Origin of the sequence: Pseudomonas sp. NFACC05-1, assembly GCF_900100135.1 — a bacterium.
GTDB lineage: Bacteria > Pseudomonadota > Gammaproteobacteria > Pseudomonadales > Pseudomonadaceae > Aquipseudomonas > Aquipseudomonas fluorescens_Q.
In genome coordinates, this window is record NZ_FMTR01000002.1 from 392,907 (window position 1) to 450,577 (window position 57,671).

Annotated in this window: 48 protein-coding genes (2 of these 48 cut by a window edge); 25 read left to right on the forward strand and 23 right to left on the reverse strand. The window is 60.7% G+C overall.

Features of this window, described 5'->3' with window-relative positions:
• The 7 genes from dgcB to BLO97_RS06045 form a co-directional block, all read left to right on the forward strand.
• Nucleotides 1-614 carry the 3' end of a dimethylglycine demethylation protein DgcB gene (gene dgcB, locus BLO97_RS06015; protein WP_092345290.1) on the forward strand. The gene continues 1,336 nt to the left of window position 1, outside the view, so only the last 614 of its 1,950 coding nucleotides appear in the window; its start codon lies beyond the left edge, outside the window; its stop codon occupies nucleotides 612-614.
• Entirely contained in the window at nucleotides 614-1,834 is a 1,221-nt protein-coding gene (locus tag BLO97_RS06020) for an electron transfer flavoprotein subunit alpha (RefSeq protein WP_092221467.1), read from the forward strand. The genes dgcB and BLO97_RS06020 overlap by 1 nt, the downstream gene beginning before the upstream one ends.
• A gap of 13 nt (nucleotides 1,835-1,847) precedes the next feature.
• Nucleotides 1,848-2,618: an electron transfer flavoprotein subunit beta gene (locus BLO97_RS06025; RefSeq protein ID WP_063324042.1), complete on the forward strand. Its 771-nt coding sequence runs from the start codon at nucleotides 1,848-1,850 to the stop codon at nucleotides 2,616-2,618.
• A 254-nt stretch (nucleotides 2,619-2,872) separates the two neighbouring features.
• The gene (locus BLO97_RS06030; protein WP_092221469.1) at nucleotides 2,873-3,439 is read left to right on the forward strand and encodes a GNAT family N-acetyltransferase; all 567 of its coding nucleotides are present in this window, start codon (nucleotides 2,873-2,875) and stop codon (nucleotides 3,437-3,439) included.
• Between the two features lie 1,050 nt (nucleotides 3,440-4,489).
• Nucleotides 4,490-7,942: a GMC oxidoreductase gene (locus BLO97_RS06035; RefSeq protein WP_092345292.1), complete on the forward strand. Its 3,453-nt coding sequence runs from the start codon at nucleotides 4,490-4,492 to the stop codon at nucleotides 7,940-7,942.
• A gap of 155 nt (nucleotides 7,943-8,097) precedes the next feature.
• Nucleotides 8,098-9,966, forward strand: coding sequence for a c-type cytochrome (locus BLO97_RS06040; RefSeq protein WP_092345294.1), 1,869 nt, complete (start codon nucleotides 8,098-8,100; stop codon nucleotides 9,964-9,966).
• A 27-nt stretch (nucleotides 9,967-9,993) separates the two neighbouring features.
• Nucleotides 9,994-11,238, forward strand: a complete 1,245-nt coding sequence (locus tag BLO97_RS06045; RefSeq protein WP_092221475.1) for a metallophosphoesterase — start codon at nucleotides 9,994-9,996, stop codon at nucleotides 11,236-11,238.
• 129 nt (nucleotides 11,239-11,367) lie between these two features.
• Here the strand turns inward: BLO97_RS06045 and gbcA are convergent, their stop codons facing one another.
• Nucleotides 11,368-12,663 carry a glycine-betaine demethylase subunit GbcA gene (gbcA, locus tag BLO97_RS06050; protein ID WP_092221477.1) on the reverse strand — a complete coding sequence of 432 codons (1,296 nt, stop codon included), beginning with the start codon at nucleotides 12,661-12,663 and terminating at the stop codon, nucleotides 11,368-11,370.
• Between the two features lie 283 nt (nucleotides 12,664-12,946).
• Between gbcA and gbcB the strand changes: the two genes are divergently transcribed.
• Nucleotides 12,947-14,047, forward strand: a complete 1,101-nt coding sequence (gene gbcB, locus BLO97_RS06060; RefSeq protein WP_060743118.1) for a glycine-betaine demethylase subunit GbcB — start codon at nucleotides 12,947-12,949, stop codon at nucleotides 14,045-14,047.
• Between the two features lie 153 nt (nucleotides 14,048-14,200).
• Here the strand turns inward: gbcB and BLO97_RS06065 are convergent, their stop codons facing one another.
• The gene (locus BLO97_RS06065; RefSeq protein ID WP_063324048.1) at nucleotides 14,201-15,241 is read right to left on the reverse strand and encodes a threonine aldolase family protein; all 1,041 of its coding nucleotides are present in this window, start codon (nucleotides 15,239-15,241) and stop codon (nucleotides 14,201-14,203) included.
• A gap of 195 nt (nucleotides 15,242-15,436) precedes the next feature.
• Here BLO97_RS06065 and BLO97_RS06070 point away from each other — a divergent pair, with 195 nt between their 5' ends.
• The 8 genes from BLO97_RS06070 (at nucleotide 15,437) to fdhA (ending at nucleotide 25,519) form a co-directional block, all read left to right on the forward strand.
• Nucleotides 15,437-16,141: a TraX family protein gene (locus BLO97_RS06070; RefSeq protein WP_092345296.1), complete on the forward strand. Its 705-nt coding sequence runs from the start codon at nucleotides 15,437-15,439 to the stop codon at nucleotides 16,139-16,141.
• Between the two features lie 308 nt (nucleotides 16,142-16,449).
• Nucleotides 16,450-17,703 (forward strand): serine hydroxymethyltransferase, encoded by a 1,254-nt coding sequence (gene glyA, locus BLO97_RS06075; RefSeq protein ID WP_003206308.1) that lies wholly within the window; start codon nucleotides 16,450-16,452, stop codon nucleotides 17,701-17,703.
• Between the two features lie 21 nt (nucleotides 17,704-17,724).
• The gene (locus BLO97_RS06080) at nucleotides 17,725-18,975 is read left to right on the forward strand and encodes a sarcosine oxidase subunit beta (protein WP_003206307.1); all 1,251 of its coding nucleotides are present in this window, start codon (nucleotides 17,725-17,727) and stop codon (nucleotides 18,973-18,975) included.
• A gap of 14 nt (nucleotides 18,976-18,989) precedes the next feature.
• A complete protein-coding gene (locus BLO97_RS06085; protein ID WP_014340581.1) occupies nucleotides 18,990-19,319 on the forward strand; it encodes a sarcosine oxidase subunit delta in 330 nt (109 codons plus the stop codon).
• Nucleotides 19,316-22,333, forward strand: coding sequence for a sarcosine oxidase subunit alpha (locus BLO97_RS06090; protein WP_092221481.1), 3,018 nt, complete (start codon nucleotides 19,316-19,318; stop codon nucleotides 22,331-22,333). Before BLO97_RS06085 ends, BLO97_RS06090 begins: the two co-directional genes overlap by 4 nt.
• Nucleotides 22,334-22,468: 135 nt before the next feature.
• A complete protein-coding gene (locus BLO97_RS06095) occupies nucleotides 22,469-23,101 on the forward strand; it encodes a sarcosine oxidase subunit gamma (RefSeq protein ID WP_057450497.1) in 633 nt (210 codons plus the stop codon).
• A 205-nt stretch (nucleotides 23,102-23,306) separates the two neighbouring features.
• Nucleotides 23,307-24,164 carry a formyltetrahydrofolate deformylase gene (gene purU, locus BLO97_RS06100; protein ID WP_092146317.1) on the forward strand — a complete coding sequence of 286 codons (858 nt, stop codon included), beginning with the start codon at nucleotides 23,307-23,309 and terminating at the stop codon, nucleotides 24,162-24,164.
• Nucleotides 24,165-24,319: 155 nt separating this feature from the next.
• Nucleotides 24,320-25,519, forward strand: coding sequence for a formaldehyde dehydrogenase, glutathione-independent (fdhA, locus tag BLO97_RS06105; protein ID WP_092221483.1), 1,200 nt, complete (start codon nucleotides 24,320-24,322; stop codon nucleotides 25,517-25,519).
• A gap of 89 nt (nucleotides 25,520-25,608) precedes the next feature.
• Here the strand turns inward: fdhA and BLO97_RS06110 are convergent, their stop codons facing one another.
• The 7 genes from BLO97_RS06110 to BLO97_RS06140 form a co-directional block, all read right to left on the reverse strand.
• The gene (locus BLO97_RS06110) at nucleotides 25,609-26,694 is read right to left on the reverse strand and encodes an RHS repeat-associated core domain-containing protein (RefSeq protein WP_092221485.1); all 1,086 of its coding nucleotides are present in this window, start codon (nucleotides 26,692-26,694) and stop codon (nucleotides 25,609-25,611) included.
• A gap of 314 nt (nucleotides 26,695-27,008) precedes the next feature.
• Nucleotides 27,009-28,028, reverse strand: a complete 1,020-nt coding sequence (locus BLO97_RS32195; protein WP_371914667.1) for an RHS repeat-associated core domain-containing protein — start codon at nucleotides 28,026-28,028, stop codon at nucleotides 27,009-27,011.
• Between the two features lie 635 nt (nucleotides 28,029-28,663).
• Nucleotides 28,664-29,623: an RHS repeat-associated core domain-containing protein gene (locus tag BLO97_RS06120; RefSeq protein WP_092345298.1), complete on the reverse strand. Its 960-nt coding sequence runs from the start codon at nucleotides 29,621-29,623 to the stop codon at nucleotides 28,664-28,666.
• Nucleotides 29,607-29,864, reverse strand: a complete 258-nt coding sequence (locus tag BLO97_RS06125) for a cold-shock protein (RefSeq protein ID WP_092345300.1) — start codon at nucleotides 29,862-29,864, stop codon at nucleotides 29,607-29,609. Before BLO97_RS06125 ends, BLO97_RS06120 begins: the two co-directional genes overlap by 17 nt.
• A 179-nt stretch (nucleotides 29,865-30,043) precedes the next feature.
• Nucleotides 30,044-30,316: a hypothetical protein gene (locus BLO97_RS06130; protein ID WP_092146325.1), complete on the reverse strand. Its 273-nt coding sequence runs from the start codon at nucleotides 30,314-30,316 to the stop codon at nucleotides 30,044-30,046.
• A gap of 562 nt (nucleotides 30,317-30,878) precedes the next feature.
• On the reverse strand, nucleotides 30,879-31,454 hold the full coding sequence (locus tag BLO97_RS06135) for a hypothetical protein (protein WP_170867264.1): 576 nt from the start codon (nucleotides 31,452-31,454) through the stop codon (nucleotides 30,879-30,881).
• A 105-nt stretch (nucleotides 31,455-31,559) separates the two neighbouring features.
• Nucleotides 31,560-31,982 (reverse strand): DUF3757 domain-containing protein, encoded by a 423-nt coding sequence (locus tag BLO97_RS06140; protein WP_092146328.1) that lies wholly within the window; start codon nucleotides 31,980-31,982, stop codon nucleotides 31,560-31,562.
• Nucleotides 31,983-32,283: 301 nt separating this feature from the next.
• Between BLO97_RS06140 and BLO97_RS06145 the strand changes: the two genes are divergently transcribed.
• Nucleotides 32,284-32,862 carry a DUF2780 domain-containing protein gene (locus BLO97_RS06145; RefSeq protein WP_092345302.1) on the forward strand — a complete coding sequence of 193 codons (579 nt, stop codon included), beginning with the start codon at nucleotides 32,284-32,286 and terminating at the stop codon, nucleotides 32,860-32,862.
• Between the two features lie 36 nt (nucleotides 32,863-32,898).
• On the opposite strand, the gene BLO97_RS06150 is transcribed toward BLO97_RS06145, so the two are convergent.
• Together BLO97_RS06150 and BLO97_RS06155 are read right to left on the reverse strand one after the other, a co-directional pair.
• On the reverse strand, nucleotides 32,899-33,294 hold the full coding sequence (locus tag BLO97_RS06150) for a DUF3757 domain-containing protein (protein WP_139197655.1): 396 nt from the start codon (nucleotides 33,292-33,294) through the stop codon (nucleotides 32,899-32,901).
• Nucleotides 33,295-33,565: 271 nt separating this feature from the next.
• Nucleotides 33,566-34,459, reverse strand: a complete 894-nt coding sequence (locus tag BLO97_RS06155; RefSeq protein WP_092146333.1) for an acyltransferase — start codon at nucleotides 34,457-34,459, stop codon at nucleotides 33,566-33,568.
• 295 nt (nucleotides 34,460-34,754) lie between these two features.
• Between BLO97_RS06155 and BLO97_RS06160 the strand changes: the two genes are divergently transcribed.
• From BLO97_RS06160 to BLO97_RS31575, 6 genes are all read left to right on the forward strand, one after another.
• Nucleotides 34,755-35,261 (forward strand): retropepsin-like aspartic peptidase RloA2, encoded by a 507-nt coding sequence (locus tag BLO97_RS06160; RefSeq protein WP_092146335.1) that lies wholly within the window; start codon nucleotides 34,755-34,757, stop codon nucleotides 35,259-35,261.
• 69 nt (nucleotides 35,262-35,330) lie between these two features.
• Nucleotides 35,331-36,011 carry a two-component system response regulator CreB gene (gene creB, locus BLO97_RS06165; protein WP_063324059.1) on the forward strand — a complete coding sequence of 227 codons (681 nt, stop codon included), beginning with the start codon at nucleotides 35,331-35,333 and terminating at the stop codon, nucleotides 36,009-36,011.
• Complete coding sequence (creC, locus tag BLO97_RS06170; RefSeq protein WP_092345304.1) at nucleotides 36,011-37,429, forward strand: two-component system sensor histidine kinase CreC; 1,419 nt, start codon at nucleotides 36,011-36,013, stop codon at nucleotides 37,427-37,429. Before creB ends, creC begins: the two co-directional genes overlap by 1 nt.
• A 170-nt stretch (nucleotides 37,430-37,599) precedes the next feature.
• On the forward strand, nucleotides 37,600-38,574 hold the full coding sequence (locus BLO97_RS06175) for an alpha/beta hydrolase (protein WP_092345306.1): 975 nt from the start codon (nucleotides 37,600-37,602) through the stop codon (nucleotides 38,572-38,574).
• Nucleotides 38,575-38,628: 54 nt separating this feature from the next.
• Nucleotides 38,629-40,002: a cell envelope integrity protein CreD gene (gene creD, locus BLO97_RS06180; RefSeq protein WP_092345308.1), complete on the forward strand. Its 1,374-nt coding sequence runs from the start codon at nucleotides 38,629-38,631 to the stop codon at nucleotides 40,000-40,002.
• Nucleotides 39,999-40,163 carry a hypothetical protein gene (locus tag BLO97_RS31575; protein WP_170862082.1) on the forward strand — a complete coding sequence of 55 codons (165 nt, stop codon included), beginning with the start codon at nucleotides 39,999-40,001 and terminating at the stop codon, nucleotides 40,161-40,163. The genes creD and BLO97_RS31575 overlap by 4 nt, the downstream gene beginning before the upstream one ends.
• A gap of 22 nt (nucleotides 40,164-40,185) precedes the next feature.
• On the opposite strand, the gene BLO97_RS06185 is transcribed toward BLO97_RS31575, so the two are convergent.
• From BLO97_RS06185 to BLO97_RS06220, 8 genes are all read right to left on the reverse strand, one after another.
• Complete coding sequence (locus BLO97_RS06185; RefSeq protein WP_092345310.1) at nucleotides 40,186-40,815, reverse strand: glutathione S-transferase; 630 nt, start codon at nucleotides 40,813-40,815, stop codon at nucleotides 40,186-40,188.
• A gap of 80 nt (nucleotides 40,816-40,895) precedes the next feature.
• Entirely contained in the window at nucleotides 40,896-41,075 is a 180-nt protein-coding gene (locus BLO97_RS06190) for a hypothetical protein (protein ID WP_063324064.1), read from the reverse strand.
• A complete protein-coding gene (locus tag BLO97_RS06195; protein ID WP_092345312.1) occupies nucleotides 41,072-42,202 on the reverse strand; it encodes a PepSY-associated TM helix domain-containing protein in 1,131 nt (376 codons plus the stop codon). Before BLO97_RS06195 ends, BLO97_RS06190 begins: the two co-directional genes overlap by 4 nt.
• 230 nt (nucleotides 42,203-42,432) lie before the next feature.
• Entirely contained in the window at nucleotides 42,433-44,859 is a 2,427-nt protein-coding gene (locus tag BLO97_RS06200; protein WP_092345314.1) for a TonB-dependent siderophore receptor, read from the reverse strand.
• Nucleotides 44,860-45,113: 254 nt separating this feature from the next.
• Entirely contained in the window at nucleotides 45,114-46,088 is a 975-nt protein-coding gene (locus BLO97_RS06205) for a FecR domain-containing protein (RefSeq protein ID WP_092345316.1), read from the reverse strand.
• Nucleotides 46,085-46,603 carry an RNA polymerase sigma factor gene (locus BLO97_RS06210; protein WP_046064522.1) on the reverse strand — a complete coding sequence of 173 codons (519 nt, stop codon included), beginning with the start codon at nucleotides 46,601-46,603 and terminating at the stop codon, nucleotides 46,085-46,087. Before BLO97_RS06210 ends, BLO97_RS06205 begins: the two co-directional genes overlap by 4 nt.
• Before the next feature lie 170 nt (nucleotides 46,604-46,773).
• Nucleotides 46,774-47,481 (reverse strand): 3'-5' exonuclease, encoded by a 708-nt coding sequence (locus tag BLO97_RS06215; RefSeq protein ID WP_092345318.1) that lies wholly within the window; start codon nucleotides 47,479-47,481, stop codon nucleotides 46,774-46,776.
• A complete protein-coding gene (locus BLO97_RS06220; protein ID WP_305882106.1) occupies nucleotides 47,478-49,412 on the reverse strand; it encodes a putative nucleotidyltransferase substrate binding domain-containing protein in 1,935 nt (644 codons plus the stop codon). Before BLO97_RS06220 ends, BLO97_RS06215 begins: the two co-directional genes overlap by 4 nt.
• Nucleotides 49,413-49,670: 258 nt before the next feature.
• Between BLO97_RS06220 and BLO97_RS06225 the strand changes: the two genes are divergently transcribed.
• Nucleotides 49,671-50,117 carry a response regulator gene (locus BLO97_RS06225; protein WP_003206256.1) on the forward strand — a complete coding sequence of 149 codons (447 nt, stop codon included), beginning with the start codon at nucleotides 49,671-49,673 and terminating at the stop codon, nucleotides 50,115-50,117.
• Between the two features lie 228 nt (nucleotides 50,118-50,345).
• Here BLO97_RS06225 and BLO97_RS06230 read toward each other — a convergent pair whose 3' ends face one another.
• Entirely contained in the window at nucleotides 50,346-52,523 is a 2,178-nt protein-coding gene (locus BLO97_RS06230; protein ID WP_092345320.1) for a malate synthase G, read from the reverse strand.
• Between the two features lie 516 nt (nucleotides 52,524-53,039).
• On the opposite strand from BLO97_RS06230, the gene BLO97_RS06235 reads away from it, so the two are divergent.
• The gene (locus BLO97_RS06235; protein WP_072342365.1) at nucleotides 53,040-53,558 is read left to right on the forward strand and encodes a glycine cleavage system transcriptional repressor; all 519 of its coding nucleotides are present in this window, start codon (nucleotides 53,040-53,042) and stop codon (nucleotides 53,556-53,558) included.
• A 217-nt stretch (nucleotides 53,559-53,775) separates the two neighbouring features.
• On the opposite strand, the gene rarD is transcribed toward BLO97_RS06235, so the two are convergent.
• The 3 genes from rarD to BLO97_RS06250 all read right to left on the reverse strand — a co-directional run.
• Nucleotides 53,776-54,663 (reverse strand): EamA family transporter RarD, encoded by an 888-nt coding sequence (gene rarD, locus BLO97_RS06240; protein ID WP_063324072.1) that lies wholly within the window; start codon nucleotides 54,661-54,663, stop codon nucleotides 53,776-53,778.
• A 204-nt stretch (nucleotides 54,664-54,867) separates the two neighbouring features.
• The gene (locus BLO97_RS06245) at nucleotides 54,868-55,842 is read right to left on the reverse strand and encodes a serine/threonine protein kinase (protein WP_092146357.1); all 975 of its coding nucleotides are present in this window, start codon (nucleotides 55,840-55,842) and stop codon (nucleotides 54,868-54,870) included.
• A gap of 211 nt (nucleotides 55,843-56,053) precedes the next feature.
• Nucleotides 56,054-57,671: the 3' portion of a PhoX family protein gene (locus BLO97_RS06250; protein ID WP_092345322.1), read on the reverse strand. The gene runs 278 nt beyond the window's last position; only the last 1,618 of its 1,896 coding nucleotides appear in the window; its start codon lies beyond the right edge, outside the window — the gene reads right to left on this strand; it ends in the stop codon at nucleotides 56,054-56,056.

Genomic DNA, 57,671 nt, shown 5'->3' on the forward strand with positions numbered 1-57,671 from the left:
TGGGTGATGAGGCGACGTTCCAGCTGTTGGCCAAACGCAACATCCAGACCCTGGCCAAATACAGCTTCAACCGCATCGTCACCTGTGACCCCCACAGTTTCCACGTACTGAAAAACGAATACGGCGCCTTCGATGGCAACTACCTGGTGCAGCACCACAGCACCTATATGGCGGAAATCATCGACGCCGGCGCCCTGAACCTCGGCCAGCACAAGGGCGACAGCGTGACGTATCACGACCCGTGCTACCTGGGCCGCTACAACGGCGAATACGAGGCGCCGCGCCAGGTGCTGCGCGCGCTGGGTATCGAGGTCAAGGAGATGCAGCGTTCCGGCTTCCGTTCGCGTTGCTGCGGCGGTGGCGGCGGTGCGCCGATCACCGACATCCCGGGCAAGCAGCGGATCCCTGACATGCGCATGGAAGACATCCGCGAAACCGGCGCCGAACTGGTGGCCGTGGGTTGTCCACAGTGCACTGCGATGCTCGAAGGTGTGGTCGAGCCGCGGCCGTTGATCAAGGACATCGCCGAACTGGTGGCCGACGCGCTGCTGGAAGACGCGGCCCCGAGCAAACCGGTGATCCCGGTCAAACGTGAACCCGCGGAGGTGCATTAATGAGCGACATCATCCGCCGCGACCCTCGCGCCGAGTGGATCGCCCGCAACCGCCTGCACCCGCTGCACGCGGCCATGCAACCGGTGCAACACAGCTGGATGGGCCCCAACGGCGTCATTCGCAAGAATGTCCATGGCATCGGTTTCATCGGTCCCAACGGCATCAAGCGCATCGACCGCAGCGGCGCCCAGCAGGGAGGCGCGAGCAAGCGTACTGCCGCCGTGGAAGTGCAATTGCCGCTGCATCAGGTGCCGCAACCGGCGTTCTACATCAGCGTGGTGCCGGACATGGTCGGGGGCCGCTTGAGCAGCCACGACCGCGATCTGTTGGGCCTGGCCCATCAGCTCGCAGGTACGGACGGTGCAGTGCTGGCGGTGGTCTTCGGCGAGCACAAGGAAAACGCCTTCGCCACGGCCGGTGTCGACCGCTTGCTGGTGCTCGATGGCGAGGAATTCAGCGGTTATGCACCGGAACAACGGGTGCAAGGCCTGCGGGCTGTGGATAACCAGTTCAGCCCACGCCATTGGCTGTTGCCTGACAGCCGCACCGGTGGCGGCGAACTGGGCCGGCGCTTGGCGGCAGCCCTGGGTGAGCGCCCGGCCACGCGGGTCTGGCAGGTCAAGGGCGAAGAGTGCATCGGCCGCGCCGGTGCCGGCCTGCAAGACCTGGCCCGGCCATTGGCGCGCTTGATCCTGGCAGCGGCCGAATGCGCTGAACCGGTCAGCGAAACCCGCCACGAAGCCTTGCCGGTGGAGTTATCCACAAGCGTGGCCCGCAGCTTGTCGCGTATCGAAGACCTCGGCGCGGTGGCGGTGGACCCGGGGGCGATCCCGATGGCCGAGGCCGAATTCATTTTCTCCGGCGGCAACGGCGTCAAGGACTGGGCACTGTTCCACCAGACCGCAGCGGCCCTGGGCGCCACCGAGGGTGCTTCGCGGGTGGCGGTGGACGACGGCTTCATGGCCCGCGATCGCCAGGTCGGTGCGTCCGGCACTTGGGTTACGGCGCGGGTCTACGTGGCCGTGGGGATTTCCGGGGCTATCCAGCACCTGCAGGGCATTGGCGCCTGCGACAAGGTGGTGGCAATCAACCTCGACCCGGGCTGCGACATGATCAAACGGGCAGACCTGTCGGTGATCGGTGACAGCGCGGCGATTCTCCAGGCCTTGATCGCGGCGGTAGAGGCTTACCGCAACGAAGCCAAGCGCGATGCGGCTTAAGAAGGATAAGTTGATGAGTACCCAAGTGATCAGCCTCGTGTCCATCGGCGCCCACCCCACTTCCGGGCGCCCCCGGCGCGCTGAACAGGACGCCCGGGCCGTGGAGCTGGGCCTGCAACTGGCCGGCAGCGACCTGCAAGTGCTGCACGCCGGTGACGTGGCCGAACCGGCCCTGCGCGCCTACCTGGGCATGGGCCTGGATGAATTGCACGTGCTGGAAAACCCCGTCGGCGCCGACGCCCTGCCGGCCCTGACCGATTACCTGCGTGATGCCGGCGCCCAAGTGGTGCTCACCGGTAGCCAGGCGGAAACCGGTGAAGGTTCGGGCATGCTGCCGTTCCTGCTGGCCGAGAATCTCGGTTGGCCGCTGGTGGTGGGGCTGGCCCAGGTCGAATCCATCGACGGCGGTGTGGCCCTGGTGCTGCAAGCCTTGCCTCGTGGCCAACGGCGTCGCCTGAAAGTGCGCCTGCCATTCCTGGCCACTGTGGATAACGCCGCGCCCAAGCCGCGGCAAAGCGCCTACGGCCCGGCCCGGCGCGGGGCGTTGCACGCTGAAGAGGTGGAGGTGCTCGACGACACCTTGCTGGCAGTGGCGACCCTGCAACCGGCCAAGCCACGCCCCAAACGCTTGAAAGTGATCAAGGCCAAGAGCGGCGCCGACCGCATGAAAGCCGCCACGGCCAAGGCCAGTGGCGGAGGCGGGCAGGTGCTCAAGGGCGTGAGCCCTGAGGCCGGGGCCGAGGCGATTCTCAAGCTGTTGATTGAGGAAGGGGTTGTTCGCTAAACCCAGGAACACCTGAATCCCCCTGTGGGAGCGAGCAAGCTCGCTCCCACAGGGGGTCATGTGTTTGCCCGCCGTTGCTGTGCGCCTCTGTGGATAACCTGTCCGGCTCCGCCGCAAAGGCCATCCAGGCCTGCGCTCAAAACACCCGCCTGACCTGCTGCAACATCCGGCCATAAAACCACTGGCCTGGCGGGTTGCCGCGTCTCACGCCTGTGGGTAAAAAAGGTCGTTTCATCGCCAATGGAGTCCCCTCAATGGAAGTAGCAATTCGTCCGGCCTTGCCCACGGATACACACGAGATCGCTCGTTTGTTCCGGATCTCCTCGGAGGGTGCATCGGATTACATCTGGAGCCAGCTGGCGGAGCCAGGCCAGGATCTCCTTGACGTGGGCGCCGCGCGTTATGCCCGGGAAGATGTCGATTTTTCCTACCAGAACTGCCTTGTCGCCGAGGCCAACGGCCAGGTCATTGGCATGATGCACGCTTATGTGACGCGTCATGATCCACAGGCGGCCCCCGTGACAGACCCGGTCCTGGCGCCCTACGCCGACATGGAAATCCCCGACACCCTCTATATCTCCAGCCTGGCCCTCCATGAAGGTTGGCGCAACAAGGGGTTGGGCGTGCGCTTTCTCGAGCGGGCGCAGCAGCGTGCCGATCAGTTGGAGCTCAAGGGCCTGAGCTTGATCGACTATGCCGCGAACACCGGCGCCCGGCGCTTTTACGAGCGCCATGGCTTCAGCATCGTCAAGACCTGTCAGGTTGTCCCGCACCCGATGATTCAGGTGACGGGCGCCGCCTACCTCATGCATCGGCCTTGACCGGCACGGCGCAAACCCTGGCGCGGGGCACAGGTTGGCCCGGTCCCACAGGTAAGTATGGGGTTACCCACAATCCCTGTGCGCGCCTCTGTGGATAACCTGTTCGCCCCTCGCGGTACACCACGCCAATCGGGCCCTCCAGGGCAGTGCTCAAAAAACAGACAGGCTAACCTACGGTTTTTCATGGGTTTTGTGTGTGAATAAGCTCGGGTGCATAACAACACTTGCCCCCAATCTCTGTTGGCGCTTCTGTGGATAAGATGTTCGCTCTACGCTGCAAGCCAGACGAACCGGGGGCTTCCGTGGGCTGGTCATAAAATGATCAAACAGCCCTTTTTATCAGGAAAACCTCCGTGAAACCGCGATTTACAAGCCGTCAGAAGGGTTTTCCACAGAATCGTCAAAACTACCCCCAAACACTGTTGGCGCTTCTGTGGATAAGGTGTTCGCTTACCGCCACACGCCTTGCCAGGCATGGCTTACAGGTATTTGATCAAAAAACAACCGATGGGCCGGTAAAACCGTCATTGTTCATAAGTCACGGTTTTTATTCACTTTGTCGGTGGAAAAATGCCGGACATACACGTACTTGTCCCCATTTGCTGTGGGTGGTCATGTGGATAACTTGTTCGCCAAACGCTGCAAGCCACGGCGGGCATAGCGCAAATCGTGATAGATCAAATTTCATACAGTTCTAAGTCATACCCTTGACGAGGGTCTGTGGGCTGTCTTCACTCCATGGCACAAGGACATCGCTCATTTATCCACATCAGGTTCAGGGAGAACACATGATGGATAGCCAACCCCCTCGCTCGTATTCATTTTCTCCTGCGACGTGCGTCCCGACGCGTCCCACCTCGTTGCCCAAACGGCCCGCTCGCCGCGCCGTCAATCTGCGTGCGCGGCTATAGCGCCCCAGCAGGTTCCCGCGTTTCCCCGTAACACCGCTGACTGCCGCTCGAACCCGTACGGGATAGTGGCCAGGCGTTCGTGCGCCTGTCGATTTGCAGGCAACCGCAGAGTTGCCCCTTCTGCCTTGAGGACTTGAACATGACACGGATCTCGACCCCCATCAGTGATATCCAGGAGCACTACGACGTCATCGTCATCGGTTCCGGCTACGGTGGCGGCATTGCTGCCTCGCGCCTGTCCCGGGCCGGGCGCAAGGTGTGCCTGCTGGAGCGTGGCCGGGAGATCCAGCCCGGCGAATACCCCAACACCCTGCTCGCGGCCACCGAGGAACTGCAGGTCCATGACCCGGACGGGCATATCGGCTCGCGCACCGGGCTGTTCGACCTGCACGTCAACGCCCAGCAGAACGTGGTGGTCGGTTGCGGCCTGGGTGGCACATCGCTGATCAATGCCAACGTTGCGCTGGAGCCGGAGCCCGGCGTGTTCGATGACCCGCGTTGGCCGCTGGCGATCCGTGAGCACCGCGACACGCTGCTCAAGGACGGCTACGCACGGGCCCGGGAGATGCTCAAACCCAACGCCTATCCGGCGTCGGAGCCAAACCTGCCCAAGCTCGACGCCCACAAGAAGTCCGCCGATTACCTCAAGCAAGGCGCGCATTTCTACAAGCCGCCGATCAATGTGACCTTCGACAAACTGCCCAACAACCTCAACCACGTCGGTGTCGAACAGCTGCCGTGCAATGGTTGTGGCGATTGCGTTTCGGGCTGTAACAACAAGGCCAAGAACACCACGTTGATGAACTACCTGCCGGATGCCTGGAACCACGGCGCGGAGATTTTCTGCCAGGCCGAGGTGCGGCACCTGGAGCGCGACGGCGATGGCTGGATCGTGCACTTCCAATATCTGGACAGCGGTCGCGAGATGTTCTCGGCGCCGACCCTGTTCGTGCGTGCCGACATCGTGGTGGTGTCCGCCGGCACCCTGGGTTCCACCGAAATCATGTTGCGCTCGCGGGACAAGGGCCTGTCCATGTCCGACCAACTGGGCGAGCACATGAGCGGCAACGGCGACATCCTCGGCTTCGGCCACAACTGCGACCAGACCATCAACGGCATTGGTTTCGGCGCCCATTCGGCCAAGGAACTGGAGCCGGTGGGGCCGTGCATCACCTCGGTCATCGACATGCGCACCGAGGGTGACTGGCGCAGCCGCATGGTCATCGAGGAAGGTTCGATTCCCGGCGCCCTCGGTCGGGCCATGGTGCCGAGCATGGCGGCGTTTGCCGGGATGATAGGCGTGCCCACCGACACCGGCTTCGGCGCCAGCCTCAAGTACAAGGGGCGCGAAGCCGAGAGCTTTTTGCGCGGTCCCTACTACGGTGCGCTGCATAACATGCAGACCTACTTGATCATGAGCCATGACAACGCCAAGGGCCGTATGCTGCTCGACAACAAGGACCAGTTACGCATCGATTGGCCCGGTGTTGGCGAACAGGAAAACGTCACCCTCGGCAACGAGCGGCTGCACCAGAGCACCAAGGCCCTGGGCGGGATCTGGGTCGAGAACCCGATCTGGACCAAGCTGCTCAAGCACAGCATCGTCTCGGTCCATCCTCTGGGCGGTTGCGTGATGGGCGAGGATGCGACCCAAGGCGTGGTCAACCATAAGGGCCAGGTGTTCAGTGGCGCCAGTGGCACCGATGTCTACCCGGGCCTGTACGTGACCGACGGTGCGGTGATCCCCACGTCCCTGGCGGTCAACCCGCTGCTGACCATCTCGGCCGTGAGCGAGCGCAACATGGGGTTGCTGGCAGCCGACCGCGGCTGGATCATCGACTACACGCTGCCCTCGGCCCCGCGCAAGCCGGTGGCCGCGCCGACCCTCGGCGTGCAGTTCACCGAAACCATGAAGGGCTACTTTTCCACAGCCTTCATCCAGCCCCAGGGCACCGATCTGAGCCTGTACGAAGCAGCGGCCAAGCGGGGCAGGGCCGACAACTCGCCCATCGAATTCACCCTGACCATCACCGCCGCCGACCTCAACCGCCTGATCAAGGAGCCGGAACACGCCGCGACCCTGGTGGGCACTCTCGATGCGCCGCTGCTCTCACCGCAACCGCTGGTGGCCAGCAATGGGGTGTTCAACCTGTTCGAGCAGTACCAGGAACAGGTTGGCGTACGGCACATGAACTACGACATGAAGCTGACCGCCGAGGACGGCAACGATTACTACTTCAGCGCCTTCAAGACCGTGCCCGAGGACAACGGCGTGCTGAACATCTGGCACGACACCAGCACCTTGTACGTCACGCTCTATCGCGGACCGGACAAGACCGGTGCGGTGATCGGCTCCGGGGTGATGCACATTCTGCCGGCCGACTTCGCCAAGCAAATGACCACCATGAAAGTGCTCAACGCCCGCAATGAACGTGAGCGCGTGGAGGCATTGGCGCGGTTCGGCAAGTTCTTTGCCGGCATCTTGTGGGAGAGCTACGGCGGTGTCTTCGCCGGCGACGTCTACTTCAACCCGGACGCGCCGCCCCGGTTGAAACGGCCGTTGGATGCGCCGCCACCGATGGTGCATTTCTTCCAGACCGAAGACAACGTCGAGCTGCGCCTGACCCGTTACCAAGCCGGCACCAAAGGCCCGGTGATGTTGGTTCATGGCCTGGGCGTGGGCTCGAATATTTTCTCCACTGACACCATTCACACCAACCTGCTGGAATACCTCTGCAAGCACGAATACGACGTCTGGCTGCTGGATTTGCGGGTGAGCATCCTGCTGCCGGCCAGCAAAAACGAATGGAACGGCGACCAGGTGGCCCAGTACGATTTCAAGGCGGCCATCGAGCAGATCCAGCAAGCGACCCTGGCCCGTGACGTGCAGTGCGTGGTGCATTGCTACGGCGCGACGACGTTCTTCATGTCGATGCTGGCGGGTTTGCAGGGCGTGCGTTCGGTGGTCTGTTCGCAGATCGCCGCCGACACGGTGGTGGCCACCGCCACCGGTCTGAAAGCCGGTTTGCATTTGCCGGGGATGCTCGATGCCATCGGCATCAAGTCCCTCACGGCCTACGCCGACACCAAGGAAAGCTGGTTCAACAAACTCTACGACAAGGCCCTTAACGGCTATGCCCGGATCGAGGCCCAGGGCTATTGCACCAACCCCGTCTGCCATCGCATCACGTTCATGTATGCGTCGCTGTACCGCCACGACACCCTCAACGAAACCCTGCACGACAACCTGCATGAGTTGTTCGGCGAGTCGAACATCCAGACCTTCGAGCACCTGGCGTTGATCGTGCGCAAGGGGCACCTGGTGGACTTCAAGGGCAACGACGTCTACATGCCGCATTTCGATCGGTTGAAATTGCCGATCTGCTTCATCAGCGGCGCCGACAACCAGTGCTACCTGCCGCAGAGCACCCTCAAGACCTATGAGCGATTGTGCGAGATGCACGGCCCGCAGTTGTTCAGTCGTCACGAGGTGCCGGGCTACGGCCACATCGATTGCATGTTCGGCAAGGATGCGGTGGTGGATGTTTATCCGATCATTCTTGAGCACCTGGAGAAGACCGCCCTCGGCTAGGAGGACAACTGACCCGTGGCGAGGGAGCTTGCTCCCGCTCGGCTGCGAAGCAGTCGTCGCTTCTGAAATCTGGGGGCCGCTGCGCGACCCAGCGGGAGCAAGCTCCCTCGCCACAAAAGCTTTGCTCTGGGCCAAGAATAAGGAAAAAGGATGCCATGAACGCTTACATCCGCTGGTTCCAACGCGTCATCTGGGTGGGCATTGTGATGAACATGGTCTTCGCGATCCCGGCGCTGTTCGCGCCGGCGTTGCTGACGTCCATGCTCGGCTTGCCGCCCGTGTTGTCCGATCCTTGGCTGGAAAACACCGGCATGTTGCTGGTGGGGATCAGCTTGTTCTACATGCCCTCGGGGTTCAACGCGCCGCGTTTCGTCGTGCATTCGTGGTTGTGCGTGCTGTCGCGGTTGGTGGCGGTGGTGTTCTGGATCTACCTGATCAACACCAACAACCAGGGCCAGTTGTTCGTGCCGATGTTGATGGGCGACCTGGGCATGTTCCTGATCCTGGGCGTGCTGCTGTACTTGGGCAGCCCGCAGGTCAATCGACCACTGGCCTTGCTCTGTGCTGGTTGGCGAGAGTGGCGCGCCGGTTGGACGCGGCGCTGGCAGAGCCACGCTTTCAAGGTCGGCACGTTGGTGGTGGTATTGCTGCTGGGCTTCATCGGCTACCAGACCTGGTACCAGATGATCCGCGAAGTGCCGCAGCCAGACTTCGCCTCCGATGAAGACCATTACAAATACGCCGCCATCGGCCTGGGCATCGAGGCGCGGATTCCCTACTACCTGTTCGCCGTGCTGCCGCAGATGTGCCCGGAGAAACTGCCCAAGCCGGGCGGTTACGAGGTGTTCGGCTTCCTCTACGAAAATGGCAACGACCTGCCCATCGGCATGGCCAAGCGGCAGCTCGGCTACCCCACGGTGGAACCGAACTGCGCCCTGTGTCACACCGGTTCCTACCGGGCCAACGCCAGCGACGTCGCCGTTCCGGTCGCCAGCGCACCGGCCAACACCCTGCAACTGCAAGCCTTCCAGTGGTTTGCCTACGATTGCGCCAGCGATCCGAAATTCACCCCGGATGCGGTCATGGCGGCGATCAACGGCAAGTTCCAACTGGGCTTTTTCGAGAAGCTGTACAACCGTTACCTGATCATCCCGATGGCCAAGAGTGCGCTGCTCAAGCAGAAGCAGGCCTACGCCTGGCAGAAGCTGCGTCCGGCCCAGGGGCCAGGGCGGACCGACACCTTCAACCCGACCAAAATGGTGGTGTTCGGCTTCCCGGATGACTCCACCATCGGCACCGTGGACCTGCCGCAGGTCTGGAACCAGAAACCCCGCGAGTCCCTGTATCTGCACTGGGATGGCAATAACAACAACATCCATGAGCGCAATTACGCCGCGGCCATGGCCGTGGGCGCGACACCGCAATCGGTATTGCCGCCGAGTTTCAACCGGGTGACCAATTGGCTGTTGGGGCACAAGGCGCCCGCCTGGCCGTTCGCCCTGGACCAGGCGAAAGTCGCCCAGGGCAAACCGATCTGGGAGAAAAACTGCGCCGGTTGCCACGACTTCGGCCGCACCGACACGGGCCAGGTTACTACCAACATTGACCAGTTGGGCACTGATCCCCACCGACTCAATTCTTTCACCGAAGGGTTGGTGACGGCGTTCCACGGCTTCAAGAAACCGCCGTTCGACTTCAACGCCTACCGCAAGACCCAGAGCTACAGCAACACCCCCACCGACGGCATCTGGCTGCGCGCGCCGTACCTGCACAATGGTTCGGTGCCGACCCTGTGGGATTTGCTGCAACCGCCGCAGCAGCGTCCGCAGGTGTTCTACACCGGCTCCGACATCTACGACCAGGAGAAGGTCGGTTTCATCACCAGCGGCGCGCAGATGAAGGCGTCGGCGGATTTCAAATACGACACCCGTCTGGAAGGCAACCACAACGGCGGCCATCTGTATGGCACGCAGCTGTCGGACGTCGATAAACGGGCCCTGATCGAATTCATGAAGACCCTGTAGCCCAGGGCATTGCGAAGGAGCGTTCACATGTCATTACTGCACCATTGGGAGCATGAGTTCGACAAGGTCAAGGTCCGCCTGCACGGGTTGGTCACGCGGTTGGAAATGTCTTGGAAAAAACTCGTCAATGACCTGGAACCCGAGGAGTTCCAGGCCATCGTCAAGCTGCTGCAGCGAGGCCACGACCAGGCCCGGCATGTCATCGAGCATGGCGACCTGCCGGACGACGAACCGGCCGTGCCATGGGAGTTGTCCCACGGCTTGTCGATCCTCAAGATCGGCAACGTCACGCCCTTGCCGCAAAGCGAGGACGAGCTACCGACCCGGGTACTCAAGGACGGCACCTTGCTCGGTTGCCGCAAATGGGAACTGCTGGACCTGTTGTGGAGCGAGGCGCTGCTCAAGTGGATCGAGAACCTGCGGCATCATGCGCCGTTCGCCACCAACCCGGCGTTGGTGAAAATGGACAGCGACGTGGTGCTGGCTATCGCTGGCGACTGGGGCACCGGGCCGTTCGACAGTCATGCCCCGGCGGTGGCGGTGGCCAACCAGATGCAACTGGCCCTGGCCGATTTCACCGTTCACCTGGGTGACGTGTATTACGCCGGCACCCATTCCCAGGAAGACGTCGACATGGTCGGCTGGCCCCAGGGCAAGCATGGCGCGTTCACCCTCAATTCCAACCATGAGATGTACAGCGGTGCCCACGGCTATTTCAAGGAATTGTCCAAGCGTTTCCCGGTGCAGCAAGGCACCAGTTACTTTGCCTTGTACAACGATGACTGGCTGGTGGTTGGCCTCGACAGCGCCTACGCCTCGGACGCCATGAACCTGTACATGGACGGTACCCTCAACACCCAGCAGATCGAATGGATGAAGACCCTGCCCAAGCGCAAGAAACTCATGGTGCTCAGTCATCACCAGGGTTTTGATATTTCCGGGCACCACAAGACGGCGCTTTACCAACCGGTATGCGATGCCTTGGGGCGCGAGCCGGATTATTGGTATTGGGGGCATTTGCACAACGGTATCTGCTACGCGCCCCAAGGCGGATTGCATGCGCGCTGCGTCGGGCACGGAGCGATCCCCTATGGCACCACCAGCGAATTGAACGGGCATGCCGGGGTGTTGTGGTCGGAGACTCAATTGGCGGGTGACGAGGCGTATCCGCAGCGGGTGTTGAACGGGTATGTGAAGGTGCGGCTGAAGGGGGAGGAGATTGTCGAGACGTTTTATGGGGAGGATGGCAGTGTGCGGTGGTCTTCTCACTGACGATCGTTCCCACGCTCTGCGTGGGAATGCCTCAACGGACGCTCCGCGTTCGGCTTTCGGGACGCAGAGCGTCCCGGGCTGCATTCCCACGCGGAGCGTGGGAATGATCTCTAACCGAAGCGCCTGGTTTTAGCCCTGGACCGGAACGCCCTTGAGGTATGGCGCTGGCTCGGCCCCGAGGTTGTTGAGCATGCGCTCGCTGTACCAGTCCACGAAGTTCACCACGCCGAACTCATAAGTCTTGGAGTACGGGCCTGGCTGGTAGGCGGTGGAGTTGATGCCGCGCTGGTTTTCTTCGGCCAGGCGACGGTCCTGGTCGTTGGTGGCGTCCCAGACCTGGCGCATGCGCGCCACGTCGTAGTCCACGCCTTCGACCGCGTCCTTGTGCACCAGCCACTTGGTGGTGACCATGGTTTCCTGGGCGCTGATCGGCCACACGGTGAACACGATGATGTGGTCGCCCATGCAGTGGTTCCACGAATGCGGCAGGTGCAGGATGCGCATCGAGCCCAGGTCCGGGTTCTTGATGCGGCCCATCAGCTTGGCGCAGCCTTGCTTGCCGTCCATGGTCATCGACACGGTGCCCTTGAGCAGCGGCATGCGCACGATGCGATTGCGCAGGCCGAAACTGGCGTGGGCGTAAGGGATCTTCTCGGCTTCCCACGCGGCGGCGGAGGCGGCCACGTGGTCCTTGAACGCCTGGTCGGCGCGCGGGTCGGTGACGTCGTCCCATTCCAGCAGGGTCTTGAGCAGTTCCGGGTGCGCGCCGCCGCAGTGGTAGCACTCGCGGTTGTTTTCCAGGACCAGCTTCCAGTTGGCTTTTTCCATCAAGGTGGTTTGCACCGCCACCTTGGTGTTTTCCATGTCGTAGGGTTCCATGTAGTGGTTCAGGGTCGCCAGGAAGTCATCGATGGCCGGCGGGTTCTCCGCCAGGCTGATGAAGATGTAGCCACCGGCGGTCTTCACGTTCACGGGTTTCAAGCCGTACTGTTTCATGTCGAAGTCGGCGCCCATTTCGGTGCCGGCGAACAGCAGGCGACCGTCCAGCTCGTAGGTCCATTGGTGGTAATGGCAAACCAGTTTGGCAACCTTGCCCTTGTCACTGGTGCACAACCGCGAGCCACGGTGACGGCAGACGTTATGGAAGGCGTGCACCACGCCGTCGGCGCCGCGAATCACGATGATCGGGTTCTTGCCGACTTGCAGGGTCAGGTAGTTACCCTTGGTCGGGATTTCGCAGGTCATGCCGGCGATCAACCATTCCTTCTGGAAGATTTCCTGCATGTCGATATCGAACAGGCGCTCATCGCTGTAGAACGGCTGAGGCAGCGAGAACGTGCGCTCGCGTTCCTGTAGCATCTGTGCGGTGGCCTTGCGTGCGGGTTCCAGCGGATCGCCCAGGCTCAGGGTAGTGGTGACGTCCATCGTTTTATCCTCATGGCCCTCTACGTGACCATCAAAAAGTGGCTGATCGGTTGTGCTACGCAAGGCAGAAAATTGTGTTTGTCTGTTGGAGCGAGTGTGGGGCCGCGCAGGGGCCGAACCTTATCCATGGGCGACATGGCCCAATCTGTTCCCGACGCGCAAGGCCCGGTAGTTAAGGGCTGGTCGCGATAAGTATGTGAATGTCGCAGATAGGTAAATGGCCGTTCAGGCGCCTGCGCACAATCGCCAACATGAAGGCCGGCAGTCGGCCGTGGAGATCAGCATGTCCAATAACTTCCTGAACCCGGTCACGACCCAGACCTGGGCCAATGGCCGACATATCGTACGTTGCGTCAAAGTCATCCAGGAAACCTGGGATGTGCGCACGTTCTGCTTCATGGCCGACCAGCCAATCATGTTCTTTTTCAAGCCGGGGCAGTTTGTCACCCTGGAGCTGGAAATCGAAGGCCAGCCGATCATGCGCTCCTACACCATCTCCAGTTCGCCGTCGGTGCCCTACAGTTTTTCGGTGACCATCAAGCGCGTGCCGGGGGGCAAGGTTTCCAACTGGCTGCACGACACCCTGCATGAAGGCCAGGAGCTGGCGGTGCACGGGCCGGTGGGGTTGTTCAACGCCATCGATTTCCCGAGCCCGAAAGTCCTGTACCTGAGCGGTGGCGTGGGGATCACACCGTGCATGTCCATGGCGCGCTGGTTCTACGACACCAACGCCAATGTCGACATGACCTTTATCCACAGCGCCCGCTCGCCCAAGGACATCATCTATCACCGCGAGCTGGAACACATGGCGTCGCGGATCGACAACTTCAGCTTGCACCTGATCTGCGAAAAACATGGCCTGGGCGAGCCCTGGGCCGGGTATCGCGGTTATCTGAACCACAAGATGCTGGAATTGATGGTGCCCGACTTCCTCGAGCGCGAGGTGTTCTGCTGCGGCCCGACCCCGTACATGACCGCGGTCAAGCGCCTGCTGGAAGCGGCTGGCTACGACATGAAGCGTTATCACGAGGAATCCTTCGGCGCTACACCACCGGAAGCCCGCGCCGACGCCGTGGAGCAGGCCGAACAGGCTGCCGACGCGCCGGAAGTCGATGCGGCGGACCTGCACCTGGTGGAGTTCACCTCCTCTGGCAAGAGCATTCGCGTGGGACCGGGCGAAACCGTGCACGCTGCGGCTGCCAAGCTCGGCATGATGATCCCCAAGGCCTGCGGCATGGGCATCTGCGGCACCTGCAAGGTGCTGAAGCTGGGCGGGGAAGTGGAAATGGACCACAACGGCGGGATCACCGAGGACGACGAGGCCGAGGGTTACATCCTGTCGTGCTGCAGCGTGCCGAAGGGGGATGTGCGGATCGAGTTCTGATCCTGCAGTGAGCCCCCTGTGGCGAGGGAGCTTGCTCCCGCTCGGCTGCGTAGCAGTCGTCGCTTCTGAAATCTGGGGGCTGCTGCGCAGCCCAGCGGGAGCAAGCTCCCTCGCCACAAAAGTCCCAAAGCCACCCGGGCTTTGGGAGTCGCCTTAAAGGCTCATCACTTCCCGAATATCCGCCGCCAATTCCCTTACCCGCGCCTCTTCGGTATCCCACGAGCACATGAACCGCGCGCCGCCCTTGCCGATGAAGGTGTAGAAGCGCCAGCCGCGAGCGGTCAGCGCGGCGATGGCCGGTTCCGAGAGTTGCAGGAACACGCCATTGGCCTGGACCGGAAACATCAGTTCCACGCCTGGAATGTCGCTGACCAGCTCTGCCAGCAATTGGGCGCAGTGGTTGGCGTGGCGGGCGTGCTTGAGCCAGGCCTGGTTTTGCAGCAAACCGACCCAGGGCGCGGAGAGGAAACGCATCTTCGATGCCAGTTGCCCGGCCTGTTTGCAGCGGTAGTCGAAGTCCACGGCCAGGTCGTGATTGAAGAACAGGATCGCTTCACCCACCGCCATGCCGTTTTTCGTACCGCCAAAGCACAACACGTCCACACCGGCCTTCCAGGTCAGGTCGGCCGGGGAGCAGCCGAGGAAGGCGCAGGCGTTGGAAAAGCGCGCGCCGTCCATGTGCAGGTTCAGCCCCAGTTCCTTGCAGGTGATGCTGATGGCGCGGATTTCTTCCGGGGTGTAGACACTGCCGACTTCCGTGGCCTGGGTCAGGGTCACGACCCGGGGCTTGGGGTAGTGGATGTCCTGGCGCTTGAGGGCGATCTCGCGGATCGACTCGGGGGTCAGCTTGCCGTTTTCAGTGCGCGCGACCAACAGTTTGGAACCGTTGGAGAAGAACTCTGGCGCGCCACATTCGTCGGTTTCGACGTGGGCGGTTTCCGAGCAGATCACGCTGTGGTAACTCTGGCACAGCGACGACAGCGCCAGGGAGTTGGCCGCCGTGCCATTGAACGCGAAGAACACTTCGCAGTCGGTTTCGAACAAGGCCCGGAAATCATCCGCCGCGCGATGGGTCCACTCGTCGTCACCGTAGGCGCGCTGGTGGCCCTGGTTGGCTTCTTCCATGGCGGCCCAGGCTTCGGGGCAAATGCCGGAATAGTTGTCGCTGGCAAACTGTTGACTCTTGTCGGTCATGGCCTTGCTCCTTGAATAGAGAGTCCTGGGTAAAGAGATCCCTGGCGGAATGCCTGGATGGGGCGTTCCATGGTTCGGCGTGTTTGGGTCCACAGCGCCGTGGTCGATACTGGTGCGCACTTTACCCAAGATTAGCGGGGGAACACACCGGATGTTGCTGTCAGAAAGTCACAAGGTCTTCGGGCCGCTATACACATGAGCCGGCGTGACGGCGCCCTGGACCTGCTCAAGTGGCTGGCTCTTTTGTCGATGGTCCTCGATCATCTGCGATATGTCGGTTTTTCCGTCGATTGGTTGTATGTGCCAGGACGGTTGGCGTTCCCGTGGTTCTGCCTGGCGATGGCGGCGAACCTGGGGCGCGGTAGAACCCACGTCGCTCCATGGCGTTACCTGGGCTGGCTGCTGCTATTCAGTGCCGTCAGCGAAATCCCTTACCGCTTGTTCATTCCCGACCCCGCCACCCTGAATGTGATGCCAACCCTGGTGTTGGGGTTGTTGGTGGCGCGCTGCTGGCAGACGCCCACCCTGGAGGCGCGGTGCCTGGCCGCGATGGCGTTGCTAGTGGCGGCGCTGTTTTCGTCGCGGCTGATGTTCGGGTTCTTCGGTGTGCTGCTGCCGCTGGCCGCGCTACTGGTGTTGCGCCGACCCTGGTATTTCGCGGCTTTGCCAGGGGTAGTCTGCGTGGCGGCCAATCAATGGCGAGTGTTGTATGGCGCGGCGTGGCTGGGGGATGCGGTGGCGCTCTGGGGGTTGTTGGCTTGCCTGATCGCGCCAGGGCTTGGGTGGGTGGTTTTGCGACAGGCCGGTCGTTTTCATCCTCCAGCGATGCGGCGTTGGGCGTATGGCCTTTATCCGGCGCATTTTCTGGTGTTGCTCGTGGTTCGCCAGATCGCCGCGTAACCCCTTGTGGCGAGGGAGCTTGCTCCCGCTGGGCTGCGAAGCAGCCCCAAGGCCTGAGAGCGCGATATATCAGGAGCGCCGCGTTTGCCGGTTTTGCGACTGCTTCGCAGTCGAGCGGGAGCAAGCTCCCTCGCCACGGGGTCGGTGTTCCATTCCATTTGAGTGCATGTCGTAAACGCACCTTTGCGTGGCGTCCATAGGCATTTGACATGCCTGCGCCAGCCATACCATCGCATCCAAAGGGCACGACCGAATGGTCCGTGCCTCACCGAGACGAAAGGCGCACCGCCGCCGCTGGGAGAGACGCGATGTTCAGCAAGCAAGACCAAATCCAAGGCTACGATGATGCACTGCTGGCGGCGATGAACGCCGAAGAGCAACGCCAGGAAGATCACATCGAACTGATCGCGTCAGAAAACTACACCAGCAAGCGCGTGATGGAGGCCCAGGGCAGCGGCCTGACCAACAAGTACGCCGAAGGCTATCCAGGCAAGCGCTACTACGGTGGCTGCGAGCACGTCGACAAAGTGGAAGCCTTGGCCATCGAGCGCGCCAAGCAACTGTTCGGTGCCGATTACGCCAACGTCCAGCCGCACTCCGGTTCTTCGGCCAACAGCGCCGTATACCTGGCCCTGCTGCAGGCCGGCGACACCATCCTGGGCATGAGCCTGGCCCACGGCGGTCACCTGACCCACGGTGCCAAGGTGTCGTCCTCGGGCAAGCTCTACAACGCGGTGCAATACGGCATCGACACCACCACCGGCCTGATCGACTACGACGAAGTCGAGCGCCTGGCGGTCGAGCACAAGCCGAAAATGATCGTGGCCGGTTTCTCCGCTTACTCCAAGACCCTGGACTTCCCACGTTTCCGCCAGATCGCCGATAAGGTCGGTGCTCTGTTGTTCGTCGACATGGCCCACGTGGCCGGTCTGGTTGCCGCCGGTCTGTACCCTAATCCACTGCCTTACGCCGACGTGGTCACCACCACCACCCACAAGACCCTGCGCGGTCCACGTGGCGGCCTGATCCTGGCCAAGGCCAACGAAGAGATCGAGAAAAAGCTCAACGCCGCGGTATTCCCCGGCGCCCAGGGCGGCCCGTTGATGCACGTGATCGCCGGCAAGGCGGTGTGCTTCAAGGAAGCGGCGGAGCCTGGCTTCAAGGCTTATCAGCAGCAAGTGATCGATAACGCCCAGGCCATGGCTGGCGTCTTCATCAAGCGCGGCTACGATGTAGTGTCCGGTGGTACCGATAACCACCTGTTCCTGGTCAGCCTGATCCGTCAGGGCCTGACCGGCAAGGACGCCGATGCTGCCCTGGGCCGCGCCCACATCACCGTCAACAAGAACGCCGTGCCGAACGACCCGCAATCGCCGTTCGTGACCTCGGGCCTGCGCATCGGCACCCCGGCGGTGACCACGCGTGGTTTCAAGGTGACCCAGTGCGTCACGCTGGCCGGCTGGATCTGCGACATTCTCGACAACCTCGGCGACGCCGATGTCGAGGCCAATGTCGCGCAGCAAGTAGCGGCCCTGTGCGCGGACTTCCCGGTTTATCGCTGAGTCGGTTTTGGAGTAATGACTATGCAACGCTATTCGGGCTTCGGCCTCTTCAAACACTCTCTCAGCCATCACGAAAACTGGCAGCGGATGTGGCGTACGCCGACACCGAAAAAAGTCTACGACGTGGTCATCGTCGGCGGTGGCGGGCATGGCCTGGCGACCGCCTATTACCTGGCCAAGGAACACGGCATCACCAACGTGGCCGTGGTCGAGAAGGGCTGGTTGGGCGGCGGTAACACCGCGCGCAACACCACCATCGTGCGCTCCAACTACCTGTGGGACGAATCGGCCCACCTGTACGAACACGCGATGAAATTGTGGGAAGGCCTGTCCCAGGACCTGAACTACAACGTGATGTTCTCGCAGCGTGGTGTCTACAACCTGTGCCACACCCTGCAGGACATCCGTGATTCCGAGCGCCGGGTCAGCGCCAACCGCCTCAACGGCGTGGACGGCGAGCTGCTCAACGCCAAGCAAGTGGCCGACGAGATCCCCTACCTGGATTGCTCGAAAAACACCCGCTACCCGGTGATGGGCGCCACCGTCCAGCGTCGCGGCGGCGTGGCCCGTCACGATGCCGTGGCCTGGGGCTTTGCCCGGGCGGCGGACGCGTTGGGCGTGGACCTGATCCAGCAGACCGAAGTGATCGGTTTCCGCAAGGAAAATGGCGTGTGCATCGGCGTGGAAACCAACAAGGGCTTCATCGGCGCCAAGCGCGTCGGCGTGGTGACCGCCGGTAACTCCGGACACATGGCCAAGCTCGCCGGCTTCCGCCTGCCGATCGAGTCCCACCCGCTGCAAGCGCTGGTGTCGGAACCGATCAAGCCAATCATCGACAGCGTGATCATGTCCAACGCCGTGCACGGCTACATCAGCCAGTCCGACAAGGGCGACCTGGTGATCGGCGCCGGTATCGACGGCTACAACGGCTACGGCCAGCGTGGTTCGTACCCGGTGATCGAACACACCATCCAGGCCATCGTCGAAATGTTCCCGGTGCTCTCGCGGGTGCGCATGAACCGTCAGTGGGGCGGCATCGTCGACACCACGCCGGACGCCTGCCCGATCATCTCCAAGACCCCGGTGCCGAACATGTTCTTCAACTGCGGTTGGGGCACCGGCGGCTTCAAGGCCACCCCGGGCTCGGGCAACGTCTTCGCTGCAAGCCTGGCCAAGGGTGAAATGCACCCACTGGCCGCGCCGTTTTCCATCGACCGTTTCCATAACGGCGCATTGATCGACGAACACGGCGCTGCTGCCGTCGCCCACTAACAGGAGAAATCCCTATGTTGCACATCTTCTGTCCTCACTGCGGCGAACTGCGCTCCGAAGAGGAATTCCATGCATCCGGCCAGGCGCATATCCCGCGTCCGCTGGATCCGAACGCCTGCACCGACGAGGAGTGGGGTGACTACATGTTCTTCCGTGACAACCCACGTGGCTTGCACCATGAACTGTGGGACCACGTCGCCGGTTGCCGCCAGTACTTCAACGTGACCCGTGACACCGTGACCTACGAGATTCTCGAAACCTACAAGATCGGCCAAAAGCCGCAGTTCACCGACAAGGCTGACAGTCCGAAAGCGGCTGCACAGGCTCTGGGAGAGAAGGTATGAGCCAGATCAATCGCCTGTCCAACGGCGGACGGATCGACCGCAACAAAGTGCTGAGCTTCACCTTCAACGGCCAGACCTACAAAGGCTTCGAGGGCGATTCCCTGGCCGCTGCACTGCTGGCCAACGGCGTCGACATCATTGGCCGCAGCTTCAAGTATTCCCGCCCGCGCGGCATCTTCGCCGCCGGTGCCGAAGAGCCGAACGCCGTGCTGCAGCTCGGGGCCACCGAAGCCACGCAGATCCCGAACGTGCGCGCCACGCAACAGGCGCTGTACCAAGGTTTGGTCGCCACCAGCACCAACGGCTGGCCGAACGTGAACAACGACATGATGGGCATTCTCGGCAAGGTCGGCGGCAAGCTGATGCCGCCGGGTTTCTACTACAAAACCTTCATGTACCCGCAATCGTTCTGGATGACCTACGAGAAGTACATCCGCAAGGCCGCAGGCCTGGGTCGCTCGCCGACCGAGAACGATCCGGACACCTACGACTACATGAACCGTCACTGCGACGTGCTGGTCGTCGGCGCTGGCCCTGCTGGTCTGGCCGCTGCATTGGCCGCGGCCCGCAGCGGTGCGCGCGTCATCCTGGCCGATGAGCAGGAAGAGTTCGGCGGCAGCCTGCTCGACTCCCGCGAGAGCCTGGACGGCAAGCCCGCGACCGAGTGGGTCGCGGCGGCGGTGGCCGAACTGCGCGCGATGCCAGAAGTGGTGTTGCTGCCTCGTGCCACGGTGAACGGTTACCACGACCATAACTTCCTGACCATCCACGAGCGCCTCACCGATCACCTCGGTGACCGCGCACCGATCGGCCAGGTTCGCCAGCGCATCAACCGCGTCCGCGCCAAGCGCGTGGTCCTGGCCACCGGCGCCTGCGAGCGTCCGCTGGTCTACGGCAACAACGACGTGCCGGGCAACATGCTGGCCGGCGCGGTGTCCACCTACGTGCGTCGCTACGGCGTGGCACCGGGCAAGAAACTGGTGCTGAGCACCAACAACGACCATGCCTATCGCGTGGCCCTGGACTGGTTCGACGCCGGCCTGCAAGTGGTGGCCGTGGCCGACGCGCGCAGCAACCCGCGTGGCGCGCTGGTGGAAGAAGCCCGCGCCAAGGGCATCCGCATCCTCACCGGCAGCGCCGTGATCGAAGCCCGTGGCAGCAAGCGCGTCACCGGCGCACGTGTTGCCGCGATCGACGTCCGTGCCCATAAAGTCACCAGCCCTGGCGAATGGCTGGACTGCGACCTGGTGGCCAGCTCCGGCGGCTACAGCCCGGTGGTTCACCTGGCGTCGCACCTGGGCGGCAAGCCGATCTGGCGTGAAGACATCCTCGGTTTCGTACCGGGCGAAGCACCGCAAAAGCGCGTATGCGTCGGTGGTGTGAACGGTGTCTACAGCCTCGGCGATACCTTGGCCGATGGCTTCGAGGGCGGCGTGCGCGCGGCCAGCGAAGCCGGCTTCAAGGCAGTGGAAGGCGTGTTGCCCAAAGCCCTGAGCCGTCATGAAGAGCCAACCCTGGCGCTGTTCCAGGTGCCTCATGAAAAATCCACCGCACGGGCGCCGAAGCAATTCGTCGACCTACAGAACGACGTCACTGCCGCCGCCATCGAACTCGCCACCCGCGAAGGCTTCGAGTCGGTGGAACACGTCAAGCGCTACACCGCACTGGGCTTCGGTACTGACCAGGGCAAGCTGGGCAACGTCAACGGCCTGGCCATCGCGGCTCGTTCGCTGAACGTGAGCATCCCGCAGATGGGCACCACCATGTTCCGTCCGAACTACACGCCGGTGACTTTCGGCGCGGTGGCTGGCCGGCACTGTGGGCACATCTTCGAGCCGGTACGTTTCACCGCGCTGCATGCCTGGCATGTGAAGAACGGTGCTGAATTCGAAGACGTCGGCCAGTGGAAGCGCCCTTGGTACTTCCCGAAAAACGGTGAAGACCTGCATGCCGCGGTCAAGCGCGAGTGCAAGGCGGTGCGTGACAGCGTCGGCCTGTTGGACGCCTCGACCCTGGGCAAGATCGACATCCAGGGCCCGGATGCCCGTGAGTTCCTCAACCGCGTCTACACCAACGCCTGGACCAAGCTCGACGTGGGCAAGGCCCGCTACGGCCTGATGTGCAAGGAAGACGGCATGGTCTTCGACGACGGCGTAACGGCCTGTCTGGCGGACAACCACTTCCTGATGACCACCACCACGGGTGGCGCGGCGCGCGTGCTGCAATGGCTGGAGATCTATCACCAGACCGAATGGCCGGACCTGAAGGTGTACTTCACCTCGGTCACCGACCACTGGGCAACCATGACCCTGTCGGGCCCCAACAGCCGCAAGCTGCTGAGCGAAGTCACCGACATCGACCTGGACAAGGACGCGTTCCCGTTCATGACCTGGAAGGAAGGCCTGGTGGGTGGCGTGCCGGCGCGGGTGTTCCGGATCTCGTTCACCGGTGAGCTGTCGTACGAAATCAACGTGCAGGCCGACTACGCCATGGGCGTGCTCGAGCAGATCGTCGAGGCGGGCAAGAAATACAACCTGACCCCGTACGGCACCGAGACCATGCACGTACTGCGGGCCGAGAAGGGCTTCATCATCGTCGGCCAGGACACTGACAGCTCGATGACCCCGGACGACTTGAACATGGGCTGGTGTGTAGGCCGCACCAAACCGTTCTCGTGGATCGGCTGGCGCGGCATGAATCGCGAAGATTGCGTGCGTGAAGACCGCAAGCAACTGGTGGGCCTCAAGCCGATCGACCCGAATGTCTGGCTGCCGGAAGGCGCGCAACTGGTGTTCAACACCAAGCAGGCGATCCCGATGACCATGGTTGGCCACGTGACCTCCAGCTATGCCCACAACTCCCTGGGGTATTCATTTGCCATGGGTGTGGTCAGGGGCGGCCTCAAGCGGATGGGCGAGCGCGTGTTCGCGCCATTGGCCGACGGCAGCGTGATCGAGGCAGAGATCGTTTCTTCGGTGTTCTTCGATCCGAAGGGCGACCGGCAGAATATTTGATACCTGATCGTTCCCACGCCCTGCGTGGGAATGCATCCCGGGACGCAGAGCGTCCCAAAAGCGGACGCAGAGCGTCCATGGCGGCATTCCCACGCAGCGCGTGGGAACGATCAATCTACGAGACAGGTGCTCCACATGACCGCAGTCAACGTGTACCAACAACGCCCAACCACCGGGGCCAAGGCCGAGTCGTCGCTGCACCATGCCGACCTCGCCAGCCTGGTGGGCAAGGGCCGCAAGAACGCCGGTGTCACCGTGCGCGAGAAAAAACTCCTGGGCCACCTGACCCTTCGTGGCGACGGCCACGACCCGGCGTTCGCCGCCGGCGTGCACAAGGCCCTGGGCCTGGAATTGCCAGGCGCCCTGACCGTTATCGTCAAGGGTGAAACCAGCCTGCAATGGCTCGGCCCGGACGAGTGGCTGCTGGTGGTGCCCACCGGCGAAGAGTTCGCCGCCGAGCAGAAACTGCGTGAAGCTTTGGGCGACCTGCACATCCAGATCGTCAACGTCAGCGGCGGCCAGCAGATCCTCGAGCTGTCCGGTCCGAACGTGCGCGACGTGCTGATGAAATCCACCAGCTACGATGTACACCCGAGCAACTTCCCGGTGGGCAAGGCCGTGGGCACGGTGTTCGCCAAGTCGCAACTGGTGATCCGCCACACGGGCGAAGACACCTGGGAACTGGTGATTCGCCGCAGCTTCTCCGATTACTGGTGGCTGTGGTTGCAGGATGCTGCGGCTGAGTATGGGTTGAGCGTGCAGGCCTAAAAACACGTTCTAAAGCCGAACACTTTTGTGGTGAGGGGATTTATCCCCGCTGGGCTGCGCAGCAGCCCTCAACCAGCCACCTCGGTGTATCAGACCGATCGCATCAAGCTTTTGGGGCTGCTTCGCAGCCCAGCGGGGATAAATCCCCTCGCCACAGGGTTCTGTGTTCGGCGGGGCTTATCCATAACAAACAGGAGTCACCGCAATGAGTCGCGCCCCAGACACATGGATTCTCACCGCCGACTGCCCCAGCGTGCTCGGTACGGTGGACGCGGTGACCCGCTTTCTGTTCGAGCAGGGCTGCTACGTCACCGAGCACCACTCCTTCGACGACCGGCTCTCGGGACGTTTTTTCATTCGTGTGGAATTTCGCCAGCCCGATGGCTTTGACGAGCAAAACTTCCGCGCCGGCCTGGCCGAGCGGGCCGAAGCCTTTGGCATGGTCTTCGAACTGACGCCGCCCAACTACCGGCCCAAAGTCGTGATCATGGTGTCCAAGGCCGATCACTGCCTCAACGATTTGCTCTACCGCCAGCGCATCGGCCAGTTGTCCATGGACGTGGTGGCCGTGGTGTCCAACCACCCCGACCTCAAGCCGTTGGCCGACTGGCACCAGATTCCCTACTACCATTTCCCCCTGGACCCGAACGACAAGCCTTCCCAGGAGCGGCAGGTGTGGCAGGTGATCGAAGACACCGGTGCCGAGCTGGTGATCCTTGCGCGCTACATGCAAGTGCTGTCGCCGGAGTTGTGCCGCAAGCTCGACGGCAAGGCGATCAACATCCACCACTCGCTGCTGCCGGGTTTCAAGGGCGCCAAACCGTATCACCAGGCCTACAACAAGGGCGTGAAACTGGTCGGCGCGACGGCGCACTACATCAACAACGACCTGGACGAAGGTCCGATCATCGCCCAGGGCGTGGAAGTGGTGGACCACAGCCACTATCCCGAGGATTTGATCGCCAAGGGCCGGGACATCGAGGGGCTGACCCTGGCCCGGGCCGTGGGGTATCACATCGAAAGAAGGGTGTTTTTGAACGCCAATCGCACTGTCGTTCTTTAGATTTTTGGGGCCGCTTCGCAGCCCATTCGCGAGCTTGCTCGCGATGAGGCCCTTACAGACAACAAAGAAACAAAGACACAAGCACTAACCCGAGCAATCAACGCGCTGCCTGCCTGGGCAACGCAGTTCCACAAAAACAACAGCGAGGTGAAAGCATGTCTGGTAATCGTGGTGTCGTGTATCTCGGCAACGGTAAGGTCGAAGTACAGAAAATCGACTATCCAAAAATGCAGGACCCGCGCGGCAGGAAGATTGAGCACGGTGTCATCCTGCGCGTGGTCTCCACCAACATCTGCGGCTCCGACCAGCACATGGTGCGCGGCCGTACCACGGCTCAGACCGGTCTGGTCCTGGGTCACGAAATCACTGGTGAAGTGATCGAAAAAGGCAGCGATGTCGAGAACCTGAAAATCGGTGATCTGGTGTCGGTGCCGTTCAACGTGGCTTGCGGGCGCTGCCGTTCCTGCAAAGAGCAACACACGGGCGTCTGCCTGACCGTCAACCCGGCCCGTGCCGGCGGTGCCTACGGTTACGTGGACATGGGCGACTGGACCGGCGGCCAGGCTGAATACGTACTGGTGCCGTACGCCGACTTCAACCTGCTGAAACTGCCGGACCGTGACAAGGCCATGGAGAAAATCCGCGACCTGACCTGCCTGTCCGACATCCTGCCGACCGGCTACCACGGCGCCGTCACTGCTGGTGTTGGCCCTGGCAGCACCGTCTACATCGCCGGTGCCGGCCCGGTTGGCCTGGCGGCCGCCGCTTCCGCACGCCTGCTTGGCGCTGCGGTGGTGATCATCGGTGACGTCAACTCAGTCCGCCTGGCTCATGCCAAGGCCCAGGGCTTTGAAATCGTCGACCTGTCCACCGACACCCCGCTGCACGAGCAAATCGCTGCGCTGCTGGGCGAGCCAGAAGTGGATTGCGCCGTCGACTGCGTTGGTTTCGAAGCCCGTGGTCACGGCCATGACGGCGTCAAGCACGAAGCCCCGGCCACCGTGCTCAACTCGTTGATGCAGGTGACCCGTGTCGCCGGCAAGATCGGTATTCCCGGCCTCTACGTCACCGAAGACCCAGGCGCGATCGATGCCGCCGCCAAGATCGGTGCCCTGAGCATCCGTTTTGGCCTCGGCTGGGCCAAATCCCACAGCTTCCACACCGGCCAGACCCCGGTCATGAAGTACAACCGCCAGCTGATGCAGGCGATCATGTGGGACCGCATCAACATTGCTGAAATCGTCGGTGTGCAGGTGATCAGCCTGGATGATGCGCCGAAGGGGTATGGCGAGTTCGATGCGGGCGTGCCGAAGAAGTTTGTGATTGATCCGCATAAGTTGTTTAGTGCGGCGTAAGGTTGTAGGCAAGACGGAAAAAGGGCGGCAGTTATGTCGCCCTTTTTTATTATCGTGTTTCGGCACCGTTCTACATCGGTCAGGCTTTTTTATGGGGTAAAGCGGATTGCTGAGGCCGCGTGTTCGGGATCAATACTAAGGCTTCTGCCTTCAAGGCTTGCAAAAATTGATTGGTTCGCAGTGCCTGGAAATTGAGCATGTTGTTGAAGTTTCTTTAACGGACTACCAGTTTGCGAGATGCCTACCCTAATTCGATACGCATCTACCGGTTTTCCTGTGAGTTTTGCAAAGCGACCGGCAAAAGATCCGCCTCCACCTTTTCCTGCATAACAAATAAGCAAACCCACGTTGTCGTAATCGCCGAAGTTAATCCCATGGCGGGTGGCGGCATCGTGAAGATTTTGTGGCGTCAGTCTTCGTTCACTACTGACTACTGCCGTTTTAGACCACGGGCCATGCGGGGTGCCGTGGGCTTCGATTATTAATTGTCGTTGCGTGGGGGTTGAGCTCTCAAATGCTACGACACGGCTGTCGATTATTTTGAAATTCGACATTTTGGCCTCTTTAATATTAGGGGTGGCCATTCGTGTCGATTTTCTTAGGTGGAGATTTCGCCCAATCGATTTGAAAAGTCCATAGATTGAAGAACGGCCTGTGGGATCGGTCCGGTTGAGCGGATCTCCAGAGCAGTACGTGTAGGTATTCATCCCACCCTCTCCAAACGGACTCAAACTGTCCGGGTTGTTGAAGCGCATCAGCACCGGGTTGAACGCCCTGTAGCCATTACCTAACAAATAATGCCCAGTCACCGGGTCCGGCCGTTCGCCGTTGAAGCCGAGCAGGCTGAGTAGACCGTTTTCCGGGACGCAGTGACCGTAAGGTGTGTAGGCGAGGGGGGAAAGGCCCGTTGCATCAAGCACGTGTAATACCGAGCGTTGCAGATCCGTGGTTAATAAGGTGATGTGTAGGGCGCCGTTGTGTCTCTGTTGTAGCGCCAGGAGCTGGTCATCCTGCTGGTAAATGGAGCACTGCGCCGAGCCTTGGATTTCGGTAGCCAGGCGATCCTTCAAATAGAAACGCTGGGATTTTGCCTGGGCCGTTGGTGTGCAATCGACCAGCCGATCCAAAGGGTCGTAGCGGTACCGGCAAAGCAGGTTTGCGTGTTCGACTGGCATGGGCATTACTCCTTGGAGGGTATGCGCATTTAAAGAGTTACTGTGACGCAACTGGGTAGAGTCGCCTACTAGCAACTCTGATAGTGGGGTAGCGGGAGGAGAGGGAGAACGTTGCTCATAAGGGCTAGCCTTCACGAGAGCACAACGGTGTAGTGATGCAAGCGATCATATGGGACGGCATCAACGTTGTGGAAATCGTCCGAGCAGATCATCAGCCTGGACTACACGCCGAAAGGCTTTGGTACGTTCGATGTAGGCATGTCGAAGAAGTTTGTGATTGGGCTGCATAATATGTTTAGTGTTGGGGGGGTAAGTTAATTTTGAAAATAGGAGGGTGGCTTAGTGTCATGTTTTTTTATAGTCCTATCAATTGATCTAATGTTTTTCATTGCGACTGAGTAAGGTGGCGGAGAAAAATGTTCGTAACTGGGCGGAGGCGACTCTCCGACACTAGGCCGAGGAACAACATGTCGACCTCGAAAATCGTTCAGTCCGTCATTTACGATTATTACAACAGGTGGTCTATATCTTGCTCCCGTCCTTAAGATGCTTCTAATATCTGCTCTAATTAGTGAAAATATCCGAGCGTGCAAGCCACGATTGGGATCCTCAGCGGGAAAAACTGAGAGGGCACTGACCTCTATAATGCCTCTAGTCGTCCGTGCCGAGGTTTCAGCATTGGAGGTCTGTAACGGAGTAGCTCCAGTTGTTGCCGGTGGATTTCGCGAGGCTGCGGGTTGAACTACCGGATTTGATTGCCTCATGAGCCCTGCTTCCCTCAAGACAGCCTTTAACGGGCCCCAAGTATGCCCCGTTGGATCACTCCGATTTATCGGGTCTCCAACGCAATAGGCATATGAATTCAATCCACCTGCCCCAAACGGACTCAAACTGTCCGGACTGTTGAAGCGCATCAATACGGGATTGAACGCCCTGTACCCATTACCCAACAAATAATGTCCGGTTACCGGGTCTGGCCGTTCGCCGTTGAAGCCGAGCAGACTGAGTAGACCGTTTTCTGGGACGCGGTGGCCGTAAGGTGTGTAGACGAGGGGCCAAGGCTGCGTTGCATTGAGCGCTTGTAATACTGAGCGGTGGTGATCGGTGGCGAGAAAAGTGGTTTGGACAGTGTCTTCCTGGCGTTGTTGCTGCGCCATGAGTTGGTCCTCCAGTTGAAAAAAGGAGCACTGCGCCGTCCCCCGAACTTCTGTGGCTAGACGATCCTTGAGGTAGAAACGTTGGGAGCTGACTTGGGCTGTTGGCGTGCAATCGGCCAAGCGATCCAACGGGTCGTAGCGGTATCGACAGAGTAGGTTTTCGCGTTCGAATGGCATCGACAGTACTCCCTGGAGGGTACGCGTATTTCAAAAGTTACTGTGGCACAATTGGTTAAAGTCGTCGACTAGCAACTCTGTTAGGGGCGAGTGGGGAAAATACGTCACTCACCTTAACTTGCTCAGAGACTTTACCGAAATTGTCGGTGTGTAGAAGAACAGCCTGGATTATGCGCCGAAGGGATGGCTGGTGCGATAGCGTGCAGAAGAAGTTTGTGATTGATTCGTATAAGTTGTTTTGTGCGGCGTAAGTAATGTAGATGAAGCGGTAAAAGTGCGGTCTTGGCCGCTTTTTTTAAGATGTCGAACAGTATTGCTCTTACCATAGGGGGGGGCAGCTAAACAGAGTAATAGCTGTCTTTCTGATGGAGGCGATCCAATGGATCGTAATAGCAGTGGCATAATAAGACCCTGCATTTATAAGTCATAGATTTTCCTCTGTTGGGGAAGCGTTCGACTGTTTTTTATCGTCAAAAGGTAATTGGTTGATTTCGATTAGGGCCGTCTTATTGAATGCGGCGAAGTGAATTTCACAGAATGATAGGGAGGTACGACTTCTCCTTCAAAGTAATAATTTTTTTTTGATTTTAAGATGCTTATTTTTTTTGCTTTTTTTATATTCGGATGAGCTATATTTAGTCTCTTCCCTGATCTGGAAAAAAACTAGCCATGATAGGGCCTGAGTATGCTTTTACAGGTTTGTTCGTCAATGTCGCGAGCTCTGCACCAAAAGGACGAACGGTGGCAGCTGAGTAGCAGCTAAGAAGTCTAAGCGATGCATATTTTTTGAGGTCTACATGCCGTATAAGATGCTTATATAGCTCCGCTGGTGAGAAGAGTTCATTACCTATAAGAATGTAGCGTGGATCGCTCTCCCAGCGTGGGGGTGGGCTATGGCCAATTATATTTAACCGCAATCCATCTTGATAATCATCAAATATTATAGAGTTGTCTGCAATTCTTTTAACGTTCTTGATTGATTTGACAGCCACATCAGTATGAGCGGTTGGGGTCGGAGGTTTAGGCCTAAATAAATTCAGGAAAGATTTCCATAGATTTCTCGCCATGTGTCCGGTGGAATCATCCTGATTTACTGGATCCCCTAAACAATATGCATATGCATTCAATCCTCCTCCTCCAAACGGACTCCAAGCATCCGGGCTGTTGAATCGCATCAGTACTGAATTGAACGTCCGATAACCATTGCCCAGTAAATAATGTCCGGTTACCGGGTCTGGCCGTTCACCGTTGAAACCGAGCAGGCTAATTGAACTGCTGTCCCGGGCACGGTGGCCATAAGGTGTATAAATGAGGGAATGCGGCTGCATTGTGTCCCATGCTTGCAGTACCGAGCGTTGTTGATCGGTGGCGAGCAAAGTGGTTTCGACGACGCCGTCCAGACGCTGTTGTTGCGCCAGGAGTAGATCGGCCTGCTGGAAAATCGAGCGCTGCGTCGAACCTTGAATTTCGGTGGCCAGCCGGTTTTTCAAGTAGAAACGGTGGGTGTCTGCTTGATCCGAGGGTATGCAATCGGTCAGACGATCCAGTGGGTCGTAACGGTAGCGGCAGAGCAGCATTTTACGGTTCGTCGACATGGTTCGCTCGCTGTGTGGAGCCGGTCCTTAATTCCGGCATCACTCTCGTGGCTTGCATACCTTTTTCTCCTTTCTCGATTTCAAACGAAACGCTCTGCCTCTCCTTCAAAGTTTTATAGCCCTCACCAGCAATCGCCGAGTAGTGAACGAACAATTCCTCGCCACCCTTGCCGCAAGAAATGAAGCCATAGCCCTTTGCATCGTTAAACCATTTAACGGTTCCCTTGATTCGGTCGTTCATTTTTATTGTCCTGCTTGTCCGAATGGATAAAGGCGTGGTTGCCCATGGCCTTGTTTTCGTTGACACGACGGGAGCTTAGGATCGGGGCAAATCGTTGCCTACTGTCAGAGTTGACAGTAGGCAATACCGAGAGGGAATAACCGATTGCAAGTGATATTCAGATGACTGTCATGAGGCGATCATGCCAGGGCTTGCGCCTGCAATCGTCGGCCGATCACGTCCAGCACGTCGCAGCCATCGCGCAACGGAATCGCCAGGAGCAGGGCGAAGTCGTGGAGGACGACGGCGTCGGAACTGATCTCCTCGCGGAAGGCGATGTTTTCCAGTAGTTGGGTGGCGGCACGGATGCGGTAGGCGGCGGTTTCGTAGAGGACGTCGAGGGGGGCTTGGGTGTCGATGAGCAGGGTGGCGGGGGTGCAGTCGACGCCGGTGATGGGGATGTATCGGTTCATTGGGTAGATCTCCCGTAGCTTGGTGGATGCCGCCACTCACTCGTCGCCAAACGAATGGGTGGCAGCTGTACGCGGGTTGGCGAACCGGATAGCTACGGACTCCGGCAGACCTCAGGTCTCCCGCGCACAACTACCATTAAGTAGTTTTTCGAGTGCAAAAGCCCGTGCCAAAAAGCAGGGCTTCTGACCGTAGTTTATCGAGTCGCCAAACCCGAGTCGCCATGTGGACGACGGGAAGAACTATAGGCATCGCCTATTGGGCTGGGCAAGGCTCGCTGTTGCGGGGGATTTCCCAAGTATTTGTGGGATTTTTGGTCGTGAGTATTCAGGCAGGAACACCGCTTCCATTGTGGTGAGGGGATTTATCCCCCCTGGGCTGCGAAGCGGCCCCCAAACCAGACAACTCGGTGCGTCAGGAAGATCGAGTTCGCGGCTTTAGGGCTGCTGCGCAGCCCAGCGGGGATAAATCCCCTCGCCATAAAGGGAGAGCAGTCCCCTGCTTTTCAGATACCAGCGGCGAGCGCTTCGCACTCGAGCGGGAGCAAGCTCCCTCGCCACCCGGTTATTGGTGTGCAGTCGCGGCCTCGACCCGGTCGCAGAATTCAGGGTAGAAACCCCGGGCGCTGGGGCCTTGGCAATAGTCTTGCGCCTGGGTCAGGGCATCGGCGCTGAAGTCCAGGCTACGGGGCATGCTGGCGAAGGTGACGTAGCCATCCTGTTGCGTCTTGATGGCGTCGAAGCCTTGCATGTCGTAGACCAGCTCCACGTCATCATCGGCCAGCAGGCGCGCCTTGACCGTCACTTGCGTGTACTGCTTACCCCCCGGTGCGCCGTTGAGCGCCGCCAGGCCATGGCCGACAACCCGCAGCAGGTCCGCAACCCAGGCGTTGCTGTCATCCGCGGCGGTGTTTGGACGGTAGCGCAACGTCAGCGTTTGCTGGTCGCGGGTCACATCGGTAAGCGTCGGGGCGGAGCGCTTGATGCGGTGTTCGATGGTCAGCCAGGTCTTTTGTTCTTCGCTGGTGCCGTCGGCCAGTTCCGGATTCAGCGGGCCACGCTGGTACTCGTTGACGCCCAGGACAATGAGCATGCCCGTCAGGATGACGGCGAGGGCCGCGCCGCCGATTTTTACGTTCATAGGCAAACTCTGCAGGAGAAAGCCGCACTGTACGGTAACGGTGCAGGCGATGGCAGGGCGCCTTGAAATGCTGTGCAGGAACAGTGACGCGTTTGCCATTCCCGATCAAAGCAACAGGTTGAAGTAGTCTGCGTCCATTAACTTGCACATTTTGGTGTCCGGGCTTTCGCAGCGATTATTCACCCACCCTGAAAAGGCCGGTTCCAATATCTGCTGATACTCCATATTCAGATTTATGTCCCCGTACCGGCACGTGACGGTCGCCGTTGTGGCTGCCTGTCTGTCCTCGTCGGCTTCATGGATAACGTACTCGGCGCCTTCGAATTGCAGCCTTGCCGGGTCGACCACGTCCACCAGGCTTTCGCTCTCCCATTCGTGGTTGTCTTGTGCCTCGACGAAAAAAACATCTTCCACCGATTCAATGTTTTTATGGATGTCAGTGACGGCAGGGCAGGTTATTTCACCGGCATGGGCGTGGCCGATGATCAGCAAAAGCAACGCCGCGCCTCCAGCCAGTATTTTTCTCATGTGCCAGGCTCCAGGGCTCAGATCAACGATTCACGGCTTTGGTCGGGCGGGCTACTGTCAATGTTGTCAGTTATTTATGTCAATTCAGAACTGTATATGGATGTTTGGTAACTTATAGCTATAAGAAAAAGCGCAGTTTTCATTGAATCAGACACTTCTGACGGGCTTGGAAGATTTTTCTGTAGTGGCTATCGGCCACTCCTGTAATACGTTTAGGAACAATCTGCATCCGCTCCAGTCCAACGCTCGCTTTACGCCGCTCTTGATGAGCGGCTTTTTCATGGTCTAGAGGATGTCCCGGATGAAGGTTTCACGTGGTTTTGCTCTGTCTTGCCTGTTGACGCTGGCTGCCAGCCCAGCCTTCGCGCAGTTCAGTCTCAGTGATGCAGCCAATGTGGTGTCGGCGATGCAGGGCAACCAAGGCGAACAGGGCGAGGGCGCCGTGGCCGCCGCGCCGAAAGCCGCCGGGTTGCTCAACACCTTGGGATCGGAACTCAAGATCACGCCGGAACAGGCCATCGGCGGTGCCGGTGCGATGCTGGGGCTGGCGAAGAACCAACTCAGCGAGCCGCAGTTTTCCGAGTTGAGCAAAAGTGTTCCGGGCCTGGATCAGATCGCTGGGAACAGCGCCATCGGCGGGCTCAATGGCCTGGGCGGTTTGCTCGGGGGCGGATCGGAGAAGCATTCACTGCTCGACGGCTTGCTGGGCAACGTCAAGGACACCGGCGACCTGAACAATGCCTTCAGTGCGCTGGGCATGGACAGCGGCATGATCGGCCAGTTTGCCCCGATTATCTTGCAGTACCTCGGCCAACAGGGCGTGGCAGGTTCGTTGCTGCAGAATCTGGGGGGGATCTGGGGTACGGGGGCGGGTGTTTGATGAAGGTGGCGACATCGAAAATCCGCCACGGAACCATCAAAACCTCAAGCTGAAATAGTCGGCGTTCACCGGCTTGCAGGAGTAGGTGTCCCGACTGGCGCAATGGTTGGCCGACCAGGGCAAGGACGCCGGCTCCTGGACGTCAAGATAATCCAGCGTGAGGTTGTTCTCGCCGTAATTGCAGCTAATGATCACTCTCCTCGGCACCTGTTCATCTTCGTCGGGTTCATGGACCGCGAACTCAGCACCGTTGAATTGCTGCACCGCCGGATTGGCCTCCTGTCCAAGGTCTTGGCTCTGCCATTCGCGATCATCCTGAATTTCTACTGTTTCAGTGGTGCCATGGATGAGTGTTGTAGCCGGACAGGTGACTTCTGCGGCATGAACATGGCCGATTATCAGTAAGCAAATTCCTGCGCCGCCATCAGTCATTAAGTTTCTCATGGGCTTGCCTCCACAATGTGTCCCGGCGACATGTTTGCGGCTGTGCTTGGTGAGGGCTACTGTCAATGCTGACAGTTGTTTATGTTGATTTGGAATTAGTTGGTTCTTGACTGTTAACCTTTGGCGATAATTAACTCAAACTTCATGAAAAGCGGAAACGTCTGAAGGATTAACAGATGGGGCGGTCTTTGCAGGGTTCCGAGGATGTTCGGGATGAAGGTTTCACGCGGTTTTGCGCCGCTGCCAACTATCAGAACTGTTAGGAATCCATTGTTTCGCTACGCAACGCCGCAATCCGCCGATCCTTTTCAGTCCACAGCTGGTTAACCCAATCCTGCACATGCTGGCGAAACACCGGGTCGTTCTCGTAATCCCCCTGCCACAGCGCTGGGTCCAGCTCGCGGGTCTGGATGTCGATGATGACCCGGGGCACCGCGCCGCTGATCAAATCCCAGAACCCGGGAATCCGTTCCTGCGGGTACACCACTGTCACGTCCAGTACGGCATCGAGTTGTTCACCCATGGCCGCCAACACGAATGCCACGCCCCCGGCCTTGGGTTTGAGCAGGTGGGTGAAGGGTGACTGTTGCTGTTGGCTTTTGGCGGCGGTGAAGCGCGTGCCTTCGAGGTAGTTGACCACGGTGACCGGCTGGCGCTTGAACAGCTCGCAGGCGGCCTTGGTGATTTCCAGGTCCTTGCCGGCCAGTTCCGGGTTCTTGGCCAGGAAGGCTTTGGTGTAGCGTTTCATGAACGGGTAGTCCAACGCCCACCAGGCCAGCCCCAGGAACGGCACCCAGATCAGTTCCTTCTTGAGGAAGAACTTGAAGAATGGCGTGCGCCGGTTGAGGGTCTGGACCAGGGCGGGGATGTCGACCCAGGATTGGTGATTGCTGATCACCAGGTAAGAGGTGTCGCGACGCAAGTTACCGCCGCCGCGGATGTCCCAGCGGGTGGGGATGCACAGGGCGAAGATCAGTTTGTCGATTTCGGCCCAGGTCTCGGCGATCCACATCACCGCCCACGAGGCGTAGTCGCGAAAGCGCCCGGGCAGGATCAGTTTGAGCAGGGCGAACACCATTAGCGGCCCGAACAGCACCAGGGTGTTGAGCAATAACAGCAGCGTGACGAAACAGCCGGTGAGCAGGCGGCGCATACATGACTCTTGCAAGCGGGTGGGCGGGCCATGATAAGCAGCTTCCGGCGGCAGGCCAAATCGGCGTGGACGAAAGTTTCACTTGGGCTTGGCTAAACTGGATGGGCTTTTGTGGCGAGGGAGCTTGCTCCCGCTGGGCTGCGAAGCGGCCCCCAATTGGCGGCGATGGCCAGACCGATTTGCGACTGCTGCGCAGCCGAGCGGGAGCAAGCTCCCTCGCCACAGGGATGTTTAACCGAACGAATTCATCAGCAACGGTCTAAAACCCCACTCCCACAATGGAAGCCCTGACTACATGAAATCAGTTCTAGCCCTGCTTACCCTGGTGGCCCTTCCAGTGCTGGCCGCCGAGCCGACCCTGTACGGGCGCTACGAATACATCGCGCTGCCGGAAATCGGTGGTGAAGTGCTCAAGGCCAAGATGGACACTGGCGCGTTGACCGCCTCGCTGTCGGCCAAGGACATCGAAACGTTCACCCGCGACGGTGATGACTGGGTGCGCTTCCGCCTGGCGACCAAAGGTGCGAGCAATAAACTCTACGAGCACAAGATCGCGCGCATCAGCAAGATCAAGACCCGCTCTGAAGAAGACGAGGACGACGACGAAAAAATTGCGCCGACCAAGCGCCCGGTGGTGGATCTGGAGCTGTGCCTGGGTAACGTCAAGCGCACCGTGGAGGTCAACCTGACCGACCGCAGCAGTTTCAACTACCCGTTGTTGATTGGTGCCAAGGCATTGCGCGAGTTTGGCGCGGCGGTGAATCCGGCGCGGCGGTTTACGGCGGATAAGCCGGACTGCTGATTTCCCTGATTGACGTGCCCCAAGCCTTGGGGCACCGTTCCGGCAACTTTATTGCCGGGCTCGCAAGCCATGCCTCATATCCTGATTGTCGAAGACGAAGCCGCCATCGCCGATACGCTGGTGTTTGCCCTGCAAGGGGAGGGGTTCGACACCACGTGGCTGAGCCTTGGCGCCGCCGCCCTCGATCACCAGAAGAACACCCCGGCCGACCTGATCATCCTCGATGTGGGCCTGCCGGATATCAGCGGATTCGAGACGTGTAAAAATCTCAGACGTTTCAGCGACGTTCCGGTCATCTTTCTGACAGCCCGGGATGGCGAGATCGACCGGGTCGTGGGCCTGGAGATCGGTGCCGACGATTATGTGGTCAAGCCCTTCAGCCCCCGCGAAGTGGCGGCCCGGGTTCGGGCGATTCTCAAGCGCGTGGCGCCGCGACCGGCGGCGGACTCAAGCACAGCGTTGTTCCAGGTGGACAGCGACCGGGTGCAGATCAACTATCGCGGCAAACCGCTGAACCTCACGCGTCACGAATTTCGCCTGCTGAACTGTCTGTTGGAACAGCCCGAACGGGTCTTCAGCCGCGAACAATTGCTCGACGCCCTGGGCGTGGCCAGTGATGCCGGCTATGAGCGCAGCATCGACAGCCATATCAAGAGCGTGCGCGCCAAGTTGCGCCTGGTGAGGGCCGAAGCCGAACCGATCCAGACCCACCGAGGCCTGGGCTACAGCTACAGTCCGGGGCACAGCTGATGTCGCTGGGGATCCGGATTTTCCTGGTGTATGTGCTGTTTATCGGTCTGACCGGGTATTTCGTGCTCAACACGGTCATGGAGGAAATCCGCCCCGGCGTGCGTCAGTCCACCGAAGAAACCCTGGTGGACACGGCCAACCTGATGGCCGAGATCCTGCGGGACGATTTCAAGGCCGGCACCCTCAACCAGAATCGCTGGCCGCAGTTGCTCAAGGCTTACGGCGAGCGCCAGCCGGCGGCGACGATCTGGGGCTTGCCGAAAAACCAGGTCAGCCATCGCATCTATGTCACCGATGCCAAGGGCATCGTGATGCTCGACTCCAGTGGCGTGGCGGTGGGCCAGGATTATTCGCGCTGGAACGACGTTTACCTGACCCTGCGCGGCCACTACGGCGCCCGTTCGACCCGCAGCGTTGCCGATGATCCAACGTCTTCGGTGATGCATGTCGGCGCGCCGATCCGCGATAACGGCCGGATCATCGGTGTCGTCACCGTGGCCAAGCCCAACAGTTCGCTGCAGCCCTATGTCGACCGCACGGAGCGGCGCCTGCTGGCCTACGGCGCCGGGCTGATCGTGCTCGGCCTGCTGCTGGGGGCTCTGTTGTCATGGTGGCTCAGCGCAGCATTGCGGCGTTTGACGAGCTACGCCCAGGCGGTCAGCCAGGGACGCCGGGTGGAAGTGCCGCATTATCGCGGCGGCGAGTTCGAGCAACTGGCGGGGGCGGTGGAGCACATGCGCACCCAACTCGAAGGCAAGGCCTACGTCGAGCGTTACGTGCACACCCTGACCCACGAGCTCAAGAGCCCGCTGGCGGCGATCCGCGGCGCTGCCGAACTGCTGCAAAGTGATATGCCGGCGGCCCAGCACCAGCGTTTCGTCAGCAACATCGAGAGTGAAAGCGTGCGCATGCAGCAGTTGATCGAACGCTTGCTCAACCTGGCCCAGATCGAGCAACGACAGGGCTTGGAGGACGTGGTCGCTGTGCCGCTGGTGGCTTTGCTGGATGAGTTGCTGGAAGCGCGCGGTGGTTGGATCGAAAGTCGTCAGCTAAAGGTCGAGCAACGTATTGCCGCCGACCTGACCCTAACGGGTGAGACATTTCTGTTGCGCCAGGCCCTGGGTAATCTGCTGGAAAACGCCCTGGACTTTACTCCCGCCCATGGATTGCTGCGCATCAGCGCCGAACGAATCGACAACCAGGTCGAGATCCGCCTGTTCAATCAGGCCGAACCGATTCCCGACTACGCCCTGCCACGCCTGAGCGAGCGCTTCTACTCCCTGCCGCGCCCGGACAGCGGTCGCAAGAGCACCGGCCTGGGGCTCAACTTCGTGGAGGAAGTGGTGCAGTTGCATGGAGGTGAGTTCAGGATTGGCAACGTCGAGGGTGGGGTGGAGGTGGTGCTGCGCTTGCCTTGAGAAAAATTTGGTTAATTTTGTTATTGGTTAATTTACATAATCATTTTTTAGGTTTAGTTTTCGCTCAGCACTGACGAACAATAACTAGACCTGTCAGCACGCCCTGCCTTACGGCGAGATGGCTTTCGGTTCGTTGGTCCTATCGTGGCTACACAACCGGGAGCATGAGCATGGTAAGCCTCTGGCAAAAATTGCAGGCCAAGTTGCTGCGCGCCTTCGCCAAGCGAATGAAGGCGAAGTTCACCTATGACCCCGCGCGGTTTCCGTTGCGCGCCGTGGCCGAACAAACCATTGCAACCCCATGGGGACCCGCGCGGGCGTTGTTCTACTGGCCCCATTCCCAGACCGCGACGACGCTGCCGGTGTATCTGAATTTCCACGGGGGTGGTTTTGTCGCCGGAACGCCCGAGCATGACGACAGCTATTGCCGTCGACTGGCCCACAACCTGAATTGCCTGGTGGTCAACCTGGACTATGCGCTGGCGCCAGAGCAGGTCTTTCCCGCAGCGCCGCGGCAATGTTTTGCGGTGCTCGAGTGGTTGGCGGGCCAGGCCGAAGCGTTGGGTATCGATCCCCAGCGGATCGCCGTCGGTGGTCATAGCGCCGGCGGTAATCTGGCCGCGGTGGTGGCGGGCCTGGCGCGAGGTCATCGAACACTGAAGGTGGTGCATCAATTGATCGACTATGCGGCGCTGGACCTGGCCCAAGACCCGGCGCTGAAGACTTCCACCGTTGCCCGTCCCTTGCTCGGTGTCGGCCTGATGCGCTTCTTCATGCGCTGCTACCTGAGCGATCCGGCGCAGGCGCTCGATCCGTTGGCGTCGCCCCTGCTGTCGCCGGTCGATTCGCTGGTGGGGATGCCGGCGGCCACGGTGATCACCGCGCAGTACGATATCTTGCGTGGCGAGGGCGAGGCCTACGCCGAAAAGTTGCGTCTGGCCGGCGTGCCAGTGCGGTTGCGAATGTTTGAAGGCTGCGACCATATGTTCACCCACCTGGGGCCGGACGATTCGGCCGAGGAGGCCTGGCAGCTGATGGAAGATTCCCTGCGCGAAGCGTTCCAGGCCGTGGACGTGGCGGATGCCGGCGTTCGCGCCCAGCACGACGATGGCCGTCTCCACACAATCTCCACAATCGCTCCATAAGCCCAACACACAGCCACCCCAGACTCTCCCTCATTCGAACAGGGAGAGCCCCACATGAACCGCAGTCTCGCCATAAAACTGGGCATGATCGCCCTATTGATTCTCTTGTTGATGATCCCGTTGTTGATGATCAACGGGCTCATTGATGAGCGCCAGGAACTGCGTGACGGTGTGCTGCAGGACATCGCCCGCAGCTCCAGCTACAACCAGCAACTGATCGGGCCGATGATCGTGGTGCCGTTTCGCAAGAGCGTGAAGGTCTGGAATACCAACGAGAAGACCGGCGTGCGTTTCCTGGAAACCGTCGAGCGAGCAGGTGAGTTGTATTTTTTACCGGAGCAGTTTGAACTCGACGGCCAGGTCCGCACCGAAACCCGTGCCCGGGGCATCTACGAAGCGCGTTTATTCCATGCCGATAACCGGATCGATGGCCGCTTCAAGGTGCCTGAGCGCTACGGTGTCGCTGCCAAAGACTTTGCCGACTACCGCTTCGACGAGCCATACCTGAGCGTCGGCATCAGCGATATTCGCGGCATCGAGAATGCGCTGACGCTGACGCTGAACCAACAGACCGTCGACTTCCTGCCTGGCTCGCGGCTCGGCTGGCTGGGGCAGGGTGTGCATGTGCCGCTGCCAATGATCACCGCCCAGGGCGGCCCTGAGCTGACCTTCGGTTTTGACCTGCGCCTGCAAGGCACCGGCGAGTTCCAGATTCTGCCAGTGGGCAAATCCACCAAGGTGCACCTGTCGGCCGACTGGCCACATCCCAGCTTCATTGGCAACTACCTGCCCACCAATCGCGAGATCAATGAGCAGGGTTTCAGTGCCGACTGGCAAACGTCGTTTTTCTCCACCAACCTTCTGGAAACACTGCAAGCCTGCGAACCAAGCGATAGTTGTGAAGCGTTCCGCAGCCGGGCCTTCGGTGTGAGTTTCATCGACCCGGTGGACCAGTACCTCAAGAGCGACCGGGCGATCAAATATGCGTTGCTGTTCGTCGCCCTGACCTTCGCCGGCTTCTTCCTTTTCGAAGTGCTCAAGAGCCTGGCGGTGCATCCGGTGCAGTACGCCTTGGTGGGTGTGGCGCTGGCGTTCTTTTACCTGTTGCTGCTGTCATTGTCGGAGCACATTGGCTTCGCCTTGGCCTACCTGGCGTCGGCCAGTGCCTGTGTATTGCTGATCGGCTTCTATGTCTGCCATGTGCTGCGCAGCGTCAGTCATGGCCTGGGATTTTCGGCGGGGCTGGCGGGCTTGTACGGTTTGCTCTACGGCTTGTTGAGCGCAGAGGACTACGCGTTGTTGATGGGTTCGCTGTTGCTGTTCGGCCTGCTGGGGGTGTTCATGGTGCTGACCCGCAAGCTGGACTGGTACGGGGTTGGCGCGAAGCCGGCGGCGGCGATGAGCTTTGATCTGGGAGAGGTGAAATGAGCCGGTCGCTGGGGTTGCGTGAGGATCAGCGAGTGCGCGAAGTGTTGGTGATGCGCATTGCCGGGTTGTTCCCGCTGGATCCGGTGCGCTGCCATCGCGAGCAGGCTCGTTCCCACAAGGTGCAACACGATTCTATGTGGGAGCGAGCCTGCTCGCGATGAGGCCGGCACAGCTTGTGCAGCGTTAGACCCGGGGCACTGTTTCAAGCATTGATGGCCGCAAACTGACCTCGGCAAACCACGCCGCCAGTTGCCGATGGGCCTTGCGCCATTCCAGGTCCGGATGGCGCAGGTCCAGGTAACCCAAGGCACACGCCACGCTGATGGAGGCCACGTCGAAGTGGCAGGCCAGTTCGGCAATCGCCTCGGCTTCGAGCATGCCCAAGGCGCGGCGAATCTTGTCCCGCTGCGCCTCGAGCCATTCGTCCCAGTGCTTTTCCGCCGGGCGTAGCGCGGTTTCGTAACGGATCATCACCGCCGCATCCATGATCCCGTCGGCCAGGGAGGCCAGGGTCAGGCGCCGCCAGCGGGCCGCACCCTCGCGGGGGATCAGCGGGTTGCCGACGTGCTGGTGGTCGAGGTAATCGAGAATGACCCGGCTGTCGTGGATGACACTGCCGTTGGCCAGGCGCAGGGCCGGGATCTTGCTCAACGGGTTGTCATCGATGAGCGCCCGATCCGGTTTGACCGGCGTGAGCTGGCTGAGCTGCAATGCCACGCGATCCTGCTGACCGGTTTCGTGCAGCAGCACCAGGACCTTGCGAACGAAAGGCGAAGCGGGGTTGTGGAACAGCGTCATGCTGGGGGTGGACATGCAAAGTCTCCTCGATTGGCGGGCAGGACTTAGCCTAGACAGTTCCGGTGCGGCTGGCGAGTGGCCGCGTCCGGCTGAGCTTATCCGCGCTTGAGCAATCCCCAGGTCCCCAGCACCGTCGGAACCCCCAGGCCCACCCAGGCCACTGCATCCCACATCCCATCGCCCAGCAGCGCCGAAAACAACCCTGCTGCGCTCAGTACGCCAATCACCACGGGAATACCAAACACCTTCCAGAAACTCGACTGCCGAGGCCTCACGAGACGACCTCCGTGCCGACGGCTGCGCGCTTGGCCGCTTTACGCCGCACCAGCCACAGGTAGACGCCGCTGCCGAGGACGATGATGGTGAGCACGTCGAGGGTGGCCCAGAAGATTTGCATCGGCCGGCCACCGTAATCGCCGAAGTGCAGTGGCAGGGACAGGCTCATGACATCCATGTACCACGGCCGCTCGGCCACGGCGGTGACCTCCAGGGTGCTGGCGTCGATCAATACCGGCGTCAGCAAATGCGAGGTCAGGTGGGTGCCGCCTTTCATGAATACGCCGTAGTGGTGTTGGCTGGAAAACAGCGTGCCGGGGAAGGCAATGAAGCTCGGTTCCATGCCCGGCGCGACGTCCTTGGCGATGTCGAGCAAGCGGGTAGCCGGGGCCAGTTGCGTCAGCGGCGGGGTGTTGCGATAGGGTTCGACCATGGCGCTGAGGCTGTCGTTGCGCCAGGCGGCGATGATCAGGTCGGCGCACGCGGCAATCACGCCGGTGACGCCCACGGTGAGCGCCCAGACCAGCGTGACCACGCCGATCAGGTTGTGCAGGTCGAGCCAGCGCAGGCGCGTGGATTTGTCCTGGCGCACCGTGGCGAACTTCAACCGGCGCATGAACGGCAGGTACAGGACCACGCCGGAAACGATGGCGATCACGAACAACAGCCCCATGAACGCCAGCAGCAACTTGCCCGGCAAACCCGCGAACATGTCCACGTGCAGGCGCAGCATGACCATCATGAAGCCGCCGTTGGCCGAGGGCATTTCCAGGGCCTCGCCGGTGCGCGCATCGAGCATGAAGGTATGGGAGGAATTGGGCTCGGTGTCCGGTGTCGGCGCCATGATGGTGAAGATGCCGTTGGGCTCGTCCTCGTCCCAGCCAAAATACTGGACCACTTCACCCGGACGATGGGCCTTGGCCTTTTCCACCAATTGCTGGAGGTCCAGGTGTGGCGTGTCGGCCGGCATCTCCCGGAACTCGGGCGCGTCGCCCAGCAGATGCTCGATTTCATGATGGAAAATCAGCGGCAGCCCGGTGATCGCCAGCATCAGCAGGAACACCGTGCAGATCAGGCTGGTCCAGGTGTGGACGAAGGACCAGCGGCGGATGGTTTTGCTTTTCATGATGGTTCCAAATGCAAAAAGGCCGCTTGCGGCGAGCACACTATTGACTCAAGGCGCTAAATCCATTGTGGCGAGGGAGCTTGCTCCCGCTGGGCTGCGCAGCAGCCCCTCTTGGATGAGCGCTGCGCACTCAAGCGGGAGCAAGCTCCCTCGCCACGGATCCATTCACTTCGACGAGTAACATTGCACTCAGCGGCGTGCCCTCAAAAGGTTTTGCAAATGCTAACCGTTTACCATTTGTAATTCACGCTGGCGACGACGTTGCGTTGGTCGCCGTAGTAGCAGTAGGAACCGTCACAAGTGGACAGGTAGTCCTTGTTGAAGACGTTTTTTGCGTCCACCGCCACCGATACCCCTTTGAGCGAGTTGTTCAGGCGCCCCAGGTCGTAATGGGCCGACGCGTCATACACGGTATAGGAGCCGACGTGGCCCCAATCGGTGTTGGTGGTGTTGCCATAGGTGTCGCCGACATAACGCACACCCGCGCCGACACCGAAACCGTCCAGCGGGCCGTTGTGCCAGGTGTAATCGGCCCAGGCTGTGGCCTGGTGACGCGGCACCTGGGTCATGCGCTTGCCTTCTTCAGCCACGGTGCCTTTGGTGATTTCGCTGTCGTTGTAGGTGTATGAGCCGATCAGCTTGAGGCTGTCGGTCACGTCACCGGACGCCTCCAGTTCCAGGCCGCGTACTCGTACTTCACCCACTTGGCGGGTGATGTTGTTTTCAGTGACGGAGTTGTTCTGCTGGGTCAGGTCGAACACCGCCGCCGTCAGCAAGGTTTTGGTGCCGGGCGGCTGGTACTTGATGCCCACCTCGTACTGTTCGCCTTCGGTCGGCTTGAACGCGTCGGTGCTGTTGACGGTTGAACCCGCCGCCGCCTGGAACGACTGGGCAAAGGAAATGTACGGCGTCACCCCATTATCGAAGACGTAACTCAGCGCCGCGTTGCCGCTGAATTTCTTGTCGCGCTGGGTGTTGGTCGCACCGGCCTGGTTGTGGAACTCGGTGCCGGTGTGGATCCAGTCCTCACGACCACCGAGGGTCAGGCGCCAGTTGTCCAGGGCGATCTGGTCCTGGACGTAGAGACCGGTTTGCTGGGTCTTCTGGTTGTAGTCGTACATGGTGAAATACTGAACGTTGGAAAAGTCCTGTCCGTAGATCGGGTTATGGATATTGCTGTCGGGAACACCAGTGGAACCCCACAGCCAACGCGAATTGCTGTTGGAGCGCTGGTGATCCAGGCCTAGCAGCAAGGTGTGGCTCAGGCTTGCCGTTTGGAAGTCGGCCTGGAAGTTGTTGTCGACGGCGAACTGGCTGATGTCTTCGTCAACAATCCCGGCGCTGCGCTTGACTGTACCGTCGGGGCTTACTGCTTGATCAGGAGGAAATGTTCCCGCGGTGATGCCTTGGGACTCCAGATCACTCTTGGTATAACGCAAATTCTGGCGGAACTGCCAGGTGTCGTTCAGGCGATGTTCGAAGTTGTAGCCCAGCGCGTAGTAGGTACGGTCGTAGAATTCCCAATCCGGATCGCCGAGGTTCTTGTGGTGGGAAATCTTGCCCGCCGGCGAAGACAGCTTGGTGCCTTGCAGCGGCAAGAACTGCCCGGTGATGCCGGTGTCGTCGCGGGTGTACTGGGACAGGAAGGTCAGGCGGGTGTCGTCGTTGATGTTCCAGGTCAGGCTCGGCGCGAGGTTGTAGCGCTTGTCCGGGATGTGATCGACCTGGGAATTGCTGTCACGTACGGTGCCGCTGAGCCGATAGAGGAACTGACCTTCGTCATCGACCTTGCCGGTGCTGTCGAAATTGATCTGCTTGTGTTCGTAGCTGCCGGCCTGCAATTCGACTTCATGGCTGCTCTCGGCTTGCGGGCGACGGCTGACCATGTCCAGCATGCCGCCAGGTGGCGTCTGGCCGTAGACCGAAGACGCCGGGCCGCGCAGCACGGCGATGCGCTCCAGGTTCCAGGGCTCGATTTTCGGCGTGATGTAGTTGCCCTTGGGCAGCGGCAGGCCATCGAGGAATTGGGTCGGGATGAAGCCACGGACCAACAGCCAGTCGTTGCGCGAATCCGAGCCGTAGCCGCTGCTCTGCACACCGGCGGTGTAGCGCAGGGCGTCATTGAGGTTGAGGACCGAACGGTCTTCCATCTGCTGGCGCGTAACCACGGAGACTGAGCGCGGCAGTTCGACAATCGGCGTATCCGTCTTGGTGCCGGCGGCAGTGCGGGTGGCGACGTAGCCCTCGGTCGGGCCCCACGCGGTTTCGCTGACGCCGGCGCCGATTACGCTGGTTTCCGGCAGGGCCATGACGCCTTCAGGTACAGCCACCAGGCTGTAGGTGCCGGCGCCGCTTTGTTCCAGTTGCAGGCCGGTGCCGCGCAAGGCCTGGCGCAATGCGCCGGTGGCGTCGAACTGGCCCTGGACCGGGGCCGAGGTCTTGCCCGAGGCCAGGGACGGATTCAGGCTCAGGGCGAGGCCAGCCTGGCTGGCGATCTGGTTCAAGGTGCTGGCCAGTGGCGCGGCAGGCAGGTTGTAGGTGCGCACGCTCGAGGCCTGTTCGGCGGCCAGTAGCGGGCCGCTGGCGAAGGGAATGGCGAAGGCAATGGCGATTGCCAACAGGCTGGGGCGCAACAGGGTGTCTAGCGGGCGGGACATACGGCGGCTCCTGAATGGAAATATTTCTCAATTGCCTGGGTGCCGGATGAAAATTGAAAAGTGATAGGGCTGGATGAAAATAATTTAGATTCAGTTTTTAGATCGGCCTGGGTTTTGTGGTGTGTGGGGTGGCCGCTTCGCGAGCAGGCTCGCTCCCACATTTTTGACCGGGTCGCCCGCAATATTGTGTGCGCCGCCATCCCCTTGTGGGAGCGGGCTTGCCCGCGAAGGCGGCCTGCCTGACACAACATCCCTCAGGGCTTGGCCCCGTTCCTCGGTTCCACGACCACCCACCACTTCGTGTGATATCCGACCTGCACCGGCAAGGTCGGCAGCAGGGCGGTCAAGGCCAGGTCGGTGTCGTGCAGCGGGAAACTGCCGGTGATGCGCAAATCCGCCACTTGCGGCTCCACACCCAGGTAGCCGCGACGATAGCGCCCCAGCTCATGGACCAAATCTTCAAGACGGGCGTTATCCACCACCAGCATGCCGCGGGTCCAGGCATCGGCGCCGGGGTTCAAGGCGAGGGTCGGCCCGAGGCCGTCGCGGCGCATCAGCACTTGTTGGCCTTCGCGCAGGATCTGTTCCTGGTCCGTGGCCTGGGGATGCGCCGCCACAGCGGATTTCAACACGCTCAGGCGCGTGCCTTCGTCTTCACGCTTGACCAGGAATCGTGTGCCCAAGGCGCGCAGGCGGCCTTCACGGGTCTCGACGATGAACGGGCGCGGGTCGTCGTGACCGGTTTCCACCAGGATCTCGCCTTCCTGCAGGACGATGCGGCGCTGCTTGTCATCGAAACGCACGTCCAGGGCACTGTGGGTGTTGAGGTTGATCAGCGTGCCGTCGTCCAGGCGCAGGGTGCGCTGTTCGCCTGTCGCGGTGCGCTGATCGGCCAGCCAGTAATCCAGCGGCAGGTAACGATCGCCGGCAAACAGCGCCAGGCCGATGGCCGCGATAACGCTGGCCAGGCCGCTGCCGACCTTGCGTATCCGGCGACGAATGCTCACCCGCGATTGCAGCAACGCGGCGCGCGCCGGCCCGTTGGCCACACTGAAGCGTTGGTCAAGCATGCCCAGCTGTCGCCAGGCCCGGGCGTGTTCTTCGTCGGCGGCATGCCATTGGGCGAAGGCTTCACGCTCCTGGGCGCTGCTCGAGTCCAGGGACAACTGCCAGGCAATGGCGGCATCCAGCACGCTGGCCGAGACCGGTTTGGCATGGGCCTGACTCATGTCGGCTCACCATAAAGTGCGATGTAGCACTGGCGGATGCCTTGGGCGAGATACTGCCGTACGCGCGGCACCGAAACCCCCAGGCGCTCGGCAATTTCAGCGTGGCCGAGGCCGTCGAGGCGGTTATAGAGGAAGGCTGCGCGGGCCTTGCTCGACAGTTTGCCAAGCAGGCGATCGATGGCCTTGAGGTCTTCGAGAATGATTTGCTGTTCTTCCACCGAGGGCTGCTCGGCCTCGGGAATCAGCATCAGTTCGGTGAGGTAGGCCTGCTCCAGTGCCGCTCGACGGAAATAATCGAACAACAGGCCCTTGGCGATGGCCACCAGAAACGCCCGCGGTTCGCGGGGCGCCTTCAGCTCTTCGCGACCCAGCAAGCGCACAAAGGTGTCCTGGCTCAGGTCCTCGGCCCGTTGCGAACACGCCACGTTGCGTCGCAGCCAGGCCAATAGCCAACCACGATGGTCACGGTATAACGCACCAACCAGATCACTGTGGGGGCTAGGGACTGACGACACGGAGCATCACCGATGTTTTAAGTAACGAGAATTGTTCGCGATTGTGTCAGAGGCGGGGGCGGGAAAGCAATTGGCGCCGGTCGGGCGGCGTGGGATAAGGAAATTGAGGCCGGGTTCTGCGTGGGAGCGAGCTTGCTCCCACAGGGTAGTGTGTTCATCTTCAAGGTGAGTCAAAGCGAAGGCGCTTGCTGCCGCCGTTTCCATTGGCTCAGCCGTTGTTGCAGGTCAAGCGGGCTCAGGATCTGTTGCTGGCGGGCGCGGCTGAACAGGATCAGCGCCAGTTCTGCCGTGGCCAGGGCGTCGGCACTGGCGTTATGGCGGTCGAAGACTTGCAGCTTGAACCAGTCGATCCACTCGTCCAGGCCCGACTTGCGCAGGTTGGCCTGGGGACAAAGCATCGGGGCCAGGTCCGCCACGTCGAGGAATGAATGCTGCAGGCGATAGCCCAAGTAGTCTTTCAAGGCGCGCCCGAGCATGTGGGAATCGAACGGCGCGTGAAAGGCCAGCAGCGGACTGTCGCCGACGAACTCCATGAACGCCAGCAGCGCCTCGGCCGGGTCGCTGCCGGCGGCAATGGCGCTGGGCGCCAGGCCATGGATCAGCACACTGGGTCCGAGTTTCTGTTTATCGCATTGCAAGGTGCGTTCGAACTGCTGGCTGAAGTCGATGGCGCCGTCTTCGATGACCACCGCGCCGATGGACAGCACCTGGTCCTTGTTCAGGTTCAATCCGGTGGTTTCCAGGTCCAGCACGACCCAGCGTTGTTTCCGCAGATCGCATTCACCCAAGGCTGAAGCCGTCGGCAGGCGTTCCAGGCGCCTTTGCATTTCTTCGGACAACATTGGTTGGGCTGGGCGCAACCAGGAAAAAATGCTCACAACTGATACCTCAGCGTCAGGCTGCTTTGCAGGCGTTGGGCCTGGCGCAGGGATTCGCGCAGGATGCGTCGGTCCAGATGGTTGAGGCTGTCGGGGTCGACGCGGTTGGAGTAGGGCAGGTTCTCGCGGGTTTGCAATTGATGTTGCTGCATGCGGGTCTGTTGAATGAAGTGATAGGCCTCTTCGTAGGCTGCGCCATCGAGCGGTTCGATCACTTGCTTGTCGACCAATTGCCGCAAGCGCTCCAGGGTATTGTTGGCTTCGATGCCGTTGGCCAGCGCCAGCAGACGGGCGCCGTCGACGAAGGGCGTCAGGCCTTGCACTTTCAAATCGAGGGTGGCTTTTTCGCCGTTCTTGCGACTCAGCACGAAATCCCGGAAGCGGCCCACGGGCGGGCGGTGGCGCAGGGCGTTTTCGGCCATCATGCGTTGGAACAAACGGTTATCGGCCACTTGATCGAGGATCTGCCGGCGCAACTGCTCGCAGCCTTGCTCATCGCCCCAGACCACCCGCAGGTCGAAATAGATGCTCGAGCCCAGCAGGTTTTCCGGGGTTGCTTCGCGAATGAATGCCGAAAAACGCCGGGCCCATTCAGCTCGGGACAGACACAGCTCGGGGTTGCCGGCCATGATGTTGCCCTTGCACAAGGTGAAGCCGCACAAGGCCAGGCTCTGGTTGATCTGCTGGGCGATGGGCAGTAGCAGGCCGCGAATCTGCGCGGCATGGGCGGCGTCCCGGGCCTCGAACAAAATGCCGTTGTCCTGGTCGGTGTGCAGGGTTTGTTCGCGCCGGCCTTCACTGCCGAAGCACAGCCAACTGAACGGCACGCCTGGGTCACCTTTGTCGATCAGGGTCAGCTCGATGACCCGGCATACGGTGTGATCGTTGAGCAGGGTGATGATGTGGGTGATCTGGGTCGATGACGCGCCGTGGGCTAGCATGCGTTCCACCAGTTGGCCGATCTCGCCGCGCAGGGCCACGAGGTTTTCCACCTTGGGCGCGTTGCGAATGGTCCGGGCCAGGTGCACCAGGTCGACGCGCTGCAAGGAAAACAGATCGCGCTCCGACACCACGCCACACAGGCGTTGGTCCTTGACCAGGCAGACGTGGGCGATGTGCCGTTCGGTCATGGCGATGGCCGCATCGAAGGCGCTGTGGTCCGGCGAGAGGAAAAACGGTGCCTGAGTCATGTGTCCTACGATGGCTTGGGAAAAATCCCCGGCCCCATCGGCCACCACCTGCCGCAGGTCGCGCAAGGTGAAGATTCCCACCGGAGCTTTCTGTTCATTAACCACCACGATGCTGCCGACCTGCTGGTCGTGCATCAGCTTCACGGCTTCGCGCAGCGGCGTGTCCGGGCTGCAACTGACTGGATGGCGCATCGCCAGTTCGCCCAGTCGCGTGTTGAGGGAATACTGGGTGCCCAGGGTTTGCGCAGACTTTTGCTGGACCTGTTGATTGACCTGGTCGAGCAGGCTGCTGACCCCGCGCAGGGCGAAGTCGCGAAACGGGCCGGACAGGGCGAACAGCTTGATGAAGGCCAGTTTGTTCAACTGCAGGCAGAACGTGTCTTCGCCGGCCCGGTGTTCGGTGCGCGTGGCCCGTTCGCCCAGCAGCGCGGCGAGGGGGAAACACTCGCCGGTGGTGATTTCGAAGGTCGTCTCGGTTCCACCCTTGGCCGTATGCGGACGTTCACCTACCACTCGGCCTTGCTTGACGATGTAAAAGTGCTCCACCGGGCCGTCGGCTGGTTTGATGATGGTTTCGCCCGGGGCATAAAAACGCAGCAGGCATTGCTCCACCAGATAGGCCAGGTGAGCGTTTTCCATCTGGTTGAACGGTGGGAAACGCTGGAGAAACTGCAGTGTCCCCTGGATGTTTTGCAACACCGCGGTTTTCCCTGCCTGGGTGAAGGCGTCCGCTTTTTTCATAACCATTACGCAGTCTTTTTTGAATTGTTGTGGTCGATCTGTTCTCCCATGGTCGGCCCCTCAGAGCGGGGTGCCCATTGGACGTAAGTCTAGGTCGCCGCCTAGGGGTGAACTTACGGAAAAAACCTACGCCAAGCGTCAGAAAAATCTTCATTAAATGTTCTTGGAAAAAAATCCGACGAAGTGCACATTGAAGCGCCGCAGAACGATGTCTGACCACTGTGCCAGGGGATCGATTTAAAGAACGTAGAGAGCACCATGTCCGACCACGATATTTTGAGTGACGCCGAGCGCGAGGCGCTGAGTGCCGTCATGCTGGAACCCGACCTGCCGCCGCAGCGCGTCTTGATCGTCGATGACGACAAGGACGCTCGTGAGCTGCTGTCGGAGATCCTGGCGTTGGACGGGATTCACTGCATGACCGCCGCCAGTGGTGAAACGGCACTCAAGATGCTGGAAACCAAGCCATCGATCGGCCTGTTGATCACCGACCTGCGGATGGGCAATGTTGATGGGCTGGAACTTATTCGCCTGGTGCGCGAGTCTCCGCGGGCGGCGCTGCCAATCATCATCGTATCGGGCGATGCCGACGTGAAGGACGCCATCGAAGCCATGCACCTGAGCGTGGTGGACTTTCTGCTCAAGCCGATCGATACCGACAAGTTGCTGGGGTTGGTCAAGCATGAGTTGGGGATGGATCTCTAGCCTGTCGTGAGAATGGCGCTATCGGGTGCTTTTGTGGCGAGGGAGCTTGCTCCCGCTCGGTTGCGCAGCGACCGCAGTGCAGGTCAATAAGATTCCGAACGCTGGAAAAGGGTCTGCTTCGCAGCCCAGCGGGAGCAAGCTCCCTCGCCACAAAAGCGCTCATGTATTTGCAAATGAAAAAGCCCTGATCTTTCGATCAGGGCTTTTTTCGTTGTCACGGCTGCTCAATCACAACCCATTGGCTGCCTTGAACTCACGACGACGACGGTGCAACACCGGCTCGGTGTAGCCGTTAGGCTGCTTCGTGCCTTCGATCACCAGCTCGACCGCCGCCTGGAAGGCGATGTTGCGGTCGAAGTCTGGTGCCAGCGGACGGTACAGCGGGTCGCTGGCGTTCTGGCGGTCGACCACCGGCGCCATGCGCTTGAGGCTTTCCATCACCTGGTCTTGGGTAACGATGCCGTGGCGCAGCCAGTTGGCGATGTGCTGGCTGGAGATACGCAGCGTCGCACGGTCTTCCATCAGGCCGATGTCGTTGATGTCCGGCACTTTGGAGCAGCCCACGCCCTGGTCGATCCAGCGCACCACGTAGCCAAGGATGCCCTGGGCATTGTTGTCCAGTTCGTTCTTGATCTGCTCCGGCGTCCAGTTCGGGTTGACGGCCAGCGGGATGGTCAGGATGTCGTCCACCGATGCTCGCGCGCGCTTGGCCAGCTCGGCCTGGCGGGCGAACACGTCGACCTTGTGGTAATGCAGCGCGTGCAGGGCCGCGGCGGTCGGCGAGGGAACCCATGCGGTGTTGGCGCCGGCCAGCGGATGAGCGATTTTCTGTTCGAGCATCGCCGCCATCAGGTCCGGCATCGCCCACATGCCCTTGCCGATTTGCGCACGGCCTTGCAGGCCGGTGCTCAAGCCGATGTCGACGTTCCAGTTCTCATACGCGCCGATCCACTTCTCGGCTTTCATGTCGGCCTTGCGCACCATCGGGCCGGCTTCCATGGAGGTGTGGATCTCGTCGCCGGTACGGTCGAGGAAGCCGGTGTTGATGAACACCACGCGCTCGCTGGCGGCCTTGATGCAGGCCTTGAGGTTGACCGTGGTACGGCGTTCCTCGTCCATGATCCCGACCTTGAGGGTATTGCGCGGCAGGTTCAGTACGTCTTCGACACGGCCGAACAGCTCGTTGGTGAACGCAGCTTCTTCCGGACCGTGCATCTTCGGCTTGACGATGTACACCGAGCCGGTGCGGCTGTTGCGACGGCTGGTATTGCCGTTGAGGCTGTGGATCGCTGCCAGGCTGGTGATCAGGCCGTCGAGAATACCTTCCGGCACTTCGTTGCCGTGCTGGTCCAGGATCGCGTCGATGGTCATCAGGTGGCCGACGTTACGCACGAACAACAGCGAGCGGCCGTGCAGGGTCACGCTCGAACCGTCGACGGCGGTGTAGACACGGTCGGGGTTCATGGTGCGGGTGAACGTCTGGCCGCCTTTGGCGACTTCTTCAGCCAGGTCGCCTTTCATCAGGCCGAGCCAGTTGCGGTAGATCACCACTTTGTCATCGGCATCGACGGCGGCGACCGAGTCTTCGCAGTCCATGATGGTGGTCAGCGCGGCTTCCATCAGGATGTCTTTGACGCCAGCGGCGTCAGTCTGGCCGACCGGGGTGCTGGCATCGATCTGGATTTCGAAGTGCAGGCCGTTGTGTTTCAACAGCACGGTGGTCGGTGCCGAGGCATCGCCCTGGAAGCCGATCAACTGGGCATCGTCACGCAGGCCGCTGTTGCTGCCGCCCTTGAGGGTGACCACCAGTTTGCCGTCGACGATTTTGTAAGCAATGGAGTCGACATGGGAGCCGGCCGCCAGGGGCGCGGCTTCGTCGAGGAAGGCACGGGCGAAGGCGATGACCTTGTCGCCGCGGACCTTGTTGTAGCCTTTGCCTTTTTCCGCGCCATCGGCTTCGCTGATGGCATCGGTGCCGTACAGCGCGTCATACAGCGAACCCCAGCGGGCGTTCGATGCGTTGAGGGCGAAGCGGGCGTTCATCACCGGCACCACCAGCTGCGGGCCGGCCATGCGGGCGATTTCGTCATCGACGTTTTGGGTCGTAGCCTGGAAATCCGCCGCTTCTGGCAGCAGGTATCCAATGTCTTGCAGGAAGGCTTTGTAAGCCACGGCGTCGTGGGCCTGGCCAGCACGGGCCTGGTGCCAGGCATCGATCCGCGCCTGGAAATCATCGCGTTTGGCGAGTAGGGCTTTGTTCTTCGGCGCCAGGTCGTGGATGACCTTGTCGGCACCGGCCCAGAACGCGTCGGCGGTGAGGCCGGTTCCGGGAATGGCTTCGTTATTCACGAAGTCGAACAGGACTTTGGCGACCTGCAGGCCACCGACTTGAACGTGTTCAGTCATTGCTTGCCTCACTCTGCTCAGCTATTTCGCTTTTCAGCTCTTCGATTTTGACAATGAAGCCTCGGGACATTTAAAGCACAAACCCCGGAACCAGTACATGCCATCGCTGGCGGCTGGGTGGTAAGCCTTGCTGACGGGGCTTTTCAGGGATGCGACTGCGCCTTAAGCAGACATCGGTACAACGTTATGTAGTGCTCGCTGCGGCATACTACATGATCAATTGCGGTTGTGAAAATTAGACTAATTGCGTCGTTCCGCGACCGACTAAAGCAGTACAGTCACGGCGCGGTATAGGATGTTCTCAAAAAAGCGGATCATTGTTCCAGATAAATCTAATTAATGTACACATTGTCCCGTGGCGAGGGAGCTTGCTCCCGCTGGAGTGCGAAGCGCTCCCCTGTTTAGGGGGGGGCTACTGCGTAGCCCAGCGGGAGCAAGCTCCCTCGCCACGAAAGCAGGGCGGTGCCGATTCATGGCTTGCCTATACTGTCCCTTCCCCAACAAGAGGACTGCGCCATGGACCACCTCGTCATCACTGTTTTCGCCCCGGACAAGCCCGGGCAGGTCGAGCGCATTGCCGATTGCATCGCCGACCACGGCGGTAACTGGCTGGAAAGCCGCATGTCGCGCCTGGCTGGGCAGTTTGCCGGGATCTTGCGAATCGGCGCTCCCGCCGAGGCCCATGAGGAACTGATCGAAGCCTTGCAGGGGCTATCGACTTACGACATCCGCGTGTTGATCGCTGAAAGCGCCCTTGAGGAGTCCTGCACCTGGAAACCCATCACCATGGAGCTGGTGGGCAACGACCGTCCCGGCATAGTGAGGGACATCACCCGGCTGTTGAGCGAGCAGGGCGTCAATGTCGAGCGTCTGGTGACTTACGTCCGGCCGGCGCCGATGAGCAGCGAGCTGCTGTTCCACGCCGAAGCGATCCTGGGGGTGCCCTTGACCCTGTCGCTGGAGACGTTGCAGGAACGCCTGGAGACCCTGGCCGATGAGTTGATGGTGGAGCTCAAGCTCAGCGACGAAGCGTGACGAAGGTTATCCAAGGAAAAACTGCGCCTGCCTGTGGATAACCTGTAGAGACCCGGCTCCAGCCCAAGCCCGCCGGGCCTCGGCGAGGAATGCTCAAAAAATCATCAGTTTTCAAGGGCTTGTGCACAAACGGCGGGGATCACGTTGTGGATAACCTTGGGAAGGATGAGCGCAGGCCACGCCAGACGTGGCCTGTAGAGGTTTGTGCGTTTTTTGATCAGCTGCGCCGACGCATGCTGATCACCGCATCGACGCTGTACACCGCCAGCCCGGCCCAGATAAACAGGAACGCCACCAGTGTGCTGGACGACAGGTGCTCACCAAACAGCATCACGGCGAGCAGCAGCACCAGCGTCGGCGCGATGTACTGGAGAAAACCGATGGTAGTGTAGGGCAAATGCCGTGTTGCGGCGTTGAAGCACACCAACGGCACCAGCGTCACGGGGCCTGCCGCCACCAGCCACCAGGCTTCGGAGGTGGTCCAGAATGCCGCCTGGGCACTGGTGGCCGTGGGATTGAACAGTAACCAGGCGATGGCGATCGGCACCAGCATCCAGGTTTCTACCACCAGCCCCGGCAATGCCTTGACCGGTGCCTGCTTGCGGATCAACCCGTAGAAGCCGAAGGTCAGCGCCAGCACCAGTGACACCCAGGGCAGGCTGCCCACTTGCCAGACCTGCTGCGCCACACCGACCGCCGCCAAACCCACCGCCAACCACTGCATGCGGCGCAGGCGCTCGCCGAGGATCAACATGCCCAGCAATACGTTCACCAGCGGGTTGATGTAGTAACCCAGGCTGGCTTCGAGCATGCGCTCGTTGTTCACCGCCCAGACGTAGGTCAGCCAGTTGGCTGCGATCAGCGTCCCGCTCAGGGCGAGGATAGCCAGGCGCTGTGGGTTGTCCCGCAGTTCGCGCCACCAGCCCGGGTGTTTCCAGACCAGCAGCAACGCCGCGCCGAACAGGGCCGACCACAGCACCCGATGGATGATGATCTCCACCGACGGCACGCTGGCGATGGCCTTGAAGTAGATCGGGAACAGACCCCAGATGATGTAGGCACTCAGGCCCAGGATATACCCGCGACGCGGGTTGGCGGCTTGCATGCAGAATCCTTGCTTAGGCAGCTAACAAAGGCGTGATTGTAAGGAGATTTGTCGGGTCGTGCTGTGAACCTTTGTGAGCGTTTCACTGCAATTCCTTGCGGGAGCGAGCTTGCTCGCGATAGCGGTGGATCAGTCGACAAGGGCGTCGAATGTTCGATCGCAATCGCGAGCAAGCTCGCTCCCAGAGGGGATCCGCAGTGGTCGTCAGAACAGCTTCAACGGCTCTTCATTGAGCGCCGCCAGTTGCTCGCGCAACGCCAATACCTGGTCGCCCCAGTAACGTTCGCTGCCGAACCACGGGAAGCTGCGGGGGAAGGCCGGGTCGTCCCAGCGCCGCGCCAGCCAGGCGCTGTAGTGCATCAGGCGCAGTGCCCGCAGTGGCTCGATCAGTGCCAGTTCTCGCGGGTCGAAGTCGTGGAACTCTCGGTAGCCGTCCATCAGTTCCGACAGTTGGCCCAGGCATTCCTGGCGATCGCCGGCGAGCATCATCCACAAATCCTGCACCGCCGGGCCCATGCGGCAGTCGTCCAGGTCGACGATGTGGAACACCTCGTCGCGGCACATCATGTTGCCGGGGTGGCAATCGCCGTGCATGCGGATGCTCTTGTGGGGCGTGGCGGCGTAGACCTCTTCGACACGCTTGAGCAGATCCCTGGCCACCGACTCGTAGGCCGGCAGCAGGCTACGAGGGACGAAGCCGCTTGCCAGCACAGTGGCCAGTGAATCGTGGCCGAAGTTTTTCACGGCCAAGGCTTCACGATGCTCGAACGGACGGGTCGCCCCGACTGCGTGCAGGCGCCCGAGCAATTGCCCCAGGCGATAGAGCTGGTCGAGGTTGCCCGGCTCCGGTGCACGACCGCCGCGACGGGGAAACAGGGTGAAACGAAACCCGGCGTGTTCGTGCAGGCTGGTGCCGTTGTGGATCAGTGGCGCGACCACGGGCACTTCGTATTCGGCCAGCTCGAAGGTGAAGCTGTGCTCTTCCAGGATCGCTTCGTTGGTCCAGCGCTGAGGGCGATAGAACTTGGCGATCAGCGGCTCGGAATCTTCGATGCCGACCTGATAGACGCGGTTCTCGTAGCTGTTGAGGGCCAACACGCGGGCGTCGCTGAGGAAACCGATGCTTTCAACGGCATCGAGTACCAGGTCGGGCGTGAGGGTTTCAAACGGATGGGACATGCTGACTCCTGCGCAGCGGCAGGGCTGCCGCGTCCGGCCCAGCATGGTAGCGCAAAGCAGCCTGGATTGATCGGTGAGACTTGCACCGTTGTGGCGAGGGAGCTTGCTCCCGCTTGGGTGCGAAGCGCCCAAAGAAGAAGGGCGCGCTGCGCAACCCAGCGGGAGCAAGCTCCCTCGCCACGAAGTGTTATGTCCCCGGTCCAGACAAGGGTCAGGCGCCGATGACCCCGCCGTCTTCGCGGGTAATCACCATCACCGACGATCGCGGCTTACCGTTGGGCAGGTGCTCGGGGAAGGTTGAGCCGCCGCTGGGATGCTGGATACCGACAAACATAGCCTTGTAGTCCGGCGAGAAGCTGATCCCGGTCACTTCGCAGCCCACCGGCCCGACCATGAAACGACGGATTTCACCGCTGTTGGGATCGGCGCAGAGCATCTGGTTATTGCCCATGCCGGCGAAGTCCCCGGCGTTGCTCGAGTCGCCGTCGGTCTGGATCCACAGGCGTCCGCCTTTGTCGAAGCCCAGGCCATCGGGGCTGTTGAACATGTTCTGGGGGGTGATGTTGGAGGAACCGCCCTTTGGCGTGCCGGCATGTACCGCCGGGTTGCCGGCGACCACGAACAGGTCCCAGGCGAAGGTCTTGGCGGCGTGATCGTCGCGGTCGGTGCGCCAGCGCAGGATCTGCCCGTAGACGTTCTTGGCTCGAGGGTTAGGCCCGTCCACCGGTTGGCCGGCGTCACCGCGTTTGGAGTTGTTGGTCAGGGTGCAATAGACCTGGCCGTCTTTCGGGCTGACCACGATCCACTCCGGGCGGTCCATGCGGGTGGCGCCAACGGCGCTGGCGGCCAGGCGTGCATGGATGAGAACTTCGGCCTGGTCGGCGAAACCGCTGCTGGCGTCGAGGCCGTTCTTGCCATGGGTCAGCTCGATCCACTGGCCTTGGCCTTTGGGATGGTCCGGGTTGCCGTCGCCGGCATCGAAGCGCGCGACATACAAGGTGCCATGGTCCAGCAGGTTGCGATTGGCCTTGGCGTTCTTGTGATTGATGCGCTCGCGGCTGACGAACTTGTAGATGAATTCGCCACGCTCATCATCGCCCATGTACACCACGGCGCGACCGTCATTGGTTTGCGCCAGGGCGGCGTTTTCGTGTTTGAAGCGGCCCAGGGCGGTGCGTTTTACCGGGGTGGATTGCGGATCGAACGGGTCGATTTCCACTACCCAGCCGTGGCGATTGAGTTCGTTGGGGTTCTTCGCCAGGTCAAAGCGCGGGTCGTGCAAGTGCCAGTTGATTTCACTGCTGGTGACTGTGGCGCCATAGCGTTTCTGGGCCGCGTCGAACTGCAGGTCCGACTTGCTGCTGCCGAAGCAGTCAGTGAAGTTCTCTTCACAGGTCAGGTAGGTGCCCCAAGGCGTCATGCCGTTGGCGCAGTTCTGGAAGGTGCCCAGCACTTTCTTGCCGCTCTTGTCTGCGCTGGTTTTCAGCAGGTCGTGCCCGGCAGCTGGGCCACGCAGGCGAATCGGTGTGTTGCCGTGGATCCTGCGGTTGTAGCGCGATTCCTGGACGAATTGCCATTGGCCGCGCCGACGCTGGATTTCGATCACCGAGACGCCTTCGCTGGCCTGGGCCTTGCGCACGTCTTCGGCCGACTGTGGCTGGCCGCCGTGAGGGAACAGGTATTGGTAGTTGGTGTATTCGTTGTTGATCGCCATCAGCGCCCGGTTGTTGTCGCCGGGGAATGGGAACAGGCTCATGCCGTCGTTGTTGTCGCCGAACTGCACTTCTTGTGCGCGGGCGGTGCCGTTGCCACTGGGGTCGAACGCCGGT

Coding starts and splice junctions, on each gene's coding strand:
- BLO97_RS06020 (WP_092221467.1), top strand. CDS start 614: ATGAGCGACATCATCCGCCGCGACCCTCGCGCCGAGTGGATCGCCCGC.
- BLO97_RS06155 (WP_092146333.1), bottom strand. CDS start 34,459: ATGCGCCGCCTGCTCACCGGCTGTTTCGTCACGCTGCTGTTATTGCTC.
- BLO97_RS06235 (WP_072342365.1), top strand. CDS start 53,040: ATGGACCACCTCGTCATCACTGTTTTCGCCCCGGACAAGCCCGGGCAG.
- BLO97_RS06160 (WP_092146335.1), top strand. CDS start 34,755: ATGAAATCAGTTCTAGCCCTGCTTACCCTGGTGGCCCTTCCAGTGCTG.
- BLO97_RS06130 (WP_092146325.1), bottom strand. CDS start 30,316: ATGAACCGATACATCCCCATCACCGGCGTCGACTGCACCCCCGCCACC.
- BLO97_RS06045 (WP_092221475.1), top strand. CDS start 9,994: ATGTCATTACTGCACCATTGGGAGCATGAGTTCGACAAGGTCAAGGTC.
- BLO97_RS06085 (WP_014340581.1), top strand. CDS start 18,990: ATGTTGCACATCTTCTGTCCTCACTGCGGCGAACTGCGCTCCGAAGAG.
- creD (WP_092345308.1), top strand. CDS start 38,629: ATGAACCGCAGTCTCGCCATAAAACTGGGCATGATCGCCCTATTGATT.
- BLO97_RS06140 (WP_092146328.1), bottom strand. CDS start 31,982: ATGAGAAAAATACTGGCTGGAGGCGCGGCGTTGCTTTTGCTGATCATC.
- rarD (WP_063324072.1), bottom strand. CDS start 54,663: ATGCAAGCCGCCAACCCGCGTCGCGGGTATATCCTGGGCCTGAGTGCC.
- BLO97_RS06035 (WP_092345292.1), top strand. CDS start 4,490: ATGACACGGATCTCGACCCCCATCAGTGATATCCAGGAGCACTACGAC.
- creB (WP_063324059.1), top strand. CDS start 35,331: ATGCCTCATATCCTGATTGTCGAAGACGAAGCCGCCATCGCCGATACG.
- BLO97_RS06135 (WP_170867264.1), bottom strand. CDS start 31,454: ATGAACGTAAAAATCGGCGGCGCGGCCCTCGCCGTCATCCTGACGGGC.
- BLO97_RS06120 (WP_092345298.1), bottom strand. CDS start 29,623: ATGTCGACGAACCGTAAAATGCTGCTCTGCCGCTACCGTTACGACCCA.
- BLO97_RS06065 (WP_063324048.1), bottom strand. CDS start 15,241: ATGACCGACAAGAGTCAACAGTTTGCCAGCGACAACTATTCCGGCATT.
- BLO97_RS06185 (WP_092345310.1), bottom strand. CDS start 40,815: ATGTCCACCCCCAGCATGACGCTGTTCCACAACCCCGCTTCGCCTTTC.
- glyA (WP_003206308.1), top strand. CDS start 16,450: ATGTTCAGCAAGCAAGACCAAATCCAAGGCTACGATGATGCACTGCTG.
- BLO97_RS06025 (WP_063324042.1), top strand. CDS start 1,848: ATGAGTACCCAAGTGATCAGCCTCGTGTCCATCGGCGCCCACCCCACT.
- BLO97_RS06150 (WP_139197655.1), bottom strand. CDS start 33,294: ATGACTGATGGCGGCGCAGGAATTTGCTTACTGATAATCGGCCATGTT.
- BLO97_RS31575 (WP_170862082.1), top strand. CDS start 39,999: ATGAGCCGGTCGCTGGGGTTGCGTGAGGATCAGCGAGTGCGCGAAGTG.
- BLO97_RS06090 (WP_092221481.1), top strand. CDS start 19,316: ATGAGCCAGATCAATCGCCTGTCCAACGGCGGACGGATCGACCGCAAC.
- BLO97_RS06205 (WP_092345316.1), bottom strand. CDS start 46,088: ATGAGTCAGGCCCATGCCAAACCGGTCTCGGCCAGCGTGCTGGATGCC.
- BLO97_RS06080 (WP_003206307.1), top strand. CDS start 17,725: ATGCAACGCTATTCGGGCTTCGGCCTCTTCAAACACTCTCTCAGCCAT.
- BLO97_RS32195 (WP_371914667.1), bottom strand. CDS start 28,028: ATGCCATTCGAACGCGAAAACCTACTCTGTCGATACCGCTACGACCCG.
- BLO97_RS06040 (WP_092345294.1), top strand. CDS start 8,098: ATGAACGCTTACATCCGCTGGTTCCAACGCGTCATCTGGGTGGGCATT.
- BLO97_RS06245 (WP_092146357.1), bottom strand. CDS start 55,842: ATGTCCCATCCGTTTGAAACCCTCACGCCCGACCTGGTACTCGATGCC.
- BLO97_RS06220 (WP_305882106.1), bottom strand. CDS start 49,412: ATGAAAAAAGCGGACGCCTTCACCCAGGCAGGGAAAACCGCGGTGTTG.
- BLO97_RS06070 (WP_092345296.1), top strand. CDS start 15,437: ATGAGCCGGCGTGACGGCGCCCTGGACCTGCTCAAGTGGCTGGCTCTT.
- BLO97_RS06175 (WP_092345306.1), top strand. CDS start 37,600: ATGGTAAGCCTCTGGCAAAAATTGCAGGCCAAGTTGCTGCGCGCCTTC.
- BLO97_RS06195 (WP_092345312.1), bottom strand. CDS start 42,202: ATGAAAAGCAAAACCATCCGCCGCTGGTCCTTCGTCCACACCTGGACC.
- fdhA (WP_092221483.1), top strand. CDS start 24,320: ATGTCTGGTAATCGTGGTGTCGTGTATCTCGGCAACGGTAAGGTCGAA.
- gbcB (WP_060743118.1), top strand. CDS start 12,947: ATGTCCAATAACTTCCTGAACCCGGTCACGACCCAGACCTGGGCCAAT.
- creC (WP_092345304.1), top strand. CDS start 36,011: ATGTCGCTGGGGATCCGGATTTTCCTGGTGTATGTGCTGTTTATCGGT.
- BLO97_RS06125 (WP_092345300.1), bottom strand. CDS start 29,864: ATGAACGACCGAATCAAGGGAACCGTTAAATGGTTTAACGATGCAAAG.
- gbcA (WP_092221477.1), bottom strand. CDS start 12,663: ATGGACGTCACCACTACCCTGAGCCTGGGCGATCCGCTGGAACCCGCA.
- BLO97_RS06030 (WP_092221469.1), top strand. CDS start 2,873: ATGGAAGTAGCAATTCGTCCGGCCTTGCCCACGGATACACACGAGATC.
- BLO97_RS06225 (WP_003206256.1), top strand. CDS start 49,671: ATGTCCGACCACGATATTTTGAGTGACGCCGAGCGCGAGGCGCTGAGT.
- BLO97_RS06230 (WP_092345320.1), bottom strand. CDS start 52,523: ATGACTGAACACGTTCAAGTCGGTGGCCTGCAGGTCGCCAAAGTCCTG.
- purU (WP_092146317.1), top strand. CDS start 23,307: ATGAGTCGCGCCCCAGACACATGGATTCTCACCGCCGACTGCCCCAGC.
- BLO97_RS06200 (WP_092345314.1), bottom strand. CDS start 44,859: ATGTCCCGCCCGCTAGACACCCTGTTGCGCCCCAGCCTGTTGGCAATC.
- BLO97_RS06110 (WP_092221485.1), bottom strand. CDS start 26,694: ATGCCAGTCGAACACGCAAACCTGCTTTGCCGGTACCGCTACGACCCT.
- BLO97_RS06145 (WP_092345302.1), top strand. CDS start 32,284: ATGAAGGTTTCACGTGGTTTTGCTCTGTCTTGCCTGTTGACGCTGGCT.
- BLO97_RS06095 (WP_057450497.1), top strand. CDS start 22,469: ATGACCGCAGTCAACGTGTACCAACAACGCCCAACCACCGGGGCCAAG.